60 protein-coding genes and 1 tRNA gene (1 of these 61 running past the window's edge) are annotated in these 57,671 nt (G+C 35.3%); 39 read left to right on the forward strand and 22 right to left on the reverse strand.

Annotated elements, in window-relative coordinates:
• Window positions 1-23: 23 nt before the first annotated feature.
• On the reverse strand, window positions 24-773 hold the full coding sequence (locus J4050_RS02395; RefSeq protein ID WP_208152358.1) for a uroporphyrinogen-III synthase: 750 nt from the start codon (window positions 771-773) through the stop codon (window positions 24-26).
• 16 nt (window positions 774-789) lie between these two features.
• Window positions 790-1,440, reverse strand: a complete 651-nt coding sequence (locus J4050_RS02400) for a DUF4271 domain-containing protein (RefSeq protein ID WP_208152359.1) — start codon at window positions 1,438-1,440, stop codon at window positions 790-792.
• A 132-nt stretch (window positions 1,441-1,572) separates the two neighbouring features.
• Here J4050_RS02400 and J4050_RS02405 point away from each other — a divergent pair, with 132 nt between their 5' ends.
• From J4050_RS02405 to J4050_RS02415, 3 genes are read left to right on the forward strand one after another with little or no spacing between them, the layout of a single operon-like run.
• Window positions 1,573-2,298, forward strand: coding sequence for a polyprenol monophosphomannose synthase (locus J4050_RS02405; protein WP_208152360.1), 726 nt, complete (start codon window positions 1,573-1,575; stop codon window positions 2,296-2,298).
• Window positions 2,299-2,302: 4 nt separating this feature from the next.
• Window positions 2,303-3,646, forward strand: a complete 1,344-nt coding sequence (locus J4050_RS02410; protein WP_208152361.1) for a dihydroorotase — start codon at window positions 2,303-2,305, stop codon at window positions 3,644-3,646.
• A complete protein-coding gene (locus J4050_RS02415) occupies window positions 3,647-4,111 on the forward strand; it encodes a DUF4296 domain-containing protein (RefSeq protein WP_208152362.1) in 465 nt (154 codons plus the stop codon).
• On the opposite strand, the gene J4050_RS02420 is transcribed toward J4050_RS02415, so the two are convergent.
• Entirely contained in the window at window positions 4,108-5,127 is a 1,020-nt protein-coding gene (locus J4050_RS02420; RefSeq protein ID WP_208152363.1) for an NAD-dependent epimerase/dehydratase family protein, read from the reverse strand. The genes J4050_RS02415 and J4050_RS02420 overlap by 4 nt on opposite strands.
• An 88-nt stretch (window positions 5,128-5,215) precedes the next feature.
• Here J4050_RS02420 and tyrS point away from each other — a divergent pair, with 88 nt between their 5' ends.
• Complete coding sequence (tyrS, locus tag J4050_RS02425) at window positions 5,216-6,514, forward strand: tyrosine--tRNA ligase (protein ID WP_208152364.1); 1,299 nt, start codon at window positions 5,216-5,218, stop codon at window positions 6,512-6,514.
• A 102-nt stretch (window positions 6,515-6,616) separates the two neighbouring features.
• Here the strand turns inward: tyrS and J4050_RS02430 are convergent, their stop codons facing one another.
• Together J4050_RS02430 and J4050_RS02435 are read right to left on the reverse strand one after the other, a co-directional pair.
• A complete protein-coding gene (locus J4050_RS02430; RefSeq protein ID WP_208152744.1) occupies window positions 6,617-7,597 on the reverse strand; it encodes an acyl-CoA synthetase family protein in 981 nt (326 codons plus the stop codon).
• 73 nt (window positions 7,598-7,670) lie between these two features.
• Window positions 7,671-9,518, reverse strand: a complete 1,848-nt coding sequence (locus J4050_RS02435; RefSeq protein WP_208152365.1) for a T9SS type A sorting domain-containing protein — start codon at window positions 9,516-9,518, stop codon at window positions 7,671-7,673.
• Between the two features lie 229 nt (window positions 9,519-9,747).
• Between J4050_RS02435 and J4050_RS02440 the strand changes: the two genes are divergently transcribed.
• Together J4050_RS02440 and J4050_RS02445 are read left to right on the forward strand one after the other, a co-directional pair.
• Window positions 9,748-10,434: a response regulator gene (locus J4050_RS02440; RefSeq protein ID WP_208152366.1), complete on the forward strand. Its 687-nt coding sequence runs from the start codon at window positions 9,748-9,750 to the stop codon at window positions 10,432-10,434.
• Complete coding sequence (locus J4050_RS02445) at window positions 10,434-11,477, forward strand: ATP-binding protein (protein WP_208152367.1); 1,044 nt, start codon at window positions 10,434-10,436, stop codon at window positions 11,475-11,477. The genes J4050_RS02440 and J4050_RS02445 overlap by 1 nt, the downstream gene beginning before the upstream one ends.
• Here J4050_RS02445 and J4050_RS02450 read toward each other — a convergent pair.
• Window positions 11,430-12,467, reverse strand: coding sequence for a glycosyltransferase (locus J4050_RS02450; RefSeq protein WP_243878532.1), 1,038 nt, complete (start codon window positions 12,465-12,467; stop codon window positions 11,430-11,432). The two genes, J4050_RS02445 and J4050_RS02450, sit on opposite strands and share 48 nt — an antisense overlap.
• A 144-nt stretch (window positions 12,468-12,611) precedes the next feature.
• Between J4050_RS02450 and trmB the strand changes: the two genes are divergently transcribed.
• The 7 genes from trmB to J4050_RS02485 all read left to right on the forward strand — a co-directional run bounded on the left by trmB (window position 12,612) and on the right by J4050_RS02485 (window position 17,192).
• Window positions 12,612-13,286 carry a tRNA (guanosine(46)-N7)-methyltransferase TrmB gene (gene trmB, locus J4050_RS02455; protein ID WP_208152368.1) on the forward strand — a complete coding sequence of 225 codons (675 nt, stop codon included), beginning with the start codon at window positions 12,612-12,614 and terminating at the stop codon, window positions 13,284-13,286.
• A gap of 3 nt (window positions 13,287-13,289) precedes the next feature.
• Complete coding sequence (locus J4050_RS02460; protein ID WP_208152369.1) at window positions 13,290-13,919, forward strand: LysE family transporter; 630 nt, start codon at window positions 13,290-13,292, stop codon at window positions 13,917-13,919.
• A complete protein-coding gene (locus J4050_RS02465) occupies window positions 13,919-14,251 on the forward strand; it encodes an MGMT family protein (RefSeq protein WP_208152370.1) in 333 nt (110 codons plus the stop codon). Before J4050_RS02460 ends, J4050_RS02465 begins: the two co-directional genes overlap by 1 nt.
• A gap of 104 nt (window positions 14,252-14,355) precedes the next feature.
• The gene (locus J4050_RS02470; RefSeq protein WP_208152371.1) at window positions 14,356-15,495 is read left to right on the forward strand and encodes a P-loop NTPase; all 1,140 of its coding nucleotides are present in this window, start codon (window positions 14,356-14,358) and stop codon (window positions 15,493-15,495) included.
• A 1-nt stretch (window position 15,496) separates the two neighbouring features.
• The gene (locus J4050_RS02475; RefSeq protein WP_208152372.1) at window positions 15,497-15,736 is read left to right on the forward strand and encodes a NifU family protein; all 240 of its coding nucleotides are present in this window, start codon (window positions 15,497-15,499) and stop codon (window positions 15,734-15,736) included.
• Between the two features lie 65 nt (window positions 15,737-15,801).
• On the forward strand, window positions 15,802-16,857 hold the full coding sequence (locus J4050_RS02480) for an NAD(P)/FAD-dependent oxidoreductase (protein WP_208152373.1): 1,056 nt from the start codon (window positions 15,802-15,804) through the stop codon (window positions 16,855-16,857).
• Entirely contained in the window at window positions 16,857-17,192 is a 336-nt protein-coding gene (locus J4050_RS02485; RefSeq protein WP_208152374.1) for a 2Fe-2S iron-sulfur cluster-binding family protein, read from the forward strand. The genes J4050_RS02480 and J4050_RS02485 overlap by 1 nt, the downstream gene beginning before the upstream one ends.
• Here J4050_RS02485 and J4050_RS02490 read toward each other — a convergent pair.
• From J4050_RS02490 to J4050_RS02515, 6 genes are all read right to left on the reverse strand, one after another.
• Complete coding sequence (locus J4050_RS02490; protein ID WP_208152375.1) at window positions 17,189-18,088, reverse strand: metallophosphoesterase family protein; 900 nt, start codon at window positions 18,086-18,088, stop codon at window positions 17,189-17,191. The genes J4050_RS02485 and J4050_RS02490 overlap by 4 nt on opposite strands.
• A gap of 27 nt (window positions 18,089-18,115) precedes the next feature.
• Window positions 18,116-18,925: an SGNH/GDSL hydrolase family protein gene (locus tag J4050_RS02495; protein ID WP_208152376.1), complete on the reverse strand. Its 810-nt coding sequence runs from the start codon at window positions 18,923-18,925 to the stop codon at window positions 18,116-18,118.
• A 77-nt stretch (window positions 18,926-19,002) separates the two neighbouring features.
• On the reverse strand, window positions 19,003-20,181 hold the full coding sequence (locus J4050_RS02500; RefSeq protein ID WP_208152377.1) for an acyl-CoA dehydrogenase family protein: 1,179 nt from the start codon (window positions 20,179-20,181) through the stop codon (window positions 19,003-19,005).
• 63 nt (window positions 20,182-20,244) lie between these two features.
• Window positions 20,245-20,958 carry a tRNA1(Val) (adenine(37)-N6)-methyltransferase gene (locus J4050_RS02505; RefSeq protein WP_208152378.1) on the reverse strand — a complete coding sequence of 238 codons (714 nt, stop codon included), beginning with the start codon at window positions 20,956-20,958 and terminating at the stop codon, window positions 20,245-20,247.
• Window positions 20,959-21,034: 76 nt separating this feature from the next.
• On the reverse strand, window positions 21,035-21,565 hold the full coding sequence (rimM, locus tag J4050_RS02510) for a ribosome maturation factor RimM (RefSeq protein ID WP_208152379.1): 531 nt from the start codon (window positions 21,563-21,565) through the stop codon (window positions 21,035-21,037).
• 141 nt (window positions 21,566-21,706) lie between these two features.
• The gene (locus J4050_RS02515; RefSeq protein ID WP_208152380.1) at window positions 21,707-22,219 is read right to left on the reverse strand and encodes a 30S ribosomal protein S16; all 513 of its coding nucleotides are present in this window, start codon (window positions 22,217-22,219) and stop codon (window positions 21,707-21,709) included.
• 168 nt (window positions 22,220-22,387) lie between these two features.
• Here J4050_RS02515 and J4050_RS02520 point away from each other — a divergent pair, with 168 nt between their 5' ends.
• From J4050_RS02520 to J4050_RS02550, 7 genes are all read left to right on the forward strand, one after another.
• Window positions 22,388-23,080 carry a DUF6252 domain-containing protein gene (locus tag J4050_RS02520; RefSeq protein ID WP_208152381.1) on the forward strand — a complete coding sequence of 231 codons (693 nt, stop codon included), beginning with the start codon at window positions 22,388-22,390 and terminating at the stop codon, window positions 23,078-23,080.
• A 197-nt stretch (window positions 23,081-23,277) separates the two neighbouring features.
• The gene (locus J4050_RS02525) at window positions 23,278-23,727 is read left to right on the forward strand and encodes a ferritin-like domain-containing protein (RefSeq protein ID WP_208152382.1); all 450 of its coding nucleotides are present in this window, start codon (window positions 23,278-23,280) and stop codon (window positions 23,725-23,727) included.
• 136 nt (window positions 23,728-23,863) lie between these two features.
• Complete coding sequence (dnaE, locus tag J4050_RS02530) at window positions 23,864-28,249, forward strand: DNA polymerase III subunit alpha (protein ID WP_208152383.1); 4,386 nt, start codon at window positions 23,864-23,866, stop codon at window positions 28,247-28,249.
• Between the two features lie 131 nt (window positions 28,250-28,380).
• Complete coding sequence (gene trxA / locus J4050_RS02535) at window positions 28,381-28,698, forward strand: thioredoxin (protein WP_208152384.1); 318 nt, start codon at window positions 28,381-28,383, stop codon at window positions 28,696-28,698.
• 67 nt (window positions 28,699-28,765) lie between these two features.
• Window positions 28,766-29,695: a DUF58 domain-containing protein gene (locus J4050_RS02540; RefSeq protein WP_208152385.1), complete on the forward strand. Its 930-nt coding sequence runs from the start codon at window positions 28,766-28,768 to the stop codon at window positions 29,693-29,695.
• Window positions 29,696-29,768: 73 nt separating this feature from the next.
• A tRNA-Asp gene (locus J4050_RS02545) sits at window positions 29,769-29,842 on the forward strand.
• A gap of 347 nt (window positions 29,843-30,189) precedes the next feature.
• Entirely contained in the window at window positions 30,190-30,504 is a 315-nt protein-coding gene (locus tag J4050_RS02550; RefSeq protein WP_208152386.1) for a hypothetical protein, read from the forward strand.
• 10 nt (window positions 30,505-30,514) lie between these two features.
• Here J4050_RS02550 and J4050_RS02555 read toward each other — a convergent pair whose 3' ends face one another.
• Window positions 30,515-31,300 (reverse strand): alpha/beta fold hydrolase, encoded by a 786-nt coding sequence (locus J4050_RS02555; protein ID WP_208152387.1) that lies wholly within the window; start codon window positions 31,298-31,300, stop codon window positions 30,515-30,517.
• Between the two features lie 404 nt (window positions 31,301-31,704).
• Here J4050_RS02555 and J4050_RS02560 point away from each other — a divergent pair, with 404 nt between their 5' ends.
• The 3 genes from J4050_RS02560 to J4050_RS02570 all read left to right on the forward strand — a co-directional run bounded on the left by J4050_RS02560 (window position 31,705) and on the right by J4050_RS02570 (window position 34,700).
• Complete coding sequence (locus tag J4050_RS02560) at window positions 31,705-31,875, forward strand: hypothetical protein (RefSeq protein ID WP_208152388.1); 171 nt, start codon at window positions 31,705-31,707, stop codon at window positions 31,873-31,875.
• A 123-nt stretch (window positions 31,876-31,998) separates the two neighbouring features.
• Window positions 31,999-34,035 (forward strand): ATP-binding protein, encoded by a 2,037-nt coding sequence (locus J4050_RS02565; RefSeq protein ID WP_208152389.1) that lies wholly within the window; start codon window positions 31,999-32,001, stop codon window positions 34,033-34,035.
• Window positions 34,032-34,700, forward strand: a complete 669-nt coding sequence (locus J4050_RS02570) for a response regulator (protein ID WP_208152390.1) — start codon at window positions 34,032-34,034, stop codon at window positions 34,698-34,700. The genes J4050_RS02565 and J4050_RS02570 overlap by 4 nt, the downstream gene beginning before the upstream one ends.
• A gap of 248 nt (window positions 34,701-34,948) precedes the next feature.
• Here J4050_RS02570 and J4050_RS02575 read toward each other — a convergent pair whose 3' ends face one another.
• Window positions 34,949-35,446 carry a DUF456 domain-containing protein gene (locus tag J4050_RS02575; RefSeq protein ID WP_208152391.1) on the reverse strand — a complete coding sequence of 166 codons (498 nt, stop codon included), beginning with the start codon at window positions 35,444-35,446 and terminating at the stop codon, window positions 34,949-34,951.
• 129 nt (window positions 35,447-35,575) lie between these two features.
• Here J4050_RS02575 and J4050_RS02580 point away from each other — a divergent pair, with 129 nt between their 5' ends.
• The 4 genes from J4050_RS02580 to J4050_RS02595 are packed head-to-tail and all read left to right on the forward strand — an operon-like array spanning window position 35,576 to window position 39,863.
• On the forward strand, window positions 35,576-35,935 hold the full coding sequence (locus J4050_RS02580; RefSeq protein ID WP_208152392.1) for a BlaI/MecI/CopY family transcriptional regulator: 360 nt from the start codon (window positions 35,576-35,578) through the stop codon (window positions 35,933-35,935).
• Window positions 35,936-35,937: 2 nt separating this feature from the next.
• The gene (locus tag J4050_RS02585; RefSeq protein WP_208152393.1) at window positions 35,938-38,211 is read left to right on the forward strand and encodes a M56 family metallopeptidase; all 2,274 of its coding nucleotides are present in this window, start codon (window positions 35,938-35,940) and stop codon (window positions 38,209-38,211) included.
• Entirely contained in the window at window positions 38,212-39,345 is a 1,134-nt protein-coding gene (locus tag J4050_RS02590; RefSeq protein ID WP_208152394.1) for a tetratricopeptide repeat protein, read from the forward strand.
• Between the two features lie 41 nt (window positions 39,346-39,386).
• Window positions 39,387-39,863 carry a hypothetical protein gene (locus J4050_RS02595; RefSeq protein ID WP_208152395.1) on the forward strand — a complete coding sequence of 159 codons (477 nt, stop codon included), beginning with the start codon at window positions 39,387-39,389 and terminating at the stop codon, window positions 39,861-39,863.
• Between the two features lie 31 nt (window positions 39,864-39,894).
• Here J4050_RS02595 and J4050_RS02600 read toward each other — a convergent pair whose 3' ends face one another.
• Genes J4050_RS02600 through J4050_RS02615 form a run of 4 tightly spaced genes read right to left on the reverse strand, consistent with a single transcriptional unit; the run spans window position 39,895 to window position 43,641 of the window.
• The gene (locus tag J4050_RS02600) at window positions 39,895-40,632 is read right to left on the reverse strand and encodes a Bax inhibitor-1/YccA family protein (RefSeq protein WP_208152396.1); all 738 of its coding nucleotides are present in this window, start codon (window positions 40,630-40,632) and stop codon (window positions 39,895-39,897) included.
• Window positions 40,632-41,492 (reverse strand): hypothetical protein, encoded by an 861-nt coding sequence (locus J4050_RS02605; RefSeq protein WP_208152397.1) that lies wholly within the window; start codon window positions 41,490-41,492, stop codon window positions 40,632-40,634. Before J4050_RS02605 ends, J4050_RS02600 begins: the two co-directional genes overlap by 1 nt.
• A 50-nt stretch (window positions 41,493-41,542) precedes the next feature.
• On the reverse strand, window positions 41,543-42,676 hold the full coding sequence (locus J4050_RS02610; protein ID WP_208152398.1) for a glycosyltransferase: 1,134 nt from the start codon (window positions 42,674-42,676) through the stop codon (window positions 41,543-41,545).
• The gene (locus J4050_RS02615) at window positions 42,676-43,641 is read right to left on the reverse strand and encodes a lysylphosphatidylglycerol synthase domain-containing protein (RefSeq protein WP_208152399.1); all 966 of its coding nucleotides are present in this window, start codon (window positions 43,639-43,641) and stop codon (window positions 42,676-42,678) included. Before J4050_RS02615 ends, J4050_RS02610 begins: the two co-directional genes overlap by 1 nt.
• A 26-nt stretch (window positions 43,642-43,667) precedes the next feature.
• Here J4050_RS02615 and J4050_RS02620 point away from each other — a divergent pair, with 26 nt between their 5' ends.
• From J4050_RS02620 to J4050_RS02670, 11 genes are all read left to right on the forward strand, one after another.
• Window positions 43,668-44,306: an outer membrane beta-barrel protein gene (locus tag J4050_RS02620; protein WP_208152400.1), complete on the forward strand. Its 639-nt coding sequence runs from the start codon at window positions 43,668-43,670 to the stop codon at window positions 44,304-44,306.
• 1 nt (window position 44,307) lies between these two features.
• Window positions 44,308-44,859 (forward strand): crossover junction endodeoxyribonuclease RuvC, encoded by a 552-nt coding sequence (gene ruvC / locus J4050_RS02625; protein ID WP_208152401.1) that lies wholly within the window; start codon window positions 44,308-44,310, stop codon window positions 44,857-44,859.
• A 124-nt stretch (window positions 44,860-44,983) separates the two neighbouring features.
• Window positions 44,984-45,442: a hypothetical protein gene (locus tag J4050_RS02630; protein WP_208152402.1), complete on the forward strand. Its 459-nt coding sequence runs from the start codon at window positions 44,984-44,986 to the stop codon at window positions 45,440-45,442.
• Window position 45,443: 1 nt separating this feature from the next.
• Entirely contained in the window at window positions 45,444-46,313 is an 870-nt protein-coding gene (locus tag J4050_RS02635; protein ID WP_208152403.1) for an ABC transporter ATP-binding protein, read from the forward strand.
• The gene (locus J4050_RS02640; RefSeq protein ID WP_208152404.1) at window positions 46,310-47,146 is read left to right on the forward strand and encodes an ABC transporter permease; all 837 of its coding nucleotides are present in this window, start codon (window positions 46,310-46,312) and stop codon (window positions 47,144-47,146) included. The genes J4050_RS02635 and J4050_RS02640 overlap by 4 nt, the downstream gene beginning before the upstream one ends.
• A complete protein-coding gene (locus tag J4050_RS02645) occupies window positions 47,143-47,760 on the forward strand; it encodes a hypothetical protein (RefSeq protein WP_208152405.1) in 618 nt (205 codons plus the stop codon). Before J4050_RS02640 ends, J4050_RS02645 begins: the two co-directional genes overlap by 4 nt.
• 5 nt (window positions 47,761-47,765) lie before the next feature.
• The gene (gene hemW, locus J4050_RS02650) at window positions 47,766-48,899 is read left to right on the forward strand and encodes a radical SAM family heme chaperone HemW (protein ID WP_208152406.1); all 1,134 of its coding nucleotides are present in this window, start codon (window positions 47,766-47,768) and stop codon (window positions 48,897-48,899) included.
• Entirely contained in the window at window positions 48,896-49,645 is a 750-nt protein-coding gene (locus J4050_RS02655; protein WP_208152407.1) for a cyclase family protein, read from the forward strand. Before hemW ends, J4050_RS02655 begins: the two co-directional genes overlap by 4 nt.
• Window positions 49,646-49,683: 38 nt before the next feature.
• Complete coding sequence (locus tag J4050_RS02660) at window positions 49,684-50,292, forward strand: DUF4230 domain-containing protein (RefSeq protein ID WP_208152408.1); 609 nt, start codon at window positions 49,684-49,686, stop codon at window positions 50,290-50,292.
• Window positions 50,289-50,651, forward strand: coding sequence for an MmcQ/YjbR family DNA-binding protein (locus tag J4050_RS02665; RefSeq protein WP_208152409.1), 363 nt, complete (start codon window positions 50,289-50,291; stop codon window positions 50,649-50,651). Before J4050_RS02660 ends, J4050_RS02665 begins: the two co-directional genes overlap by 4 nt.
• A gap of 391 nt (window positions 50,652-51,042) precedes the next feature.
• Window positions 51,043-51,357, forward strand: a complete 315-nt coding sequence (locus J4050_RS02670; RefSeq protein WP_208152410.1) for a hypothetical protein — start codon at window positions 51,043-51,045, stop codon at window positions 51,355-51,357.
• Window positions 51,358-51,435: 78 nt separating this feature from the next.
• Here the strand turns inward: J4050_RS02670 and J4050_RS02675 are convergent, their stop codons facing one another.
• Together J4050_RS02675 and J4050_RS02680 are read right to left on the reverse strand one after the other, a co-directional pair.
• Window positions 51,436-51,912 (reverse strand): YybH family protein, encoded by a 477-nt coding sequence (locus J4050_RS02675; protein WP_208152411.1) that lies wholly within the window; start codon window positions 51,910-51,912, stop codon window positions 51,436-51,438.
• 42 nt (window positions 51,913-51,954) lie between these two features.
• The gene (locus tag J4050_RS02680) at window positions 51,955-53,055 is read right to left on the reverse strand and encodes a DUF4407 domain-containing protein (protein WP_208152412.1); all 1,101 of its coding nucleotides are present in this window, start codon (window positions 53,053-53,055) and stop codon (window positions 51,955-51,957) included.
• Between the two features lie 140 nt (window positions 53,056-53,195).
• On the opposite strand from J4050_RS02680, the gene J4050_RS02685 reads away from it, so the two are divergent.
• On the forward strand, window positions 53,196-54,353 hold the full coding sequence (locus J4050_RS02685) for an acyloxyacyl hydrolase (RefSeq protein WP_208152413.1): 1,158 nt from the start codon (window positions 53,196-53,198) through the stop codon (window positions 54,351-54,353).
• Window positions 54,354-54,487: 134 nt separating this feature from the next.
• Here J4050_RS02685 and J4050_RS02690 read toward each other — a convergent pair whose 3' ends face one another.
• Window positions 54,488-57,460: a M56 family metallopeptidase gene (locus tag J4050_RS02690; RefSeq protein WP_208152414.1), complete on the reverse strand. Its 2,973-nt coding sequence runs from the start codon at window positions 57,458-57,460 to the stop codon at window positions 54,488-54,490.
• A gap of 2 nt (window positions 57,461-57,462) precedes the next feature.
• Window positions 57,463-57,671, reverse strand: partial view of a BlaI/MecI/CopY family transcriptional regulator gene (locus tag J4050_RS02695; RefSeq protein ID WP_208152415.1) — the 3' portion only. It continues 157 nt past the right edge of the window; 209 of the gene's 366 nt are visible here — the last part of the coding sequence; the start codon falls outside the window, past its right edge; the stop codon is at window positions 57,463-57,465.

The raw sequence follows: 57,671 nt of genomic DNA on the forward strand, positions 1-57,671 counted from the left end.
TCGCTTTTTTATTTGAATGTATTTTATTTACCCTTGTTCACCTTATCAATATACTTTTGCAACGCCATTGTCATAGACGGAGTTTCTGGTGTTGGGGCTGAAATGTCCACTCTAAGACCTTTTTCTTTAACCGCTTTTACTGTAGTATTACCAAACACAGCAATACGAGTGTCATTTTGTTTAAAATCTGGAAAATTATGGAAAAGGGATTCTATTCCTGAAGGACTAAAGAATACCAATATATCGTAATAGACGTCTGCAAGGTCAGACAAATCACTAATCACTGTTTTGTAAAACGTAGATTGTGTCCAGCTAATTCCTAAATTATCAAGAGTTTCAGGAATAATTGGTTTCACTTTGTCTGTTGTAGGTAAGAGAAATGTTTCGTCTTTATACTTTTTTATAAGAGGAGCCAAGTCTTCAAAATTACGCTTGCCCACGTAAATCTTTCGCTTCCTGTAAACTACGTATTTCTGTAAATAATAGGCAACGGCCTCAGATTGACAGAAATACTTCATGCTATCTGGAACTTTAAAGCGCATTTCATCGGCTATTCTAAAGAAGTGATCAACAGAATTTCGGCTTGTAAGAATGATCGCTGTGAAGGTACTTAAATCAATTTTTTGTTGCCTGATTTCTTTAGCTGACACACCTTCAACATGTATAAAAGGTCTGAAATCTACTTTTACTTTTTGCTTCTCTTGCAAATCAAAGTAAGGAGAGTTTTCAATTTTAGGCTCAGGTTGCGATACTAATATCGTTTTAACTTTCATGCGATAAGCTTTTGTATTAAGCGTTATACTCACTAATGGCCTTATATAAAAGGACATAAGGCCCAATTTCGAGAGCGCAAAGATACAATAAAAAATAGAAATAATTAGCGTTAATTAATTTTTGATGACTCTTCAAAGAAGACAAAAACCCAGTGAAATTAATTAGGCAAACTGCAATAAATGCTATTAAAATCACAATTTTAGAACTCATATCAGAGTAAATAAGAAAGAGGTTTGCACTTAATAGAACTATGCCAGAATAATTCTTAAAGGTCGTTTTCTGAAATAGATAATCATCGACAATTGTGTCTATATCAAACAAACTGCCAATTAACCGCTCCACCAAAATTTTTATAATTATCAATGTTGCAACGGCAAGTAGAAGTTTTAAAAATGGAATCAGCTCAAATACAATATTATCAACAAAAGTAGAATACGTAAAAAAAATAAAAATACTTGTCGATAAGGCTAAATTTATAAATAGAAAACTATCAAACTGATCAATGAACTTTTGGTTACGACTATATATTTTTAAATACTTAGAATTTCCGATAACATAAATAAAGTCCTGAAAGCGCAAACCATTGGTAAACTTAGCCAATACAATACAAAAGGCTCCAATAATGGTGAAGATTGTGAACCACTCATAAGTAATAAACTCGCGCATTGGGCTAAAATAATTTAAAAATAATCCAATACCAATTTAAGGCTATCTAATTAAATTTAATAGATAAAAAGATGTCTAAAACCCTTACATTTGTGCTCGACATCATTACCGCGAGTGTATAAATCTTTATCAATGTCAGATGCTCTAGTAATCATTCCTACGTACAACGAAATTGAGAATATCGAAGCTATCATAAGAACGGTTTTTTCTCAAGAAAAGGTATTTGAGATATTGGTAGTAGATGATGCGTCACCAGACAATACAGCATCTAAAGTTAAGGCCTTGCAATCTGAGTTTAAAGGACAATTACATCTTGTGCAACGCCAAGGTAAGACAGGCTTGGGGTCTGCTTACTTATCTGGTTTTAAATGGGCCCTTGAGAGAAACTACCAATATATTTTTGAGATGGATGCCGATTTTTCGCATAATCCAAATGATTTAATTAAGCTCTATAATGCATGTTCATCGGAGCAGGTTGATATGACTGTTGGCTCTAGATATGTTAAAGGTATTACCGTGGTTAATTGGCCATTGTCTAGAATATTATTATCCTATGGCGCTTCACGTTATGTGAGACTCATAACAGGGATGAACGTAAAAGATCCAACTGCTGGTTTTGTGTGCTACAGCAGAGCTGTTTTAGAACGTTTAGATTTGGACAAAGTGCGCTTTGTAGGTTATGCTTTTCAGATTGAAATGAAGTTTAAAGCTTCTAAAAAAGGCTTTAGAATACGTGAAATACCAGTTATATTTAAAGATCGAGAAAAAGGAAAATCCAAAATGAGCGGAAATATCATTTCCGAAGCCATTTTTGGTGTCATAAGTTTAAAAATAAATAGTTTGTTTACTAATTCATGATATAATGAATACAACCACCCTCATAAAAAATGCTAAAATTGTCAATGAAGGCAAAATCCTAGAAGGTGATATTTTGATAGAGAATAATATCATTAAGGAAATAGATACTTCTATTAGTGTTAAAAGTGCCGATATCAATGTTATTGATGTAGAAGGCAACTATGTTTTACCTGGCTTAATAGACGATCAGGTTCATTTTAGGGAACCTGGCCTTACACATAAAGCAACTATAGAAACAGAGTCCAAAGCCGCTTTGGCAGGAGGAGTTACTTCGTTTATTGAAATGCCTAATACCAACCCGCAAACCACAACGGTTGAAAAATTGGAAGAAAAATTTGCAATTGCAGCAGAATCATCTCATGCCAATTATTCATTCATGTTTGGAGGAACCAACGATAACCTTGAGCAGATTTTAAAAGTTGATACTAAATCTGTAGCCGGATTAAAGTTGTTTTTAGGTTCCTCTACAGGCAACATGCTTGTAGATGACCCTCAAGTGTTAGAAAAGATATTTGCCAGCACCGACATGGTTATCTCTGTTCATTGCGAAGATGAACAAACTATTAGGGAGAATTTAGCAGAATGTAAAGCCAAGTACGGAGATGAGATTCCCATGAAATATCATCCCATTATAAGAAGTGAAGAAGCCTGTTATTTATCTTCCTCAAAAGCAATCGAATTGGCCAAAAAGACTGGTGCAAGACTTCATGTCTTTCATTTATCAACTGGTAAAGAGACAAATCTATTTACCAATAAAATTCCTCTAAAGGATAAAAAAATAACCTCAGAGGTCTGTATTCATCACCTATGGTTTTCAGATGAAGATTACGAAACCAAAGGTAGCCGTATAAAATGGAATCCAGCGGTTAAAACAGCAAAGGACAGAGATCAATTATGGAAAGCACTATTAGATGACAGAATTGATGTGATAGCTACAGATCATGCACCTCATACCTTAGAGGAAAAGAATAATCCTTATACTAGTGCCCCATCAGGTGGACCTCTAGTTCAACACTCTTTAGTTGCCCTTTTGGAATGTTATCATAAGGGTAAAATATCATTAGAAAAAATTGTTGAAAAGGCTTGTCATAACCCAGCAATTCTTTTCGATGTTGAAAAACGTGGCTACATTAGGGAAGGCTATTATGCCGATTTGGTCATTGCAGATTTAAATGCACCATGGACAGTAAACAAAGAGAACATTCTTTATAAATGTAAATGGTCTCCATTTGAAGGCAATACTTTTAAAAGTAGAATAACCCATACTTTCGTAAATGGTCAACTCGCTTATAACAATTTTAAGGTTCTTAACGTTAGAGCAGGGAAACGTCTAACTTTTTCTAGATAAATGAAATTACGATTAAGTCTTATATTAGTATGTTGTCTTGCCATTGGCTGTAATAAAAACATCAGACCGGAGAAACCTGATAATCTTATAGCCAAAGACCAAATGACTAATATTCTTTATGATTTATACGTTATTAATGGGGCTAAAAATGTAAATAGAGCTCTGCTTGAGAAGAAAGGCTTTGAGCCAGAGCAATATGTTTTTAAGAAGTATAATATCGATAGTCTTCAATTTGCAAAAAGCAATAATTATTATGCTTTTGACCCAGAGGAATACCGTGAAATAGTTGAAGAGGTAAGACTTAGACTTGAAGTTGAAAAAGATAAAACCCAAGAACTTCAAAAAGCTGAACAGATGAATAATAAGCGACGACAAGACTCTATAAAAAAAGCAACTAATAGGACTAAAAAAGTCATTGATTCATCAAAAATTAGAATAAAACCAGTAATCTCAGAAGATAATTAAGATTTAAAATCCATTAGAAATTGATTGCTGATTTCTTCTATAGATTCTTCAATTGGTATTAATTCTTTTCCTAAGACATTCTTTATTTTAGTATTGTCATATCTGGTAATGCTCATCAGGGATTTAGCGCTTTGTTTTGATAATGTTCTGCGTTTACCAAAAAGCTTTGAATTTAACCAATCTAGTCTCCAGGCTATTCCTAGAAGCCAAGGTTTTGCCTCTTTCAAAGGAGGTTTTACTTTTAGGCATTTAGAAGCATATGTTTGAAAGTCTTTAAAGCTCCAGTTTTCAGATACAAGGATAAAGTTCTCATTTATTATGTTGCTATGCATTAAAGTAGTCATAGATTCTACAACATCCCTTACGTCAACATAGCCTGTTATACCATTTACAAAATAGCGCATACCCTCGTGCACCTTTTTAAATAAATTGCCACTGCTTGCACCATTCCAATGACCTGTTCCCAAAATAATTCCTGGGTTAACAACTACGGCATCCACGCCTTCTTGGGTACCACGCCAAACTTCTAGTTCAGCGCCGTATTTGGTAATTGCATAGACACTATTGTCTTCATCTGGATTCCATGCTGTGTTTTCATGGATTGGTTGTTCTGGGTTAGAGTAATGTCCAAGAGCAGCAATTGAACTTACATAGCACAGTTTTTTAATGTTATGACTAATGCATAGATTAACAATATTCGCAGTGCCTTCTATATTTATTTTTCTAAGCAGCTTATACTTATTCGGCTCAAAGGAAACAAAGGCTGCGCAGTGGTAGACATAAGTGATATCCTTAAAAACCTCGGTTAGTTTAGGTATGTCATTAATATCCGCTTCAATCCATTCAATTTTGTTAAATAAGGCTTCTCCTTCTTCAGTGTAGTAAGCGAAAACATGTTTAACACGGTCGAATTTATATGATTTTCGATAGGTGGCTCTCACAATTTCACCCTTTTCAATTAAGCTATAGAGTAAATGAGAACCAACTAAACCTGTACCGCCAGTAACTAATACCATAAAGCGAAGTTACGCTTTTTTCAAATTGTCTTTTCTCTTTTAGTTGTGAAACATATCTTTGCTCAAATTAAAAATGAAAATCAGTTCCATGGGAAAGAGTTTTGTTGACGAATTGAAATGGAGAGGCATGTTACACGATAGTATGCCGGGAGTAGAAGAGCACCTCAGCGAAGAGATGAGGTCGGCCTATGTAGGTTTTGATCCTACAGCAGATTCTTTACATATAGGAAATTTGGTGCCTATTATGCTTTTAGCCCACTATCAGCGATGTGGCCATAAGCCTATTGCTTTAGTTGGTGGTGCTACAGGAATGATAGGTGATCCTTCTGGAAAGTCTTCTGAGCGTAACCTTTTGGATGAAGCAACCTTAAGACTTAACCAAGAAGCTATAAAAAAACAGTTAGCCCATTTTCTAGATTTTGAGAGTGATACTAATAATGCTGCTGAAATGGTGAATAACTATGATTGGATGAAAGATTTCTCCTTTCTAGATTTTATCAGAGATGTCGGAAAGCACATTACCGTGAACTACATGATGGCAAAGGACTCTGTTAAGAATAGGATTTCTGGTGAAACTAGTAGCGAAGGTATGAGTTTTACAGAGTTTACGTATCAACTAGTCCAAGGCTATGACTTTCTGCATTTGTATAGGGTTAATAATTGTACTATTCAAATGGGAGGCAGCGATCAATGGGGCAATATTACCACAGGTACCGAGTTGATAAGACGTATTGGTAATGGAAAGGGTTATGCTATTACATGTCCATTGATTACAAAATCCGACGGCTCCAAATTTGGTAAATCCGAAGGTGGAAATGTGTGGTTAGATGCCAATCGTACCTCGCCTTACAAATTCTATCAGTATTGGTTGAATTCTAGCGATGAGGACGCCGAAAAGTACATTAAGATATTTACCTTTCTAAACCAGGAAACCATAGACGCATTAGTGACTGAGCACCAACAGGTACCACACCAAAGGCTGTTGCAGAAGCGATTAGCCGAAGAGATTACAACCATGGTGCATTCTAAAGAAGAGTTTGAAAATGCCCAAAAGGCCTCAAGAATATTGTTTAGTAAATCCTTTAAAGAGGATATCCAGACCTTAAATGAGCAAACGTTTTTGGATGTCTTCGAAGGTGTGCCTCACGTAGAACTTCCATTAGATGAATTAGAAAATGGCTTAGATATGATAGGTGCCTTAGCCGCTAAAACTAATTTTATGGCCTCTAATGGTGAAGCTAGGAGAGCTTTAAAAGAAAATGCCATAGGAGTAAACAAGATTAAGGTTAAGGAAGATTACCAATTATCTAAAGAAGATTTGATAAACGGACAATACCTCATTATCAATAAAGGTAAGAAGACGACCTATATCATAAAATTTAAATAAAAAGAGCCCAATTTTGGGCCCTTTTTATTAATCAACCAACCAAAATTATGAAAATCTTTCTTTTTCATGGATATTAAATAGGTTGTAAAACAAAGCTCTAACTTACAGTACCATTAAATTACAGCCACGAATATCGGAGTTATCAAAACGTCCGAGAACTTCAAAATGGCCATTATGTCCTATTCTGCCAAGGTCTTGGGTGGCTATAAAAGAACAGGAATTGATGTTGGCAAGGTCAATAATATTTAATCCGCCTGTTTTATTACCTCGATGTATGCTTAAAGCATCTTCGGTATCTCGAGTTAAGACTTTCATCCAAGGCGGACATTGAAATACGCCATTGTCTTTAAGATAAGCCTGACTCAATAATTCGGTCATACCATATTCGCTATGAATCGTACTGACGCCAAAACCTGACTGTAAGTGTTGATGAAGTTCTTGCCGTATCATTTCTTTCCGTCGGCCTTTCATACCACCGGTCTCCATTACTGTAGTATGCCTTAAATTAAAAGATTGATGCTCAATAAGGTCTAAAAGCGCAAAAGAAACACCCATAAGAAGTGTTTTCTGTTTCTTTTGTTCAAGGTCTAAAAGCGTTTTAGAAAGCCCTTTAAAATTGTTAAGGTAAAACCCACTTTCTTTATGTCCGGATGCCTTTATGAGATGGTCAACCATAAAAACAAGAGAAGAACCCTCACGTTCTAAATAGGAGGGCAGCAAAGCAAGAATGACATAGTCCTTTACATTGCCATAAAAATGTTCAAAACCACTAGTAAAACTTTGAATATATAAGTTAAGGTTAGAGACATAGTGTTTGCTTGTGGCACTTCCTGTAGTACCAGAACTAGTGAACACTTTTTCCTCGGTTGTTCTTCCGCTTATGACCCTGTGAGATTTAAAAAACTGAATAGGTAAAAAAGGAATCTCTTTTAAGGTCCTTATGTCTGATGGGTGTTTATACAGTAAATCGCAAAATGAACGGTACACTCGATTGTTTTCAAATTGAAATTTGAAAATTTTCAATGCCTTTTGCTCAAAATCCGATTGAGACGTAATGTTAAATATATCCTTGGATGCAATCACCCTGCAAAAATATGGAAAATAAAAAGCGCTTTCTGATATTTCAGAAAGCGCTTTTATAGTTGAAAAAAACTTGTTATTTAATAACCAGCTTTTTAGTGATAGTTGCATTATTTTGCTCTAAACGAATAATGTAAATTCCAGATCTTAAGTTAGAGACGTTAAGATTGGTGTTTGGTTGCATAGTAGCTTTTTTAACTTGCTTTCCTAGCATATCGTACACTTCTACATTGATAACATCATTGAGTGCCGTGTTAATGGTCACAAATCCAGAATTTGTAGGGTTAGGGAATATGGCTACGTCATTTGCATTAAACTCTGTAGTTGAAAGTGTTTGTGGAGTCACCTCGGCATAAGAGCTACCTATTCTGAGTTCATCAAAAAGTACAGAAGGCGTTTCTCCAGTACTATCTTGTCTTAAAACAAACCTGTCTATAACTGCGGCAGGATTAGAATCAGTTTCAGAAAAATCGGGAGCTGGTTCGGCACCACCAAATGAAGTCGGGTTCACCCAGCCCTTAACCATACCATTTGAGGCATCATAGCTTAACACAATCAAAACTGTATCTCCAACATTATATGAGCCAGCGAAAGGCGCACCTGCTCCTCCTGAACTTAAACTTGTTATTGAGATATCGTAAGTAGTGCCAACAGGGTCTGTATTTGGTCTTACCCATACTCTGGCATCATATCCTGAGTCTGAACCTGCTAATGCTGCGAAATAGCCACCATCAGTTAGGTCTGTCATCGCAGATATGTCAGTTAAATTCAATAAAAATGAAGCATAAACTGGCCCTGAGCTAACACCAGTAAATTCTATTTTTGATTCAGCACCTGAGCCGCTAAAAGCAACATGATTACCAGTTTGAGAATCACTGGCCAAGCCAGTGTAGGTTAATCCTCCTGGGCCAGCAACTAAAATATTGTCACCACTATTAAAATCTTCCCAATTAGCTTGGTCCCCTAAATTTTGACTAACAGTGTAATCAAAACCTTCATACAATGGTAAAGCTAATGACGGGACACAATCAGGGGCAAATACAGTTGAATTCACATCACAGACACCACCATCTTGGACAGTAATTATAACGTCAATACCTTCAGTTAAACCAGTTACAGTAATTGTTCCTGTAGCATCTACACTTGGGTCACCTCCAGATAAGTCCACTACCCCCGCATCTGCGGTAACAGTATATGTGGCAGTGCCACCACCTGTAAATTCGACTGATGCTGTGTAGGTATCCGTACCTGGGGTAATATTATCACAAACCGCTGATGGGTTCAATAATGACAAACCACAAGTAGGTGTGCCCCATGCTCCAGGATCAAAATCACTAGGTGCTGTTCTTGGTGCATTTTGGTGAGAGGTACAGCCTGTTACGTCACTATCTGCCCAAACATTCCACTCTGCTTCGTCAAAGGTTGGATTTGGTCCGGAAACAGTTATTAATCTCTCGGCTCTTCCATCTTCATATTCAGCACATGTTCCACTATTATCCGTTGCAGGAATCCCAAAGAAATCTACTATAACGTCATTGCCATCTACAAGTACGATATCATCATCTCCATTGCTACCAGCAACACCATTGTTTACGTTATCTAATTGGTCGGGAGCAAAACCATATGTAGATTGAAATACACCTCCATCATTAAGATCGTAGGCGATTATATAAAATGCACCAGGTTGTATTGTACCTGTTAAATCTAAAGAAAGAGAGACAGTGCCACTTGCATTGGTGTACTTATCAATTTGCCAGCCATTTCCCTCTGTGAAGTCTACTGCAGAAGCTCCCAGATTATATAATTCGATAAACCTCGCGTTTGAATCATTATTAGGATCTGCTAGTTCAGTTATAAGAACTTGAGAGAAAGCAAGATTACCTAACATTAAAATAGAAATAAATAAAAAGTAAAGTTTTTTCATAATTGATTAATATTTTGTTATACACAAATATAACAACTATTCCCTTTTAGCCTTAGTGTGTTAGGGTATTTTCTGTTAAGTTTACAATAATATAATATATACAAAGGTCCTTTTAGGGTGTTGAAGTATTTCTATAATTTCAATGTTAGAGAATTGTTATCAATTATAGTTTCTTAAGCGGATAGCCATATATATTTTATATTTACGATACATTAAACTTTATGAAATAGTGAAAAAGAAGGACATTAAAATTCTTTTGGTTGACGATGAGCCAGATATTTTAGAAATTGTTGGCTACAACCTATCTGCTGAAGGCTACCAAGTTATTACTGGAGAAAATGGAATGGAAGCCGTTGAAAAGGCCAAAAAGCATAAACCGCATTTGATTATCTTAGACGTTATGATGCCAGAAATGGATGGTATAGAGGCATGTGAAAAAATAAGGGAACATTCTGAGCTCAGCGATACAATTATTGCTTTTTTAACAGCAAGAGGGGAGGACTATTCTCAGGTAGCTGGTTTTGAAGCGGGAGCAGATGATTATATCTCTAAACCAATAAAGCCAAAAGTTTTAGTAAGTAAGGTAAAAGGCTTGTTAAGACGTCTCAAGGACAAAGATGAGGTTGCTGATGCTATCGTAAAAATTGGGAATCTGATTATTTATAAAGAAGAATATAAAATAACCAATAAGGGCAAGGAAATTACACTGCCAAGAAAAGAGTTTGAATTGTTATCTTTGTTGGCATCTAAACCCGGTAAGGTTTTTAAGCGCGAAGAAATTTTAGATAAAGTGTGGGGAAATGAGGTTGTTGTTGGAGGGAGAACCATTGATGTACATATTAGAAAACTTCGCGAAAAAATAGGAGACAAATCCTTTAAAACCGTAAAAGGCGTTGGTTACAAGTTTGTAGATTAATGCAAAAAAACAGCTTAAAAAAAACATATAAGTTCGCCATACGGACTTCGTTTTATGTTACACTATTTACAACACTCTTATTGAGTGTTTTTTTGTGGTATTACCATACGTTTAATTGGCAAGTTATCTTTTTCCCGCTTGTGTGTTATATTCTTTGTTTTATAATCATTCAGTATAGGGTAGAACGGTTTATATACAAACGAGTAAAAAAAATATATGATGATCTTACCCTGCTAGAATCTACAAGTCTTAGGCAACAACCCATAACCACAGATATGGGAACTTTGACTAAGGAGATTGACAAATATGCCCGTGACAAAAAGTTAGAAATTGAGACCCTAAAGGTTAGAGAGGAGTATAGAAAGGAATTTATGGGAAATGTCTCCCATGAGCTCAAAACGCCACTATTTACAGTACAAGGTTATATACTGACGCTGCTAGATGGCGCCATGGAGGACCCAAAATTAAGAAAAAAATACCTCAATAGGGCAAGTAAAGGCGTTGAGCGTCTTATATACATTATCAAGGACTTAGATATGATCACCAAGCTCGAGGTAGGTGATTTAAGACTAAATAGAGAACATTTTGATATTGTAGATTTGGTAAAGGGGGTTTTTGATTTATTTGAAATGAAAGCTGCCAAAAAGAAGATAACCCTAACTTTTGACATGGACTATGATGAGCCTGTAATAGTAAATGCAGACAGAGAACGCATTCAGCAGGTACTGACTAATCTTGTTGTAAACTCTATTAAATACGGCAGGGAAAAGGGTACTACTGAAGTCAGTATAGAGAACCTTATTAAAAATAAAGCTATTATTAGGGTTACAGATAATGGTGAAGGAATTGATGGTAAAGATCTTCCACGTTTATTCGAAAGATTTTACCGTGTAGACAAAAGCGGATCTCGGAAGGAAGGGGGTTCTGGTCTAGGCCTATCTATTGTTAAACATATTATTGAGGCACACGAAGAAAAAATCTACGTAGAAAGCGAACTAGGCGTGGGTAGCGAATTCTCCTTCACTCTTGAAAAGGTTGAATAATCCCTTAAAATCAGTAGTTGACTTAAGATTAGAAAAACCAGTGTAATCCTTAACTAAATTTATCTTGTCCAGCGTAAAATCTTTTTGATTGCAACTCGGTGCTATGCCTTCAAGTTTGAGTTTTTCCGCTAAATATTCCTGTTCAAATTGTCCTGGTGTAGGAATGAAAAATGCTTTTTTGCCTAACTTGGCTAAGTCCATAATAGTGGTATAGCCTGATCGGCTTAAGATAATTTCGCTTGCATTTATAACATTTTCCAAGTTGCTGCCAAAGAGAAAATTATGGACTGTAATTGAGCCAATTTGGGTAGTTGTTTGTTTACTTTCTATAGTTCCTTTAATAAAACAGACTTTACCCTCATAGTCATGTAGTTGATGTAATAATGCTTCGCTAAGCATACTTCGCTGTGGTTCAGGGCCAGAGAGTAATACTAGTAGGTCATATTCAGAGTTTATGTTCTTTTTCTTAAATCGGCTTAACGGTCCAATATATTTTATTGGAAATCTAAAATCTTCAACATGTCCAAGCTTACCGCTTAAGTTTGGGATTCTATCAACATCGGGTACCCAGCATTCGTCAAATTTTGAAATAATATTTTGGTGAAATTTCGTGCTAAACCATGTGGTAATTCCGCTAAGCACCCTAATTTGATGAGAAATAAAAACGCACGGTACAGCCTTGTGTCTAACTCCAAATCGGTTATCTGATATAATGCCAGCGATACCTCCTGCTTCTACGAGCTGTTTAATAATCCACTTTTCTTTTTTTATGATACTCAGTAAATGTGGAGAATCCTTTAATAGCTTGTATTTAAAACTATTACCGTTTTTTGGATAACTGATGTTATAGGATGGAAGCTCAATTGAGGCCAATCCCGGAAATTCCTTTTGTAATAGAAGCAAGGCCTCACCATCACTTGCAATTAGAGGTTCGAAACCTTGTAGTAGTAATTCTCTAACAATGGGAATACATCTTGTAGCATGGCCCAAACCCCAATTTAAAGGTGCTACTAAAATTTTTCCTATTCTTTCGTTTTCCTTGATTTCCGTTTTGTTTAATTGTTAGCTTAAAAACAAATATAAACCTAAAATGTTTCCTTAATTTTACCGCACTATTAATTATTAGCTATAGCTGTGGGAAGCAAGAACAAGCTCAAAAGATTCAAGGACAACGATACCTTTTTAAACGTTATTCAGCCAGCGAGAACAGAATTACTAAATGATAATTTTAGTTTTAAGGGCAATTGGAATACCAATTATTTTAAAAAAGACAATCCCTTAGTTTTAGAATTGGGTTGTGGCAAAGGTGAATATACGGTTGGGCTTGCGGAACGATACCCTAACAAGAATTTTATTGGAATCGATATTAAGGGTGCTCGCTTTTGGAGAGGTGCAAAAACAGCTTTAGATAGGGAAATGTCTAATGTCGCGTTTCTAAGAATTCAAATTGAATTGATTGAGCTGGCATTTGCAACTCACGAGGTAGATGAAATTTGGATTACCTTCCCTGACCCGCAGATTAAATACAAGAGAACAAAGCATAGGCTTACCAATCTCGAGTTTTTAAATCGTTATAAAAATATTTTGAAACCTGATGGATTAGTGCACCTTAAAACCGATAGTGAATTTATGCATGGGTACACACTTGGACTATTACATGGTTTACAAAAAGAGGTGTTATATGCTAATCATAATGTATATCATCTCGAAGGAAGTCCACCAGAAGTAACCCAAATTCAAACCTTTTACGAAAGTCAGTATTTAGAGCAAGACAAAGCAATTACGTATATTAGATTCAAAATCAACTAAGATTTGAGTATAACCGTTGTTTTCTTCCTTGGACTTTTTGTGGCGCTTATTGGCGTAATACCTCCAGGCTTACTAAATATGACTGCAGCTAAAATAAGTCTCAAAGAAGGACCTGGAAGAGGTATTACCTTTTCATCTGGAGTTTGCCTTGTGGTTTTTGTCCAAACCTATATTGCAGCAATCTTTGCTAGATATTTATCAATTAGACCCGATGTTGTTGAAATATTGCAGCGTGTAGCTTTTGTAATTTTTGTGTTAATTACAATTTATTTTCTTGTTATAGCCAGAAACCAAAAAGAATCGAAAATTGAAACTGATGTGCGTAGTAAAAGAAGTCGATTTTTTCACGGTATGTTGCTGTCTGCCTTGAATGTTTTTCCAATTCCATATCAAGCGTATATGACCATTACTCTCGCCTCGTTTGGGCTAATGAATTTTGAACGATTGAGTATAGTTACATATGTTACGGGAGCTTCAATGGGTACATTTGTGATGCTATATATGTATATATTTTTCTTCGATAAAATTAAAGAGCGGAAATTTACTTCTCAAAAAGGTATGAATTACATCATAGGGACCATCACAGGAATTGTTGCGCTAATTACCTTTATAAATATCCTTAAAGAATTGTAATGAAGCCAGAAACATTAAGTTTTTTTGAGCGTGTTTACGATGTTGTACGTCAAGTACCCTATGGGAGAGTAACAAATTACGGAGCAATTGCTAAATATCTTGGTGCTGCAAGAAGCTCCCGATTGGTTGGTTACGCAATGAATGCGTCTCACACCAAAGATGTTCCAGCACATCGGGTAGTAAATAGAAATGGATTATTAACGGGGAAACATCACTTTGAGGGAACTGACCTCATGCAACAGCTCTTAGAGAATGAAGGTATAGTGGTTAAGGATAATCAAATTCAGAACTTACAAGACGTTTACTGGAATCCGATGGAAGAACTGCGATAGAATATTTATTTCTCAAATCTTATCATAAGCCCTTTCAATTTTCTTAACTAAAAGTATAAACTTTTAGCAGTATCTTTGCGCTTAGAATTAATCTAGATAACGAAGTGAAACTGAATAAGCAAAACATAATTGAAGCACTTAAAAAAATTACCGTACCTGGTGAAGGGCAAAATATGGTTGATAGTGGTGCCGTAACTAATGTGGTTACGTTTGCTGATGAGGTCATTGTTGATATTACCATTAAAAACCCAAGTCTTCAAGCAAAGAAGAAAACAGAGGTTGAGATTTTGCAGACTATCCATAGAGAAGTTTACGAAAAAGCAAAAATTAAGGTAAATATCAAGGTAGATGCTCCAGCTGCAAAACCTAAAAATGAAATAAAAGGTAAACCTATTCCAGGCATTAAAAATATAATTGCAGTAGCTTCTGGTAAGGGAGGTGTAGGTAAATCTACAGTTACCGCCAATCTAGCGGTTAGTTTAGCAAAAATGGGATTTCAAGTCGGTTTATTGGATGCAGACATTTATGGGCCATCAATTCCCATCATGTTCGATGTAGCTTCAGAAAGACCATTGTCAGTTAATGTTGAGGGAAAGTCAAAAATGAAACCTGTTGAGAATTATGGTGTGAAGGTTTTGTCAATAGGCTTTTTTACAAAGGCAGATCAGGCTGTTATTTGGAGAGGTCCAATGGCTTCTAAAGCACTGAACCAAATGATTTTTGATGCAGCTTGGGGGGAATTAGATTTTTTATTAATTGATTTACCACCTGGTACTGGTGATATTCATTTGAGTATAATGCAAGCGCTTCCAATAACTGGGGCCGTTGTGGTAAGTACACCTCAAACAATTGCTTTAGCAGACGCCAAGAAAGGTGTTGCTATGTTTCAGCAAGATAATATCAATGTTCCAGTGTTAGGGATAATTGAAAATATGGCCTACTTCACACCAGAGGAATTGCCTGAAAATAAATATTATATATTTGGAAAAGAAGGTGCAAAGCATCTTGCAGAAGACTTGGAGGTGCCTCTTCTTGGGGAGGTTCCACTAGTTCAAAGTATTAGAGAAGCAGGAGATGTAGGGCGACCTGCAGCATTGCAAACAGCGAGCGTTATTGAAGAAGCATTTGAGGAAATAACAAAAGCTGTAGTGCAACAAGTGGTCTACAGAAACAAGGCTCTGCCAGCAACAGAAGCAATTAAAATTACAACAATGGCAGGTTGCTCTGCCATAAAGAAGTCATAGTATGAATTTAGAAGAACTTAGACTAAACGTTGAAAAAGCCTTAGATGAAATTAGGCCATTTCTTCAAAGCGATGGAGGCGATATTTCTTTGTTGTCTATAGAAGACGGCAAACTAGTAAAGGTTCAGCTAGAAGGTACATGCACCTCTTGTAGTGTTAACCAAATGACTCTTAAGTCTGGAGTTGAAATGACTATTAAGAAATATGCGCCTCAAATAGAACGCGTTATCAATGTAGAGTAATTATGTGACTTTTGTCACAAATTAAAACTCTTCACATTAGTAGATTTGTTTCCAATTGAAATTTCATGATTACAACTGACATAATTATTATAGGTGCTGGTCCAACTGGACTATTTGCGGTTTTTGAAGCGGGATTATTAAAATTAAAATGTCATCTCATTGATGCTCTTCCACAACCTGGCGGACAATGTTCAGAGATATACCCTAAGAAGCCCATATATGATATTCCTGCTTATCCAGAAATATTAGCTGGCGATTTAACAGATAAATTAATGGAGCAATGCAAACAGTTTCAACCAGGATTTACTCTTGGTGAACGTGCAGAAACCATTGATAAACAAGAGGATGGGTCATTTGTAGTTACTACAAACAAAGGCACCCAACACAAGGCGCCGGTAGTGGCTATTGCAAGTGGTTTGGGTAGTTTTGAACCTAGAAAACCATTGATTGATAATATCGCTAGTTTTGAAGGCAAAGGCGTAGAGTACATGATAAAAGAGCCAGAATTATATCGTGATAAGAATGTCGTTATTGCCGGTGGTGGCGATTCGGCTTTAGATTGGAGTATCTTTTTGGCAGATGTAGCTAAAAGTGTCACTTTAGTTCATAGGCGTAATGAATTTCGAGGCCATTTAGATTCTGTAGAAAAGGTACAAGAGTTAAAGAATCTTGGTAAAATAAATCTTATAACACCAGCAGAAGTGACAGCCATTTATGGCGATGAAAGGTTGGAAGCGGTGGAAATAGCCAAAAAAGACGAAGAGGCTATTCGCATGGAAACAGACCATTTTATTCCCTTATTTGGATTATCGCCAAAGTTAGGGCCAATTGCAAATTGGGGCTTAGAAATAGAGAAAAATGCTATTAAGGTTAATAATGCTCTAGATTATCAAACTAATATACCAGGCATTTTTGCCATTGGTGATGGAAATATATATCCAGGGAAACTAAAATTAATTCTTTGCGGTTTTCACGAAGCAACTTTAATGTGTCAGGCTGCCTATCAAATTATTAATCCTGGGAAACGCTATGTTTTAAAATATACTACTGTAAGCGGTGTTGACGGTTTTGATGGAACTAGAAAAGAGGCTCCTAAAGCCGTTGTAAAGGCAATTCAATAGTGGATACCCAAGACATTTCAATTACAATAATAGATAGAGATGGTGTTGCGCATCAAATCGATGCTCCAACGGATATGGCTATGAACCTTATGGAGGTAGTTCGCTCTTTTGAACTTGCACCAGAGGGAACAATTGGCGTTTGTGGAGGAATGGCCATGTGCGCGTCATGCCAATGCTATATTCTCAGTGATACAGAACTTCCCGAAATGCAAGACGACGAAGAAGCTATGCTTTCTGAGGCTTTTTATGTTAAAGATAATAGTCGTTTAGGATGTCAGATTCCTATGACGCCAGAGCTTGAGGGTCTACATGTAGAGTTGGCTCCAGAAAGTTAATTCGTTTTATAGGCTAATAATGGCGTAGGACCTTCTAATAAAAATCGGTCAATTTTTAGGGTGCCATTTTCTGTAGTAACAACCTGCCATTTTATAAGTGAAATATGTCCTGCTTCAATTTCCAGACCGGTAATACTTCTAGGATGTACACAGCTACCATCATTAAAGAAAGCGATATCTCCAGGTTCTGGGAAACGTGGTCTATGGGTATGTCCTGCAATAGTAATGAGGTTGTTGTTTTCGGTAATCCACTTTTTGCTTCGCCGTTCTATTTTTATAAGCTCCTTGTAGTTTTTAGCAGGGCTTGTTGGGTCTGCAATGCCCATAACGTTTAAGGGTTTCCAGAGTATCCTAACAAGAAACCGACTCCATTTCCAAAACAGGTAATTCCACCAGTCGGCTTGGTGACCATGACATAAAAATAATTCTTGTCCTGTTGAAGAATGTTCTAAAACAATGGCTTCATGATAAACAATGTCGCAGAATAAATCTTCATTTTTACCTGTCTTAGGGTCAAAATAAGAATTAAGATTTTTGTTGACATAGCTCTGCTTTCTGTAGACCATATCATGGTTTCCCCAAATCATATGTAAGCGCTCCTGATCATGGAATTGTTTCATTAACATGTAAACATTTTTATGCGCAAAAAGAAGTGATTCAAAAGAAAGATTTTCCCAGAGCTCATCACCGTCACCAAGTTCACAATACTGAAAACCCTCATTGTAATAATGCTTCAGCGCATGGTAATAGATGTTTCTGTTGTTAGCAAAGTCATCGGCAAAACTATTGTCACCACGATGGCAATCGCTAAAAAGAATAAATTTTGACGCGTCGTCAAAAGTTAACCTAAACGCATTCTTATAAGCTTTATCTAAGCGCTTTCTGGTAGTTAGCATAAGGTAAATGTAACCAAAAAGTTGAAGCTATTGTAGTTCTAATTTTTCAATTGCCAGAGGTAAAATGCGCTCAACGAACTTTGAATAGGCTAATTCTGAAGGGTGTAAACCATCTGAGGCCACTAAATCAGTATTGTCTAAACCTTGTCTTGTTATATCGGTAATATAAACATATGAGATACCCATCTGATTACAATACGCTTCAGCATAGGTATTGTATTGGTCGATTTCATCTGAGGTAACTTCTTGGTTGCCTTGGCCTTGTCCAAAAGGTGTAAAAGCATAATCTGGAATAGAGATAACAATTACTTTAGATGTATCACCTTCAGCGGCTTCAATAGATTTATCAATTAATTGAGGAAACTCAAACTCGTAAAGTGAAAATGGCTTGTTTTGGTATTGGTTGTTAACACCAATTAAAAGTGTTACCAAATCATAGTCTTCGGTTAAATTAGCAGAAGCAATAGCATTTAGAAGATTCGTTGTAGTCCAGCCTGTTTGGGCAATAACATTTAAATTGTATTCGGTATCTTCATATCTATTGGATAAACTGTCTTTTAATTGCTCAGGGAATCTGCAAGATGAACAAACACTTTCTCCAATAGTATAGCTGTCACCAAGGGATAAGATGGAATATAGGTCTGGCTCATTATCTGGTTCAACGTCATTATTGTTAGAGCCATTACCTGTTGCTGTACTATCTGTGTCAACAGTATTGGTTTCGCCTTCGTCAGTATTTTCATCTGCATCGTAAGGGCCTAATTGAATGTTTGGTGGTTCCGTACTGCATGACAAAGCAAGTACTAGAAGTAGCAGCAAAACTAAGCTCTTTTTCATATTTGTAAAGATACGACTATATCAAAATAAAAAAGCCTCGTTTATTTGGAGGCCTTTAATGGTAAAAAAGTTTAATCTTATTTAAAGGCATTTAAGCCAGTGATATCTAGTCCTGTGATTAATAAATGGATGTCATGTGTTCCTTCGTAAGTGATTACACTTTCTAAATTCATCATATGCCTCATTATGCTATACTCACCTGTAATACCCATTCCGCCTAAAATTTGTCTGGCTTCACGGGCTATTTTAATGGCAATTTCAACATTATTACGTTTTGCCATTGAAATCTGAGCAGAGGTCGCTTTATCTTCATTTTTTAATTGGCCCAATCTAAAAGCTAAAAGTTGGGCCTTAGTGATTTCGGTTATCATTTCAGCAAGCTTTTTTTGTTGTAATTGGAATGCACCTATTGGTTTACCAAATTGAATACGTTCTTTGGCATATCTTAGGGCTGTATCGTAACAATCCATTGCTGCTCCAATGGCTCCCCAAGCAATGCCGTATCGTGCTGAATCTAAGCATCCAAGTGGTGCTCCTAATCCCGATTTGTTTGGTAACAGATTCTCTTTTGGTACTTTAACATCTTGGAAAATCAACTCTCCTGTAGCCGAAGCTCTTAACGACCATTTATTATGTGTTTCTGGAGTTGAGAAACCTTCCATGCCGCGTTCCACGATTAAACCATGTATTCTTCCTTCCTCATTTTTGGCCCAAACTACAGCGACATCACAAAATGGAGAATTTGAAATCCATAATTTTGCACCATTCAAAAGATAGTGGTCACCCACATCTTTGAAATTAGTAGTCATGCCACCTGGATTAGAACCATGGTCGGGCTCTGTAAGTCCAAATGAACCCATCCATTCTCCAGAAGCAAGTTTGGGTAAATATTTTTGACGCTGTTCTTCAGAACCATATTTCCAGATAGGATACATTACTAAAGAAGATTGTACAGAAGCAGTACTCCTAACGCCAGAGTCTCCTCTTTCAATTTCTTGCATTATTAAGCCGTAAGATATCTGGTCTAATCCGGCACCTCCATATTCTTCAGGAATATACGGGCCAAATGCACCAATTTCTGCTAAGCCTCCGATTATAGACTTTGGGAATTCTGCTTTTTGTGCAGCGTCTTCAATAATTGGCGATACGTCTCGCTTTACCCAATCTCGAGCAGCATCCCTAACCAATTTGTGTTCTTCGGAAAGTAAATCGTCAAGGTTGTAATAGTCCGGTGCTTCAAATAAATCTGGCTTCATAAATAAATATTAATTCTGTCTGACAAAGGTAACGAAATCGTTTGCAACGTCCCAAGATGAAAGTTACATTTTAAGATAGAAATCCTTGGTGAGATTAATGTAGTCCTTGGTATAGTTGTGCCGTTCGGTTTCAATAATTAAAGTTGCAGTATTGCTCTCTTGCTCAATTTTAGAAAACTCAATTAGGGTGCGCTTTATGTCTTTATTTGGATTTCCTTTAACATGAAGAATCCGTTGTGGAAATAGACCTACTTTTGATGCAAGCAAAGTGAAATTTTCCTCTTCAGTATTAGGGACTATGACAGAAAAAATACCAGTTTTAGAGAGCAGTTTGCTAGCGGCATATACGAGATGCTCAAAAGGCATGGCATCTTGAAATCTTGCTTTGTTTCGTGCTTCTTTTTCAGTCTTATAACTATCCGAATAGAATGGTGGGTTGCAGATTATGATATCGTAAGTGTCTTCTACTTCGTCAACATACTCTAGAAGTGAAGCATGATAGCAAAACAAGCGATCGGAACATGTAGAGTTTTCAAAATTTTCAACGCATTGCTCATAGGCTTCAGGATCGATTTCTAAAGCTTCAACCATAGCTGTTGGACATCTCTGGGCTAACATAAGGCTTAAAACACCTGTGCCAGAGCCAATATCTAAAACTGAAAACGGATTTTGCTCAACGGAAGTCCAAGCACCAAGTAAAACTGCATCTGTACCTATTTTCATGGCACAACGGTCTTGCTTCACTGTAAATTGTTTGAATTTAAATGGCTGATTCATAGTTGTTATTCTGAATGTGTCTCAGAATCTTCTAATTCATTTTAAGACATGATTGAAATATATTTAGTAATTACCTTTAATTATTTAAATATATTTCAATCAAACCCTCTGGTAAATCCATAACAATTGTACTCGTGCCGCGATTTAATTCTACAATGAACTGATCATTCATCGGTATTAAAATTTCTACACTATTTCTGTCTACTACAAATAAAGCCTGTGCGGTAGAATCGTTAATTGCTTTGATTACGCCTACATCTCCAAAGGATTTGTCCTTAATGGTAAAGCCAATGACTTCATGAAAATAGAATTTATTCCCTTCTAACTTAGGCAAAAACTCTAAAGGCAAATATAAATCACATTTTAATAGAGCGTCTGCATCACTTTCATCCAAAACATCTTCAAGTTTTAGACGTAATAAATCTGACTTGTGGAGTTGAGACGATTCAATAAAAAAAGGAACAAGATTCCCTCTTAAGTCAATAAAAATCGCATCGAGATTATCGTATAATTCTGGTTCGTCAGTATCTAGTTTTGCCAAGAGCTCGCCCTTAAAACTATATTTCTTTACAATTTTACCTAGATAAAAACAGTCTTCTTTTTTCATGATGTTTATAATCCTTGTGCAGGCAGGCAGCTTATTAATACTATTAATACTCAATTTAATACAAAATTGCATAAAACAATTTTGCATAAAAAAACTCCGATACATTATATCGGAGCTTAAAAGTATAAAATCTTTATTATTTTATTCTTCTTCGTTAGAAGCTGTTGTTTCTTCGGCAACTTCTTCAGAAACTTCTTCTACAACTTCTGGAGCTGCTGCTGCAATACGTGCTTCGTTTATAGCTTTTTCAGCTTCTAAAGCTTTGGCTTTTGCATCTGCTTCAGCTTTTGTTAGACCATCTGCTTTTGCCTGAATTTTAGCAGCTTTCTCTTCCATCCAAGCATTGAATTTAGCTTCAGCTTGCTCTTCAGTCAGTGCGCCCTTTTTAACACCGCCCGCTAAATGCTTTTTTAATAAAGCACCTTTGTAAGACAAAATAGCTCTTGCAGTATCAGTTGGCTGTGCACCATTTTCTAACCATTTTACAGCACCATCGACGTCTAAATCGATAGTTGCAGGGTTAGTGTTTGGATTGTAAGCACCTAGTTTTTCTAAATACTTACCATCTCTTTTTGCGCGGGAATCCGCTGCTACGATCCAAAAATAAGGTTTTCCTTTTTTACCGTGTCGTTGTAATCTAATTTTTACTGGCATAAATAATTAATTAGTAAGGTTCTCGACCTTTGTTATTAATGAGGGCGCAAAGATAGTATAATTTTTCAATTCTCCACACGTTGTTAACAGTAGATTATTTTAAAAAAAAGTTTACATTTGAAGTGCCCATAACACTATTGTTACCGAGGATTTTATGACTTATTACTTATGAAGCGACTATTTTTTCTTTTAGTTTTAGCCATTTTTGCTGTCCAATCTTGTAGCGAAAATGTCGAATTTAATACACCTGCCATGCAAGGCAACAAAGACGGAGCTACATGGCGTTCAGACTACCAAGCAGCAGATATTGATTTTGGAGGATTTTTATTTGAAGGTGGTACAGGACTTGAGACATTACAACTCATTACACCAACAGACGGAGCTGGGTTATTTGAACTTTCTAGTACCAGTGCAGCTGTAGCTATTTTTGAAGGTGCGGATGGTACAGTCTATTCTACAGCAAATGAACCAGACCCAAGCGTTACTTTATATCCTATTGAAGGTATCATTGAGGTTGAAGACATCAATAATAATGCAAATCCAAAGCTAATAACAGGAAACTTTAGATTTACAGCTTTCTCTTCTGATGGTATGCGTTCTGTTAACTTTATAGACGGTGTGTTCTATCGTGTGCCTCTAGTCGGAGGTTTATTGGCTATTGGAGACGAAAATCAATGTTTGCAAGCGAGTCAAAACCTTGGAATTACAGAATTAAACTTTAATAGTACCGAAATGGATGATCCTAATTATTCAGCGGTATGCAATGCCTACAGAACAGCTTTAGAAGAAGCTATCGAGGCTTGTGGTGATGACTCAGGTGATTTTCAACAAACTATAGATGGATTAGGAGATTGTATGTAGGTTCATTCTAATCTTAAATTGGATATAAAAGCATTACTTAAAAAGTGATGCTTTTTTGTTAAAAATCGTTAAATCAAGGAATTAAGTGTTAATAAACTTGACATTGGACCTTCTGTCTCTTATACTATAAAAGCAGATGTGAAACAATAGGCATCTTTAAAAAAATTATTGAAATATTTAAAATGCACAAAGATATAATGAAGTACGAAAAAATTATTTCAGAGAAATTAAACGAATTATTAATCAAAAATTATGATGCGGAAAAAGGTTACATTAATGCCATGAAAGAGGTGGATAATGTAAACATAAAAAATTTCTTCAAGGACAGAGCTGAAGAGCGCGCAAGATTTGCAAGACAGTTAAGAACAGAAATTTTAACTTATGGAGAATTACCCGAAGATTCTGGAAGTCTAAAAGGAATCTTGCATAGAAATTGGATGACTTTAAAGGCTACGTTTTCCTCTAATAATGAAGAGACTATTTTAAATGAGGCTCTCAGAGGAGAAAAAGCAAGTTTAGAAGAGTATAACACTTTACTGGCGGATACCACATTTCCATCGAGACTGATAGAACTATTGAGAGAGCAGCGCAATGCTATCGAGGCAGCCATCAATTCCGTAAAAATTTATGAAGAAGTAGTATCCTAATACTACACAATAGGTTAAGATGAAGAACCACGCGAAGGCGTGGTTTTTTTGTTTACAACTGTTTATAACTTTTACTAAAAAGGGTATGTTCATTTAGTATTTTTAAGGTTCTATTTAGTGAAAGAGAACAGCATTTATGTACTTAATATTTGATACCGAAACCACGGGTTTGCCTAAACGGTGGGATGCGCCAATAACGGATACCGATAACTGGCCAAGAGCTGTGCAAATCGCGTGGCAGCTGCATGATGCTATGGGAAATTGCATCGACCAACAAGATTATTTAATTAGACCAGAAGGTTTCAATATACCATACGATGCAGAAAAAATTCATGGCATTTCAACCGAGTTAGCGCAAGAACAAGGTGTGTCGCTAATTGAAGTTTTAAACAGGTTTAACGAGGTTTTGTCCAATTCTAAATTTGTAGTCGGTCAGAATGTAGGTTTTGACTTAAACATTATGGGAGCTGAGTTTGTTAGAGGCGATGTTGCAAATCCGCTTCAGGAGTTACCTGTTTTAGATACCTGTACAGAGCATACAGCAGTATTATGTCAACTTCCAGGTGGGCGAGGTGGAAAATTTAAATTACCAACATTAACAGAACTTCATGAGTTTTTATTCAGCCAGCCTTTTGCAGAAGCACACAATGCGACGGCCGATGTTGAAGCCACAACACGTTGTTTTTTAGAGCTCGTAAGACGACGAGAATACACCAAAGAACAGCTCGATGTGCAACCAGACTACTTCGAGAGATTTTCAGAAGCCAATCCAAAAACAATTGAATCTATTGGTCTTAAGCATATTAATCTCAAGCGTGAAAGTGCAAAGATCAATCGACGCCTTCAGAAGGAGCAAGCTTCAAAAATAACAAGGGAAACCAATAATGAGGCTGTTCAGTTGTTAGCTGACGCTAATTTTGTTCACCTTCACAACCATTCTCAATTTTCCATTCTGCAATCTACAATTAGCATAAAAGATTTGGTAGACGCAGCTGCAAAAGACAATATGCCTGCGGTTGGACTTACGGATCATGGAAATATGATGGGAGCTTTTCACTTTGTACAAGCTGTTTCTGGTTACAACAAAAGAGTAAAGGCTGAGCATGCAGAAGCTGAGGAAAAAAATGAACCTAAAAAAGGACAGTTTATCAAGCCCATTTTGGGATGTGAATTTTTTGTCTGTGAAAACCATACGGATAAAACCAGAAAAGACAATGGCTACCAGATTGTGCTTTTAGCAAAGAATAAAAATGGCTATCACAATTTGGCTAAATTATCCTCGGTTGCATTCACGGACGGATTCTATTATGTTCCTAGAATTGATAAAACCTTAATAGAGCAATATAAAAAAGACCTTATCTGTCTAACAGGCAACCTTTATGGAGAAGTGCCAAGTAAAGTATTAAATGTTGGCGAAAAGCAGGCTGAAGACGCTTTAATTTGGTGGAAAGAGACCTTTCAAGATGACCTCTATATAGAGCTGATGCGCCATAATCAAGAAGATGAAAACCGTGTTAATCCAGTTTTAATTGAATTTGCGAAAAAGCATAATGTTAAACTTATTGCAACAAATAACACCTATTATGTTGAACAAGAAAATGCAAATGCGCACGACATTTTACTCTGTGTAAAAGATGGGGAAAAGCAAGCTACGCCTATAGGAAGAGGCCGTGGTTATCGCTATGGGCTACCTAATCAGGAATATTATTTTAAATCTTCAGAAGAGATGAAGGCCCTCTTTAGGGATATCCCTGAAGCTATTGTAAATATTCAAGACGTTGTAGACAAGATTGAGCCCTTTGAACTAGCAAGAGATGTATTGCTGCCTAAGTTCGATATTCCTGAGGAATTTAAACATTCAGAAGATGAAATAGATGGTGGTAAGCGTGGAGAAAATGCTTATCTCAATTATTTGACTTACGAAGGTGCTAAAAAACGGTACGGGGAAATTACAGAGGATATAAAAGAGCGGCTCGATTTTGAGTTAAGCGTTATCGAAAAAACGGGTTACCCAGGGTACTTTTTAATTGTAGAAGATTTTATCCGTGAGGCGCGTAAAATGGATGTATCTGTTGGTCCTGGGCGTGGCTCAGCAGCGGGTTCTGTTGTGGCCTATTGTCTTTGGATTACCAATATCGATCCCATTAAGTACGATTTACTTTTTGAGCGTTTTCTCAATCCGGATCGTGTAAGTATGCCAGATATTGATATTGATTTTGATGATGAAGGTCGAGGGCGAGTTATGCAATACGTCATCGATAAATATGGAGCCAACCAAGTGGCACAAATTATTACCTATGGCACAATGGCGGCTAAATCCTCTATTAGAGATACCGCCAGGGTTTTAGACTTGCCATTAAATGAAGCAGACCATATTGCAAAGCTCATCCCTAATATGTCTAAACTCGGTAAGATTTTCGGTTTAGATGAAAAAGGGTTGGCTAAAAAATTTAGAGCAGAAGATTTAGACAAGGTCAATCAATTGCTCAACATTTCAGACGGTGAAGATTTACAGGCTGAAACGGTCAATCAGGCGCGCGTCTTGGAAGGTTCGGTTAGAAATACAGGTATCCATGCTTGTGGTGTAATAATAACTCCAGGTGATATCACTGAATATGTGCCCATCGCAACTGCTAAGGACTCTGATTTGTATGTTACGCAATTCGACAATTCTGTTGTGGAAAGTGCAGGTTTACTAAAGATGGATTTTTTAGGTCTAAAAACCTTAACCTTAATTAAGGACACCGTTAAGATTGTAAAGGCAAAACACGGTGTTGAATTAGATCCCGAGAATTTTCCGTTAGATGATGAAAAAACTTACGAACTTTTTCAGCGCGGTGAGACTGTTGGTATTTTTCAGTATGAATCTCCAGGAATGCAAAAGCATATGAAACATTTAAAACCAACGGTTTTTGATGATCTAATTGCAATGAATGCCTTATATCGTCCGGGACCAATGGAATACATCCCAAGTTTTATTAATCGCAAGCACGGAAAGGAGGAGATAGTTTATGACTTGCCTGAAATGGAAGAATACCTTAAAGAAACATATGGTATTACGGTATACCAAGAGCAAGTAATGTTGCTATCCCAAAAGTTGGCAGACTTCACCAAAGGTGAAGCGGATGTTTTAAGAAAGGCCATGGGTAAAAAGCAAAAGGCAGTTCTAGATAAAATGAAACCCAAGTTTATAGAGCAAGCAGCGGCAAAAGGCATGGATAAAGAAAAGCTCGAAAAAATCTGGAAAGATTGGGAAGCTTTTGCAAGTTACGCCTTTAATAAGTCCCACTCTACTTGTTATGCTTGGATTGCCTATCAAACAGCATATCTAAAGGCTCATTACCCAGCTGAATATATGGCTGCTGTGCTTTCTAACAATATGAACGATATTAAATCGGTCACCTTCTTTATGGAAGAGTGTAAACGTATGCGCTTACCTGTTTTAGGTCCAGATGTTAATGAGAGTTATTACAAGTTTTCTGTAAATAAGGATAATGCGGTTCGTTTTGGTATGGGAGCAATTAAAGGCGTTGGCCATGGTGCGGTTAAAACCATTGTTGAGCATCGAAAAAAAGACGGTAATTATAAATCTATATTCGACCTAGCTAAACGTATAGACCTTAGAGCTGCGAATAAAAAGTCATTTGAAGGCCTCGCCAATGCAGGAGGTTTCGATTGTTTTAAGGAAACCCATCGCGCACAATACTTTGCTACGGATGGAGATGGTATTACTTTTTTAGAGAAAGCTATTAGGTATGGTGCAAAACACCAAGAAAATGAAAATTCTGCGCAAGTGAGCTTGTTTGGGGATTCTAGCGATGTTCAAATTGCGGAACCACAAGTACCGCCTTGTGAAGAGTGGGGCACCATGGAGAAGTTGGCGCGAGAAAAAGAAGTGGTTGGCATTTATATTTCTGGTCACCCGCTAGACGATTTTAGAATAGAGATGCAAACCTTTTGCAATGCTAATTTGAGCCTTTTTAATGATTTGGAAAACTATGTCAATAGAGAATTGACCTTTGGTGGTGTTGTTACAGATGTGCAGCACCGTATTAGTAAGCAAGGTAAAGGTTGGGCCGCGTTTACAGTTGAAGATTATACCGATAGTTTTGAGTTTCGCATTTTCGGAGAAGACTATCTAAAATTCAGACATTTTTTGGTTCACAATTCGTTTGTTTATGTTAGAGCATTTGTAAGGGAAGGTTGGACCAATCGTGAAACAGGAAAAAAAGGAGACCCACGGGTACAGTTTAATAATTTTCAGTTGCTACACGATGTGATGGATAACTATGCTAAAAAGCTTTCTGTTCAGTTAAGTATAGATAACTTAAAAAAAGAAACTATTGATAATTTGCAAGGCTTGTTTAAAATGCACGAAGGAAAAAATGCCTTAAATTTTGTTATTTATGATAATAATGAAAAGCTGAAGTTAACCATGCCAAGCCGAAAACAAAAAGTTAAGATTTCTCAAGAGCTCTTGGCAGAATTGGAGAGCTTTGATGTGCGCTATAAGCTTAATTGACAAGTTTTGGGTTAATAATTCAAAACAATGCAGGCATAGTCAAATCGAATATGGCCAATGTAAGGTTTGGCACTTTTTTTGACTAATATTGCATAATTAATAGAAATAAAATACTCTAAAACTAAAATATTATGGCATTAGAAATAACAGATGCAACATTTGAAGAGACTGTATTAAAAAGCGAAAAACCTGTAATGGTAGATTTTTGGGCAGCATGGTGTGGTCCATGTCGTATGGTTGGCCCTATCATTGATGAATTAAGCAATGAGTACGATGGAAAAGCCGTAGTTGGTAAGGTAGATGTAGATGCTAACCAAGAATTTGCTGCCAAGTATGGTGTGCGTAACATTCCTACGGTATTAGTTTTTCAAAACGGAGAGGTCGTAGGTCGCCAAGTCGGTGTAGCACCAAAAAACGCCTATGCAGAAGCATTAGACGCTTTATTGTAAGATATAGCTCTAAAAGAAATGATAAAAGGTTTGCTCTAGTGGCAAACCTTTTTTAGTTTCGGTACTTATGGATTTACAGTTAGAACTTAATAAAACAGGAGGCTTTAGAAATTTAGACCTATTAGCCAAACAAGTTGTTGAAGGCTTTATTGCTGGGATGCATAAAAGTCCATTCCATGGATTCTCCTCAGAGTTTGCTGAACATAAGATTTATAATCAAGGGGAAAGCACAAAACATATCGATTGGAAACTATTTGCTAAAACCGACAGGTTATACACTAAGCGATATGATGAAGAAACCAATTTGCGCTGTCATATCATCTTAGATAATAGCACTTCGATGCATTATCCTGAAGATGCTGGCACATCAATCTCAAATCTTAATAAAATTGCTTTTTCTGCGCTAGCATCCGCAGCATTGATGCAAATATTGAAGAAACAAAGGGATGCAGTTGGACTTAGTATTTATAGTGATGCATACGACTTTTACGCACCAGAGAAGGGGAGTGAACGACATCATCAAATGCTCTTGTCTAAATTAAGTGAGGCTGTGACGTCCAAACCAGAAACCTTGACCACTGAGACTTATACCTATTTGCATCAAATAGCCGAAAAAATACACAGACGGTCATTGATATTTGTATTTACGGACATGTTTCAAACCACAGAAGATGACGAAAAAATCTTTGAAGCTTTACGTCATTTAAAGCACAACAAGCACGAGGTGGTATTATTTCATGTTACAGATAAAGCTAAGGAAATGAGCTTTGATTTTGATAATACCCCTAAGCGCTTTATTGATGTAGAAACGGGAGAATATATCAATCTGTATCCAGATACTATTAAGGATAATTATAAAGCAGCTGCAGCGGTTTATTTTAAGAATCTCAAGCTAAAGTGTGGGCAATACAAAATAAAATATGTGGAGGCCGACATTAAAGCTGGGTTCAATACTATTCTCACCACATATATGGTAGAACGGCAGAAATTTGTTTAGCCATCTTTTTTTTAAACATTTTTATTTGCCATATAAAAAATGGAATGTATATTTGCCCTCGCAATTATGCAATGGTCTGGTAGTTCAGTTGGTTAGAATATCTGCCTGTCACGCAGGGGGTCGCGGGTTCGAGTCCCGTCCAGACCGCTTCTTTAAGAAGTTGTGTTGTGCACATCGAGAGATGTGACGTAGTGAAAGCCTTGAAAGATTAGGCTATCCAATGAGAAGCTTTCCTTTTTTCTTTTTAGAAAATCGGGATGCTTTTTTGTTTTAAGGCAAGTTGTATTGAAAGTCGGAAGATTCTATCTTCCAATGAACAATACTATTTAGTTATTTTGTATTACCTTTAATGGGAATTCTCCTTTTCTATTGTTTTTAGCTTGCTTTAAATCAATTAGCTATGAAGACAATTGTTGTATTAATTCTCCTTTTATCCTTTAACTTTGGTGCTACTCAAACCTTAGAACCTGTTCAAAAAAAAAACGCCTCAAGAAATGTATGATTTTCATATTAAAAAAAAGAAAGTTAATAATACTGCCGGTTGGATTGTTCTTGGAGCAGGAGCTGCCATGGTAATTGGTGGTTATGGCTGGAATATGAGTGGCGGATATCTCGATAATGATACCACTAATAACAATCGAGGAATTTGGCTTTTATATCTTGGAGGAGCTGTTTCCTTAGTAAGTATTCCTTTATTTATCGGTGCTGGGAGTCACAAAAAAAAGGCAAAGATATATTTATCACAAGGTGCCGTGGGGTATAATAATGAGTTTAAATTCTCAGGACTTAAGGTTACCTATTCGTTTTAGTTAGTCTTTTCTAGGACTGCAGCGTCTTAAGAAAAGATATACTCGCCTGATTAAATACTTGAGATTGTTCTACATTAACAACATGGCCACATTCTGGGATTACGCGCAAGGAGGCCATCTGGTGTTGTTGGACCACTTTTTTAACATTAGGAAGAAACAAATGGTCTTGGTCACCCATAATATATATGGTTGGTATAGCAATATCGTTAAGTCTAAAAAACCGAAGCAATGGATTAATCTCCGAGGCCAACTTAAACCATCTCATAAATTCTTTTTGATAGAGCTTTTTAGCCTCATTAATAAACAAAACCCGTGATTCTTTGTGGTTTTTTCTTGGCATTATAATAAAGGCAAAGAGTTTATAGAGATACATGTACGGGATAACAGATTTAAAAACCACTCCAAAACGCATAAGAACTTGAGATCTAAAGTTGAGTTTAAGAATGGCGCCTCCCATAATCATGCTTTGTACGCGGTTGGGATGAATTTCAGCCACATTACGGATGAGTATAGTACCCAGTGAAATACCTACAAAATGAGATTTTTCAATTTTTAAATAATTCAAAACCTCAATGATGTCTTTGGTTATGGCATTAAAGGTATAATTGCTGTTAAGCGCATCACTTAGTTTGGGTTTGCTTCGACCATGTCCTCTTAAATCTAAAACCAATACATTGAAATGGTCTCTGAAGGAACGTACTTGTTTATACCAAATACTAGAACTTCCACCTGCGCCATGAACGAACGTGACCCATTCGGAATGCTTGTCATTTTTATAGATGTAATAGTTAATCATAGTTTATGAAGTCAAAGATAAGTTTTTTGTGGCTTGTACCCTTAATCACGTGAAAATCGTTCGGTAAAATTGAGATTTGAGACCTTTGTTAATATGTGAATTGTATATTATCAGTTTTAAATATTGCTTTTTATCTATAAAAAAGAACATTTAAACGATGTTTTACTTGTTTTTGTTTTAAATACAGCTATATTTGAAGTCCTTCATAAGACCTCAAATCGCTTATTAAGGAATTTTTTTAATCCGTTTTACAATAGACTTGTTTAGTCTAAGAAACTCCCCTCGTTTTTTAGTACAATGTTAGGCTCGGCCTAATAGTTAATAATCCATTCCCTTCCCTCAACGCAAAACAAGGTTTTGCAAGAAATTAGTATTAACTATTGATAACCCTAAATTGTAACTATATGAGAACTATTAAAATTACATTCGCTTTACTTGCTATTGTTGTGCTAACCGTGTCTGGTGTGCAGTCTAATGAAATTATTACTGACGAGCCTACATTTGAGCAAAAATCAACAAATATTGATTTATTAGCCCACAAAAAAGCTAATCTTAAGGTGCCAACTCGAGGATAATACTTTAAACTTTATAATATAATTAGCCCTTGTTTTTAAGCAAGGGCTTAACTTGTTAGTTAAAGATTTCCCTTTTATTTGAATTTAAATTTTAAATTTGATGGTAACCACAAGACTAATCCATTGAATTTAAAATTTGTCTTACTAATCTTAGTTTATTTTGGGGTAAGCTATCCGTTAACTTCACAGAACAAATCTAACGCAGTTGATTCAATCGAGACCCTTATTCAACTTACAGATGATGTATCAAAAAGTATTGAAGAAAGGTTGAATTATGGACTTCGGTCTATAAAGTACGCAAAACAGATTAAAAACGACTCTTTTGAGCTGAAGGCACAAAGTAAACTGATGAATGTTTATTTTGACGCTGAAGATTTTGAATCTTACATCACTACAAATCATAGAATAGTTGACTTATCTGCAAAGATAAAAGATTCATCACGCCTTGGTAAAGCACATTTTGCCTTGGGATATGCACATCAAATTAGTCAGCAGGTTGACAGTGCTTACTATAATTATTCTAAAGCGGCTCAGATTTTTGGTGCACTAAACAACAACGAACAACTCTCATATAGTCTTGGCAATTTGTCATTAATACAGAATGAAGGAAAAGATTACTTTGGGGCAGAGGAAAATTCTGTTAGAGCACTAAAGGCAATCGAAAAAAGTGAAAATACGCTCGATATTCTTGACCAAAAATGGATACTTAATACTAATTTAGGCAACATAGCCCATGCCTTGCGCAATTATGATAAGGCCATTGAGTACCATAATAAAGCATTGATATTTGCTGAGGAAATAGGTAAATCTTATGATTATAAATTATATTCTTTAAACAACATTGCTTTTGCAAAACGATTGCAGGGTAATTATGAAGAGTCCAAGTCTATATTTGCAAATTTAATTGAGACTAAGAATCTTCTAAAAGATAATCCGTCATTTTATGCTTTAGTGGCCGAAAATTTAGCTTATTCAACCTACCTAACGGATAATTACAACAAAAACACTATTAATGAGCTATTTAAAATGTCCTATGCCATATGCGATAGTATTGAAGACGATTTCACTAAAACTGGGACGGTAATCAGTTGGGCAAAATTCAATAAGGGAATAGGTGAGGTTGAAAGAGCAAGAACTTTGGCTAAAGAAGCTTATCACCTCTCTAAAAGCTCAGAAACAAATGAAATTCTTTTAGAGTCTATGTTACTACTTTCAGAGCTTAATGATGGTTCAGAGGGTAAGGCTTATTTAAATGAGCATATTAAACTTACAGACAGTCTCCTTCAAGTAGAGCGAAATGTTAGAAATAAGTTTGCGAGAATTGAATTAGAAACAGACCGGCTCGAAGCTGAAAATGAACAAATTTCTCGTGAGAATTTATATTTAGTGATTTTGTCAGTAGGTTTACTGCTAACAGCAATATTGATATACGTTGTTATATCCCAGCGTGCCAAGAATAGAAAATTAAAACTTATTCAAGTACAGCAAAAGGCCAATGAGGATATTTATAACCTAATGCTTCAACAACAAGACAAGGTTGAGGAGGCCAGAACGGTTGAAAAGAAGCGTATATCAGAGGAATTGCACGATGGCGTTTTAGGGCGACTATTTGGTACACGATTAAGTTTAGATAGTATTAATTTTAAAGATGGCAAGGAGGCCATGCTAAATCGTGCCAACTATATTGGTCAGTTAAAAAGTATCGAAGAAGATATTAGAAAAATATCACATGAGTTAAATACTGATTTTGTTTCAGGTACTGGTTTTATGGATATTGTTGCTGAACTTATTGAAAATCAGACGCAAGCTTATAGACTTAAATACGACTTTAATTATACAGATGATATTAGTTGGGATTTAGTCTCCAATAAAACAAAAATTAACTTGTACCGTATTATACAAGAGTCCATGCAAAATATCTACAAGCATGCTAATGCTAAGTACATAAAGATTAGTATTTCTTTAGAAAATAATGTAATTTGCTTAGACATTATTGACGACGGAAAAGGCTTTGACACCTCTAAAAACAGAAAGGGTATTGGCTTAAAAAACATGACCTCTCGTGTTCAAGATATTGGAGGTAAAATAGAATTTAAATCCCAAATTGGTAATGGTACAACGGTTAATGTAAAGATTCCCTATATACACCAATCCGCATGAAGCATATAAACATTCTTATGGTAGATGATCACCCTATAATTATAGAGGGCTATCAGAATGTACTCATGGCCACCAAAGAAGACGACCAGACCCTTCTAATTGATACTGCAAATAATTGTGATACGGCCCAGCTAATGATAAATAGAGCTGCAAAGGATACACCATATGATGTCTGCTTTTTTGATATCAGCTTACCTCCTTCCGAGGATGGTAGATATACTTCTGGTGAAGATTTAGCACTATTGGCAAAGCGTGTGTTGCCAGATACTAAAATAATTATACTTACCATGTTTAATGAGTCATTTAGGATTCATAACATTATTAAGGAGATTAATCCTGATGGATTTCTTATAAAAAGTGATTTAACGTCTATGGAATTGGCAGATGCATTTCAGCAAATTCTTAAATTTCCTCCTTATTATAGTAGTACGGTACATAATTACGTGAAGCAGACTATTACAAGTGAAATATACATAGATGATATTAATAGAAAAATACTTCATTTATTATCCCAAGGCATAAAAACCAAAAGTTTAAGTGAGTATATTCCTTTATCTATGAGTGCTATAGAAAAACGTAAAAAGCAGCTTAAACTATTGTTTTCTGTTGCCGATGGAAAAGATGAGACGCTCTTAAATGAAGCCAGGGAAAAAGGGTATTTATAGAAATCTAGATTAAAAAAGCACCTTTTTTAGTCGATGCCAAAGTCCTGTAAACACTGTGAATAAAGAAAACTACGGTTTTTCCGCATTAAGTTTGTGGTTTTACCACAACTTAAACCAATTAAAATAACATAGATTTACCACAGTCAACAAGAATTAATTAATCCCTCTTAAGAAATTGTTGAGTTAATAGCAAGAAAAGAAAACCCAATGGTGCTAACCGTTGGGTTTTTTAATGTTAAGAATTTTAGTTAATACCAGTTGCCTGTATGCTCGGTTAATTTCACTAAAAAGAAACCCAAGAAAATAACAGCTACAATAAATTTTAGAAAGGTTGAGGCCAGAAAACCAATAAAAGACCCAAAGGCTGCTTTAGTTGCTTTATTGATATCGTTTCTATGGGTCATTTCACCTATGAGTGCGCCAATAAAAGGACCAATGATAATACCAAAAGGAATAGGTGAGAAAAGCCCAACGAGTAAACCAATAGTTGTGCCAATCATCCCAGCTCTGCTCCCTCCAAATCGTTTTGTTCCGACGGCAGGAATGATATAGTCGAGAACAAATATTAATAATGCCACTAAGAAGGTAACTATTAAAAAGGTTGCACTCATCTCTATACCATCAGTAAAATACAGTGCTAATAAACCGAACCAACTTGTCAGTGGCCCAGGGATTACAGGTAAAAAACTACCTGCTATTCCTAGAATTACAAGGGAGAAACCTAAAAGAGCCAAAAATATATCCATTCAGTACTTATTTGTTTTAAAAATAGGACGATAAATTAAGACAAAAGTTACATTTAAACTAAGAGATTAGTTCAAACTAAATATTTAGTTATATTTGTAATATGGGTTAACTAAAAAATTAGTTGTAAAATGAAGCAATTAACTAAAGCTGAAGAGGAGATTATGCAGGCCTTATGGCAATTAAAAAAAGCGAATGTCAAAGCCGTTATTGATATATTGCCAGAGCCAAAACCGGCTTATAATACGGTCTCAACAATTATTAGGATTTTAGAGACAAAGGGATTTGTTGACCATGAAAAACAGGGTAAGGGTCATGACTATTATCCTTTAGTAGATAAAGCCTCATATAGTAATCAGTCTATAAATAAACTCGTGGACAACTATTTTCAAGGTTCTTTTAAAAGTATGGTGTCATTCTTTGTGAAAAAGAATGATGTAGATATGAAGGATATAGAGGGGATGCTTAAAGAAATCAATAAACATAAATAATTATGCTTTATATTATTTTACAAATAACGGTCTTTCAAGCCTTGTTTATACTGGTCTATGATGTGTTTTTAAGAAAAGAGACTTTTTTTAATTATAACAGAGCATATTTATTAATAACATCGATTTTATCCTTTGTACTACCGTTTATAAAATTTCCAAAATTAAAGGCTATAACTACACAAGACCTCGTTATTCAATTACCTGAAGTTTTTATTGGCGCAGAACCCCTTAGAATGCAAAATATACAAATAGCAGAACAGGCAGGCGTAGTTTTAGAGCAGCCGTCTATTCCAGTATGGCAAATAGGTCTTGGTCTTGGCATGCTAATCACTCTAATGATTTTTGTTTTCAAAATCTTGAAGTTGTATTGGATGAAAGAGAAGTATCCAAGACGTTGGAAGGGCAATGTACTTGTCGTTAGACTCATAAAAAGTAGTGCTGCCTTCTCATTCTTTAATACCATTTTTTTAGGAGATAGTATCCCAAAGGAGCAGCAACCTACCGTTTATATACATGAGCTTGTGCATGTTAAAGAATACCACAGTATAGATTTGCTGTATTTTGAACTTCTTCGAATTGTCATGTGGTTTAATCCACTGATATATTTATACCAAAATAGAATTACAGAACTCCACGAGTATATTGCAGATGCCAATGCTGTAAAACATCAAGGAACAGTAAACTACTACAAAAGCTTGCTCAACCAAGTATTCGATGTCAACCAGATGTCTTTTACCAATACCTTTTTTAAAAGCTCTTTAATCAAAAAACGAATCACCATGCTACAAAAATCAAAATCAAAGCATTACCACATATTTAAGTATGCTTTATTAATTCCTGTAGTTATAGCAATGCTCATTTATACCTCCACTGAGGTAAGAGCACAGGAAGATAAGAACCAAACTGAACAAGCCTCCCAAGAATTAACTGAAGAACAATTAATTAAAAGTTACTATGATGCATTCGTGGCTATGGAAAAGAATGGTGCTAGTTTTATGGAGATTTCTTCTTATGCGGGTTTTGGGAAGTATAGACCTGAAAAGTATATCCTTTCTAAAGAAGAATTTCTAAAGTCTAAAGCCTACAGGCATTATGTAGCGGAGGGTATGATAAAGCGTAAGTCTGAAAAAGGGACTTTGGAGAATGAGGATTTTGATGCAGCTGAGTTAATGAAGCAAAAGGGAAAAAGTTATGTAGAATATCGCTCTTGGAAAAAGACTAAAGAAGCTAAAGATCTTTGGGAAGCAAGCATAAGAGATGGTGAGCGCAAACTGTTTATCGAAGATATGTTGAATAAAACTGAAGAGGAACAACAACGATATGATGCTTTATTGAATCAATTGGAAACCGATGAATCGGTTGAAAAAGTAATAATAACGGATGGGAAAAGTTTATTAATTCTTTACCCAACCCAGAAAGATGAACTACACGAAATAAACATACCTGCAGAAACTTCCATTGAAGTTCCGTTTGCGGTTATTGAAGAAGTCCCAACAACAAAAGATTGCAAAGATTTAACCACCAATGAAGAGCGTAAAAGGTGCATGAGCGAATTCATTGCAAAGCATGTCAATAAAAACTTTAATATAGACTTGGCAGATTCCTTAGGTTTAAAAGGCAGGCAGCGTATTTTTGTCGCCTTTAAAATAGACAAGCAAGGTTTAATAAAGGACGCTCAGGCCAGGGCAGTTCACCCTGATTTAGAAACAGAGGCAATACGTGTTATAAACACCTTGCCAGAGTTTATTCCTGGAAAGCAAAAGGGAGAGGCTGTAATTGTACCCTACTCCTTACCCATTGTACTTCAAATAACTGGAGGGACGGAGCAACCTAAGGCCCCAAATTACAATCGGTTCAGGGATTCCTTAAGTACAAAGAACGTTGAAAGTCTTAGTGAAATTCCGTTTAGCGTTGTAGATAAAGCACCAATACATCCTGATTGTAAGGATTTAGTTGGTATTGACCAGCAAAAAAAATGCACTTCAAATGCAGTAGCCAGTTTTGTCAATAGAAATTTTAATATGGATTTGGTAAGTAAACTTGGATTATCAGAGGGTCAGAAACGAGTTTTTGTAAAATTTGTCATTGATAATCAAGGATATATAAAAAGTATTGGTGCTCGTGGTCCACATCCAAAAGTAGAAGAGGAAGCAAAATGCGTAATCGCACTTTTGCCACAATTTATACCTGGAGAACAAGACGGAAAAACGATAGATGTAGCCTACAGCCTACCAATTCAGTTTCAACTTGTAAATGATAAAAAGAGAAAAAATTAGATGAAATTTAGCTTGTTTTACATCCTTTTTTTAACTCTCGTTAATTTGGGTGTCGCCCAAACCAATAAGCAAAAAGCCGATAAACTTTTTGCGCTTGGTAATTATTCTAAGGCGATTGAACACTATAAATCTTTGGATAATGTTGAGAAAGTTTATGATAAAATAGCCAAAGCCTACGTCGCCATTGGCAATTACAGTGAGGGTATAAGCTTTTACCAAAAAGCTATAGACATAAATCCAGACAATCAACTATTACAATACGATTATGCTAAGCTTCTAAAACAAACTAAGCAATACAGCAAAGCCAATACCATAATTAAAAATCTTATTGACTCAGACAGTCTTAATCCAAACTTTCATTATGAGCTGGGTTTGGTTTTAGAAAAGCAAAATGATACTATGGCTATAGAGGCATTTCGCAACACTTATAATCTTGATAAGAGTCACCAAAAAGCCATCTTTAAAATTGCTAAAAAGCATATTATTAAGCGTAATTTCGAAGAGGCACACCAATTAATTGGTAAAGGATTGAAATTCTACTCAAAAAATGTAGAGCTTATCAGTTTAAAAGCTCAAGCCTATTACTTTCAAGAATATTACACAAATGCCGTGGTCTGGTTTAAAAAATTGATTGAGCTTGGGGAGTCTTCAGAGTTCATTCATGAGAAGCTAAGTTTAAGCTATGCGCAGAATTCAGATTATGAAGATGCTATCTTTCATAGAAAAGAAGCTTTAAAATATAATCCTTATAATGCTAGTGCCATCTTTGTTATAGGTAGCTATTACGAGCGCCTTAAGAATTATGAAAAAGCAGAGGTCTATTACAGAAATGCCTTGGATATTCAGGATGTATCCTTGGCAAATGAATACCAAAAGTTAGGAATAGTCTTAAACCGACAGAAGAAATACGATGAAGCCATTAAAGCTTTTGAAACCGCCTTGAAGGAAGATCCAACGGATATAATGACCGAGTTTTATCTCATACGTACCAAGGATGAATATTATGCTGATGTAGATGCCAAAATCAGTCTCTATGAAAAGTTTAAGGAAAAGCATAAAGACAACCCATTTACTGCTATTGCCAATAGACGACTTCAGGAACTCAAAAAAGAAAAATTTCTAGAGAAAAACTAAAATCTAAAAATATTGTACTTTTCGGTTTCAGAATGTATTCAATGAGGCCATTAAGTCTTCTACTTATTTTCTTTGTTTTATCCTCTTGCCACTATCTTGAAAAAAAGAAGGTGGATTCGGAAGATTTATTAAATGAAGAGTTGCAAACCTTTAATTGGAACGATGTTGACACCTACCCAACTTTTGATGGCTGTGATTCTATTACGGATAAGGCTCAAAGTCAAATGTGTTTTCAGCAAACCATGTTAAGCAGCGTATCGTCCTATTTGCAAAGTCAAAACATCATTGTTTCAGAAGATGTAAATGATACGGTTGTTATGCGTTTAGAAATTGATAAGTCAGGGTCTTTACGTGTGCAAGGTATAGATATGAATTCTCAAACAAAACTACAAATCCCTGAACTAGACAGTTTGTTACGTGAAAGTCTCAAGGGGATTCCTAAACTATATCCTGCTATTAAACGTAATCAGCAAGTTACAACAGTATTTGAACTGCCTGTAATCGTGAAAATCGAATAATGGCTGTAGCTCTTGGTTCAGTGTAAAGTAATTAGAATCTGATGGCTAATTTTTGCATTAAGCGCAGCACTTCAACGTATAACCAGATTAAAGTAGCCAAGAGGCCCCATGTAGCGAGCCACTCCTTGTATTTAGGAGCTTTGTTCTTATAACGCTCTATATAATCAAAATCCAAAAGCAGCGCAAATGAGGCTACAATGGCTGCCAATACGTTAAATACAATAGCCAACCAAGATGTGCCCCAGATATAGGATTTAATCCCAAAGAACCCTAAAATAAAGGATATAAGATATACCACCATAATACTTATGGTAGCGGTGATTATGACACTGCGTAATTTTTTGGTCACCACAATAATGCGCCATTGATAGAGCAGTAGCATTACCATAAAGGTTATGATAGTTACGCCAATAGCTTGGTAGGGTAATTCTGGGAAGTTATTGTGTGCGTATGATGAAAACCCACCAAGAAAAATGCCTTTAGAAATAATATATAGTGGAACCAGAATATGCGCCCAATTCTGTTTAAAAGAGATTAGTATACTTACCACTATAGCACCTAGCATCCCTCCAAGGGTAAACCAACGCATTGACATACCAGACTCACTTAATCGCCACAAGTAAACCGTAATTGCAGCTATCACAAGCATCCCGATCATAGATTTGATAAAAATCCCAAGAACAGTCATTGTCTTTGGAGACGATTTTCCATCTTCCCAGAAGTAACCATTAAAAACCGGATTGGAGGTTTTAAAATTGCGTAGGCTCATTACAGATTAAATTTATAACCAACAGAAATATCTGTAGAAAAATTTCCTTGATTGTCTAAGAAAATCCCAAATAATTCACCATAAATTATGGTAAGATAACTGTTTTCACCGATTTTAATATCAGAACCTATCCCAAAAATAAAAGGAATATCAAAGGCCGTATCGGAAACGGAGGCCTCCATGTTGTTAGCATCAATGAATGTAGCATTTGTAAAATTCAAGGTCGCAAATTTTACTTGGCCATATAACGAAAATTTAGAATTATTAATGACTCTAAATCTGTAACCAAGTGAAAATTCGGTAGCATCATATTGGAACTCGTTAGTTTCAAAAGTATGTCTTAGCTGTAAAAACCCTGAGTGCCTTGGCATAATATTTTCCTCATAAATTTCTAATTCACCTCCCAATAGTGGCGCTAATTTATTTTCAGGATTGCTTACAAATGGATTGTTTGTTAGACCTCCTGAAAATCCTAGTCTAAATCCCACCTTTCCTTCTTTAGAAACTGCGATATAAGAGCTGTCAACTGAGGCGTTGTATGCGTCTAAAAAATTCTTAAGGCTGTAAACGGTTAGTTTTAGTTTTTCAGTATCTTTTCCTGTAAGCTGGTTTAACACGGTTTTATATTCCTCTTGATACTTTTTATCTAGACCTTTTGTATTTTTAAGTTCGGTAATGGTCCCATCAGATGTTCTTACAAAGTATCTAAAATTATTGTCTATCGTATTCCAGAGTAAATCGATATTACCTTCAATTTCAGTTTTTAATTCAAGTTTCTCTCCATTTATGGAATAGCTCTGTTGGCCATACTGCCATTGAGATAAAAAACTGAATAACAAAAAAAGTACCGTTTTTTTCATTTGAGGTGTAATCTTGATTTTAGTAAAGCTACCAAAATTATTTTATTGTTTTACGACTTAAACGTTCGCCCTTTCCAATTAAATGAGCTGAAAAGGGAAAGAGCAGCAATATAAACACTAAAAAAGGGATAAATACAACTTGAAAATACGTACGATATTAATAGTTCTTCTTGTTTAAAAAATCTGCTGACCTTGAAAAGCAAGAGAAAATCAATACAGAATTTTAAGATGAAAAGTAAAGCTGCTGTTTTTAGATTTAAAAAGCCAAATAAGACTAAAGCAATAAGTAAAACACAAACCAAATTTGTTATAAACACTGTGAGACCAACAAGCTTCGTAAAGTTATTACCGGTTTGACTTGTTTTAGAAGCCCATCTAAGACGTTGTTGAATAAGATTGGAAAGATTCCTTTCTGGATGGGTTGTCACAATACTTTTATCACATTTTAAATGGCCAACTTTATTTTTGTTTTTCCTTATGAATTTATCCAAGAGGAATACGTCATCTCCACTAGCAATGTGATTATTTCCCTCAAAACCATTTAAAGATTCAAATTCTGATTTTAAATAAGCCATATTAGCACCATTACTTAAGAAAGGGCGTTTTATTCCAAATCCACCAATTGTAACTCCCTGAAGGCTTAAGAAATCTAAAGCCTGAAACCGCTTAAAAAACGTTGTTGTATTCGTTAAAGTTACTAAACCTGTAATACAATGAAAATCCTTTGTTTGAATGAAATCATCAAAGGCATCTAACCAGTATTTTGGTACTGCGCAGTCAGCATCCGTAGTAACTATCCAATCGTATTTTGCTTTGGCGATAGCTGTTGTGATAGCGTCCTTTTTTGGTGAGTTAGACACTCTTTTGTTTTTCAAAACACTTATGGTATATGGTTTTCTAGTCGTTTTTATTGTTTTGTTTATAAGTGCTAAGGAGTGGTCTTCTGAATCGTCGTCTACTAAAATAACCTCAAAATATGATTTTGGATAGTTGAGGTTTAGAAGTGATTCTAATAAATAGGGAAGTTGCTGTTCTTCATTTCTAAAAGGAATAATAATAGTAAATCGCGTTTTGGGTTCAATATCTCTAAGTTGAAACTCCTTAACTCTATCAAAACCAAATGAAAATAAACCGATTAATAACAGGTAAAATAAAACAATTACAATGAAAACACTTGATATCATTAATAGGATTCGGGAAGTTTAAAGTTTAAAACATAATAACTGCCAAATAGACTTGGTACGGCAAAATTTAGAAGCCACATTATCGTGGTAATAGATAGAATAGTGAGTTCATTCACCTCTACATAGTTGAACAGAAAAATAGCAACACTTCCTTTTATGACCACATCAAAAATGCTAATTGTTGGTATAATTGAGGCTAAAAAATACATGCTGGTTATTACTACCATAGCCTTGAAATAGTCTACTTCAATACCAAAAATGAGCAATAAATAATAAAATTGAAAGGAGAAAACTAAATACCTGCCTATTGAAAAGGCCAAATTTCTTATGTGAAACGATGTTGGTAATTTTATTAAAAAATGGATAATTTGTTTTATACCAAATCCCTTGAAGTGTAAAGGACTTTTTTTAATTCCAATGACTAAAAACGTGCTTATCATCAACAAAATAAGTAAGAAACGGGTCATTTTGTAATAGTCTATTTCAATTTGGTAGCGTGAGACAAAGATGAGAAGTCCAACAATTCCAAATAGAACGGTCGCAGCCATTTGAGACATATTCCCTAGAAGATTGAGAAGCACAATTTTTTTGCGAATGGATTTAGCGTAATACACAGCTTTTGCACCATAATCACCTATGCGATTTGGTGTAATCAAAGAAGCCGTTAGACCGCCAAGACTTTGTTCTAGTGCACTTAAAAAGCTAATAGGTGTTATGGATTTTACTAGAAATTGCCATTTAAAAATTTCTAATAGCCAATTGGTTGTACTAAGTAAAATAAGAAAGCCAACGGTTTTGACCGTGAATGTCTTCTTAGCTTTCACGAAAGCTAAAAATTCACTTAGCTCTAAGCCTTGGTTTTCGGATAATTTAGAATAAATAAAATAGACAGCCCCAACCACAATACTGAGTTTTATCAATACAATAAAGAATTGCTTAGTTTTGTGTGGTACGTTGTATGGCATACGGCAATATAAATATAAACTCAAAGATGCTCCAATTTTTTAGACCATCCTTATTTCTATTGATTTTCCTTGTTGTTTACAATTCGGCTAACGCACAATTTAAGCAGACCGGTAGGTGGAAGGCATTGGTTGCCTTAGGATTTAATTATCCTACAACAGATGGCTTTGTTGCCGGGACGTATGCGCAGTCCATTAATTTTCCTACGGTAAACCTTGGGATTCAACATATGTTTAAAAAAGAGTATGGCCTAAGGTTAGACTATGGATTTAACAGATTAAAGAATGATAATGGTTCTCCAGAATTTAAGATAAATTACTCTAGGGTTAATGCGCAGTTTGTTTTTGACCTAACAGATAATCTTGGTTTTGTCCCAAGGAGAATGCGAACAATTTTACATGCAGGCCCAGGATATTCGTTCACTAAGCCATTAGGTAATTTAGGAGGTAAAGGCCAGTCTTATTTCAACCTACTAGGTGGGTTTGAGTTACATTATGCTATAAATGAAAAAGTGTCTTTATTCACAGATATAGCTTACATTTATGGACTAACTTCTCTAGAGGATTACAAACCACCTTTAGATGGTTTAGGAGCCTTTAATGGAAGTGTATTTAACGTAACGCTTGGTTTGGCCATTTCATTGAGCGGCTGTCAATATTGCGATTAAAATGAGTAAAGAAAAGATTATTTTAGGTATTGATCCAGGAACCACCATTATGGGGTTTGGCTTAATAAGGGTTGTAGGTAAAAAAGCCCATTTTATGCAACTAAACGAATTACAGTTAAAGAAATATAATGACCATTATATAAAACTAAAGCTCATTTTTGAACGTACCGTCGAATTAATTGATACTTACCATCCAGATGAAATAGCTATTGAAGCGCCATTTTTTGGTAAGAACGTACAGAGTATGCTAAAGCTCGGTAGGGCACAAGGTGTAGCAATGGCTGCAGGACTGTCTCGCGAAGTTCCTATTACAGAGTATTCCCCAAAGAAGATTAAGATGGCCATAACCGGAAATGGAAATGCCAGTAAGGAGCAAGTAGCTAAAATGCTCCAGAGTTTACTTCAACTTAAGGAATTACCTAAGAATCTCGATTCTACAGATGGATTGGCAGCTGCCGTTTGCCATTTCTATAACCAAGGCAAAGTTAGCATTGGCAAAGGCTATACAGGCTGGTCTGCCTTTGTAAAGCAGAATCAAAATAAAATTGGTTAGGGAGTTATTATTGCTTCATTTTTTATAACTTTAGTAAGTGTTAATAACAAGTTTTACGACATATAAACCGTCAAAAATTTTAGTTTTTTACCAATCAACATTAAGATTTTTAGAAGTTGGTTGGATGCTTCACGGGACTGTTCTGTTTAGTGTTTTCTCTACAGTTTTTTATATAGACTCAGCATATGAGTCTTTTTTAATTTCTGGCTTATCTATAAAAACTCTTGTTTGGAGTTATTTAAGCAGTTTCTTTGTATCAGTTTCGGTTATTGCGGAAATAGATGCTTATGGTAGATATCAAAACTATAAGCAAATTAAGGATTTAATGCATCATTACGGATTTGATAGACGGTTGCTTGAGCCATTTATGAATTCTAGATGTCAACGGAAAGCTATAATTGTAGCTGCTAATGATCTAAAACTTAGGGCGGAAGTTAAAAATTATATAAGAATCTCAGGTTATAAGTGGTATCATATATTACCTGATGCGTTTATTAAAAATCCAATGGTAATCTTAACTAAGATATTTTGGAAATCTATTTTATTTACCAAATATTATCGATTTAAATCCTTTTATTGGTAGAATGTTGTCAATTAAAGACCTTAGCCTAAAATATGATAATGAATATATTTTATCAGATATTTCATTTACTGTAAAACGGCGAGAAATTCTTGGTTTACTTGGTCCTAATGGAGCAGGGAAAAGTTCTATCATAAAAATATTAGCGGGTTTGGTAAAGCCTCGGTCAGGTTCATTAACTCTTGATGAAGAATCTTTATCTTTTGAAGATTTAAGGGCAAAATGTGGCTACTTAATTGATAGCCCATCCTATTACCCGCATCTAAGTGCGTTTAATAATTTAAAGCTTATTGAGCGTATTAATTATACTAAAGTTGATTGTAAAAAACTCTTGGGTCTTGTAGGCTTGGGAGATGTCGGTAAAAAAAAGGTAAGGCACTTTTCAACTGGCATGAAACAAAGGCTTTCTATCGCCACAGCGATAATGCGTTCTCCTGAATTATTAATTTTAGATGAGCCCTTTAACGGCCTAGATCCAAATGGATATCAGGATATTATTAATTTATTGAAGGACCTTAACGCTTGTGGGACCACGATAATTGTATCTTCACATCTTTTAGATGAATTAGAACAATTTGCCACGGCTTTTGTCCTAATAAATAAAGGAAAAATTGCATTAAATATTTCTAAGACGAATTTAATGAAATCAAACCGGAAGGTCACATTGACTTTTTCAAAAGATTTTAATGCATCTGCAGAGGCTTTGATCATGGAAAAAGAAGGAATATTTATTTCAAATAGGGTTGTAGAATTAACTATTAAGCCAGAAGAAATAGGTCCAATCATTAATGCATTGGTGGTGTCTGGCTCCATTCCTATAAATATTGAAACACATACGATTTTACAAGACACCTATTTTGAACTTGCTCGATGAAGGCCTTACTTTATACTGAAATTTATAAATTATTTTGTTCTTCTAGGACATATACAACATTTGCAATTGCCATTGTCTTAATGGCTATTATTAATCTTGGTCTATATACTGATGGAGAAAATATTTTATCATTTATTTTAAAACCTTTAAAGGATTATTTTATTCTGGAGGGAAACATTTTAAATGGGTATTTAATTGCCTATTTTTCCTTAAATACGCTATGGGTTCATATACCTGTTTTAGTTATTATAGTAGGGACCTATATTTTTTCGAGTGAGTTTGAATATGGAACCATTAAAGTTCTTTTGTCTCAACCTATTTCTAGAACTCAGCTTATTGTGTCTAAACTAGCTGCCATGGTTTTATATAATATTATGTTTATGACCGTACTGGCTCTTTTTGCTCTAGTGCCATCGGTATTGATATTTGGTAAAGGAGATGTCATGGTTTTAAATGATGGACTTCATTTTATTCTAGAAAGCAGTTTTTTGAAAAGATATGTTCTCACAATTTTGTTTGCTACGCTTGCTATGATTGCATTCTCATCAATGGGTATGTTTTTGGCTATTTGGTTTAAAAATACACTAACTTCTATTTTAGTGGCTTTTGGTGTTTTAATTTTTCACACTTTAATTCAATCATTTGTATTGGCTTTAAGTAGTGGTTGGCAACAACTTTTATTTACGTTCCATATGTCTATGTGGCAACAATTTTTTGTTACTGAAGTTCCTATTCGTATGATTGTAAAATCAGCCATCTTTCTTATAGCTATGACTTTAATTTTTACCCAACTAACAATTTATCGATTTAAATACATTAATATTTCTGAATGAAAATTAAATTTTTAATGTTTATTGTCCTGTTCGGAACAGTAAATTTTGCTCAAGAAAACGATAAGTATATTGAAAACTTAAAGTTGAAGTATGCCGAGGTACTAAATATAAATTGTGACGTTGATATTGAGATTGATGTGGAGGGCATAACAATTCCAAAAAAAACAGTAAATCTAAGGTTTGTAGATAACGAACCTATTATTTCTGGGAATGGAATTTCATTATTACCTAAAAAAGGCGTTATTAATCAATTTAACAGACTATTAGCCACTCCTTTTCAGGCTATATTTTTGTCTAAAAGAAAAGACAATCGTATTTATAAGTTGGTGAGTTTAGATGAAAAGTCAGACTGGATTACAGCTGATTTAGAATTTGATGAACAGACTCTTTTAGTTTCTAAAGCTACTATTAACACTAGAAAATTTGGAACTTTTGAGGTATACAATACTTATACAAACAAGAGATATCCTTCAAAAACTAAAATTACGTTCAACATTAAAAAATTTACATTGCCACTAAAGTTTATAGGTAGGACAGATAAGACTTTTTCTAAACTGAAAGATGATGAAATAACAGAAGGTAAAGTATATTTGTATTACACCTATATAGATTAAAATTTATGGCCGGCATCTACATTCACATTCCTTTTTGTAGGCAAGCTTGTTATTACTGTGATTTTCATTTCTCTACCTCATTAAAGAAAAAAGATGAACTGCTTATTGCACTCCAAAAAGAATTGGAAGTACGAAAAAGTGAATTTGAAAACATCAAGATAGAGACCATATACTTTGGTGGCGGAACACCATCTTTACTTTCTAAAGATGATTTACAATCCATCCTCGAAACGGTTTATAAGAATTATGCTGTTAAAGAATGCCCTGAAATAACGCTTGAGGCTAATCCAGATGATTTGACTAAGGAAAAAATTATGGAATTATCCCGGAGTCCAATTAATAGACTTAGTATAGGTGTTCAATCGTTTTTTGATGCAGATTTAAAACTAATGAATAGAGCTCATAACTCAGAAGAAGCAAGGGTCAGCCTAGAGGAAACACTTCACCATTTTAATAATGTTTCCGTGGATCTTATTTACGGGATACCTGGAGCCTCTAATGAGCAATGGATTGAAAATATTGAAATAGCACTTGGTTTCAGTATTCCTCATATTTCCAGTTACGCCCTCACGGTAGAGCCCAAAACAGCACTTGCTGCTTTTATTAAAAAAGGCATTGTTAAAAATGTAGATGACGACAAAGCACTAGAACAATTTCACCTACTTAAGAGCAAACTAGAGAACGAGAGTTTTATTCATTACGAATTGTCCAATTTTGGAAAAGAAGGATTTTTCAGTAAAAATAATTCGGCGTATTGGCAGGGAAAATCGTATCTAGGAATTGGTCCATCAGCGCATTCATTTAATGGACGACAACGCGGTTGGAATGTGAGAAACAATTCAAAGTACATTAAGGCTTTACAAAATAATGAACTCCCTATTGAAATTGAAGATCTAACCTTAACCGACCAATATAATGAGTACGTCATGACCGGTCTAAGGACCATTTGGGGCATATCTCTTCTCAAGATTGAAAAGGACTTTGGTAAATTGTATTTAGATTACCTAAATGAACAGTCTCAGGTTTTTATAAATCAACATTTATTGTATATTGATGATACTCATCTAAGAGTAACAAAAAAAGGACAATTTTTAAGCGATGGTATCGCTTCACAACTATTTAAAATAAATTTATCTTGATTGCAACCATACAGTATAAATCTAAAAAACTCAATATTAATTTGGCAGAACCCTTAGATATTTCCATTCCTTTAAAAGGGAGCACTTCCAACGTCAATGCCTGGTATATTGGCCCTCCTAAAATTGAACCAGAACTTATGGATGGAAAAACGATAAGTGTGGCAGAAGGTGCTTCAGTCAATTTCAATACAATTACATTTAATCCGCATGCCCATGGTACGCATACAGAAACTATAGGTCATATTTCTAAAGAATTGTTTCCCATAAATAAATATTTAAAACAGTTTTTCTTTTTGGCTGAGGTTATCTCTGTGGCACCCGAAAAAGATGGTGACGATTATGTTATATCGGCAAAGCAGTTACAATTTGCTATTGGTAACAAAAAACGAGAGGCTATCGTTATACGAACGTTACCGAACATGAAAGACAAAAAATCAAAACAATATTCAAATACCAATTGGACGTATTTACAAGAAGACGCGGTAAAACTATTGGTTAAGAAAGGCATTAAGCATTTGTTAATTGATTTACCGAGTGTTGATAAAGAGGAAGATGGTGGTGAGCTGCTTGCACATAAGGCTTTTTGGCATCAAAACGGCAAACGACGAACAAGTGCTACTATAACAGAAATGATTTATGTGTCTAATAAAATTGACGATGGTTTGTATGTTTTGAATTTGCAAATTGCACCTTTTGAAAATGACGCCTCGCCAAGTAAACCTATACTTTATAAAGTCATAGAGTAACTGGCTCCCGAGACTGGCTCAATCTAAAACAAGAATGTATGGAGACGTTTTTTATAATAATTATAAGTATATTAATTACACTTGGAGTTGTTACGATTTATAAGCAATGGAAAACCAAACAGTTAACATCGACACAATCTGCCATACTCTTAGATAAAATAAAAAGGGTTTGCAAGTTTATTACGGTTGAAGGTGATTTTGCCGAAATTTATCATTATGAGGACGTTAAGGAAAAGTTCTTAAAATTAATTTCTAGCCGGAAAAAAGCATTGGTCGTCATTAATGCTAAAGCGCATGTCGGTTTTGATATGGCAAAGATTAAAATGAAGACCAATCCAAAAACCAAAAAGGTAGTATTAACTCACTTTCCACAACCAGAAGTCCTATCCATAGAGACTGATATTAATTATTATGATAAGAAAGATGGTATGTTCAACAAGTTTTATGCCTCTGATTTAACGGAATTGCATACACAAGCTAAGGTGCATATTAGAGACAAAGTACCAGAAAGCGGACTATTTGAAGTAGCAAGAGGAGAAGCTCTTGAGGCTATTCAATTAATTGAAAATATTGTTCAGACCATTGGATGGACCCTAGATTATTCTTCCTTAGAATTAGAAGAGGACGATAAAAAGCTATTAAAATGAACATTGAGGACTATAGAAATTACTGCCTAAACAAAAAAGAAGTTACTGAACACTTCCCCTTTGATGAAGATGTCTTGGTGTTCAAAGTATGTAATAAAATGTTTGCATTAGCATCCTTATCTAAATGGGAAGAGGGTAATGGCTTTATTAATCTAAAATGCGACCCAGAGTATGCTGAAGAACTCCGAGAGCAGTATGAGAGTATTAAGCCTGGGTACCATATGCACAAACAACAATGGAATAGCGTTTATATCCATAAAGGTGAGTTGTCTACACAACTTATCCTTAGCCTAATCGATCATTCTTATGATATGGTGGCTAAGGGTTTACCTAAGAAGTTGCGTGATATCCTCAATTAGTCTCACGGTTTGTTGTTAGGATTCCTTTTTCTAAAAAACGAAAAACCTAAAGGTAAATAGAAAATTAAAAACAAATACCTTCCGGTAATAATACCATAAATAGTTATTACTGCTAGTACTATCCAAAGTAAGCTTTGCCATTGAGATTTAATCATGTTTCGATTTATATTTCTGGGTCATAATTCTCAGAGGTTAGCGAAATTCATTAATGCATTTTATCGAAATAATGTACAGGTCATATCGTATAGTCTAGTCTATTCAACCATTTATCGAATTTATAGCTTACCCATTCATAATATTCTGATATTTAGGTCATCCCTCGTAAATTAATAGCACCAAATTTACTGATTAATAGCCCTAAATTATAATTAACGATTTAACACTATGTATTATGGATCTTCAAATTACTAGTTACAACAACAGGTTTCAAATTAAAGGAGCTTTGAATAAGTTGAGTTTAAAAACCTTTAACGCTCATTTTCAAAATATTTTTGATAAAATCGATGATGTCTTTATAGATATTGGAGGTATTGAAAGTATTGATAGAGCCGGAGTTATGGCTTTGGCCAAGCTACACAACGAGTCTATTACAAAATCTAAGCGTTTATCAATTGTTGGTCTAGGATGCAAAGAACTTTACGACCACTTTAAAACTCAAGAAGATTCTATACAGGGATCATTTGAAGGACAGATGTCTGTAGCCTAAAAATCAATAATAGAAAAGATAAAAGGTGTTTTTAACTGCAGCTATGGTGATAGATAGTTGCTTTTAAAATCACTTTTTTTATGAACAGGACATATCGGCAACGATTTTCCATTGCCCATCAATTTTTTTAAATACAAGCATAAAAATTCCATCTGCATTCCCTGCGTCTCGGTCTAGATGAAATTGGCCCATTACCCAATATGCATTAGCTTCAATTTTTGAGATATCTGTAATGTCAAAACTGAGAGTGCCACTTTCTGCTTTGGTTGGAAAATTCATTTTATAGCGAGCTAAAGTAGCATCCCAACCACGAGTAAGACCACTTTTGCCATAAAATTTCAAATTGTCACTTTTCCAATAGGTTTCCATAAAGCCTTCAATGTCTTGCTCATTCCACGTTTTAGTTTGTTGCTCTAGAACAAGCCGTATTGCTGCTTCAGCTAAACTTGGACTGTCCAAGTAGCTCGATGGAGACTCCGTAGTAGTGACATCAGCTTTTACACTGATACAGGAGATAAAAAGACAGGATAGTATACAAATGACAAAATATTTCATGCGTATTATATTTTAGTTGATTATAAAAGTAACAACTAAATTTTAAAGGGCATTCTTTTGGTTTTTAAAAAATGCATTAGCCTGTAATTGCATTAACTCACGAGCCTTTTTACGTTTATAGTTCATTACGTCTTCTTCGTCGGCAATTTCCATATAAACTTTGTTGTTGACCTCATTGTCAGTTTTCAATAACAATTTGCGCTCTGTTACTTTTTGAAGTGTCCAAGTTTTAACAGTCGTTTCTTGGTCTTGCAGACGGTAATCATATTCGCCTTTAGGGGATATCAATTTGGCAAATATGGGCGAGGTTTCAATAGCTAGAAAAAGTAAGAAGATAAAAAATGAAGGCAACCATGGTAATTGGCCAAGCGCATTGACGCGAGCCATTAATCCATCAAAATTATCAATAATGGGTTGGGAATCCGTAACACTAGATTTATAGTCGGTTTGAAGGGTTGAAATTTCACCCTCAAGAGCTGTAATTTTGGCTTTGTTTTCTGCTTTAAGGTTCTGAAGGTCAGCTAGGGCTGCGTCATGTTTTTCTCGTTTTTCTTTATAAACTGGACCTTTACCTAATTTCATGGTGCCAGAAGTACCTTCGGCTTCAGTTATGTAAGTGCTATAAAGCGCATCGACCTCAACTTCCTTAGTATCTATTTGTGCTTGTAAGCTAGATATTTGCGTTTCTAAAGCAGCAATTTTAGGGTTGTATTGTTCTGCAATTTGATTTTGATTGGCCAGGGTCAGTTCGTTTTTCTGCTCTAGCAATACTTGATTAATTTCCTTTTCAAAAATCTTTAATTCTAAAGGTTTGGAAATGACCACTGCTATAATTACTGCCAAAAGTATTCTTGGTGTTGCTTGCAAAAGTTCGTCCAGAGCACTATCGCGTTTCTTAATCGTTGATACAATATAGCGGTCTAAGTTGAAAATAAGAAGTCCCCAAACAATACCAAAACCTATCGAAGCAAAAACATTGTCAAAAACTGTGTATAAAGCATAACTACAGGCAATAGTAGCCATAAGAGCTGTAAAAAAAACAGTTGCCCCAACGCCAGCATATTTATTTTGCTCGCCATTGGAGCATTCGTTTAAAATTTGTGAATCCGCACCGGAGCACAGGATAAAGAATTGCTTTAGCATAAGAAGTTCGATTTTGATTGATGTCTATTAGAACGCTAAATCCTTGTAAATGTTACATTTTAAACGATAAATTAAGGGGTAGATCCTTAATTTTAAATAAAATTTAGTTTTTTTGTGAGAACTGGTAAAAGTGAAGCCTAATGAAAAATCAATATTTATACCTCTATTTCCTGTTAGTTGTTTTAACCTTTTCATTAGAGGCCCAAGTAAATGATGATGGTAGGTTCAGAACCATTCAATTAAGCGGTCATTCAGGAGCTCATCTATATGGAGGCGAAGGTTTAGATGAAGAAACCTTGGCTGGTTATGGCGCTTTTGAAGTAAGGTATGCTTGGCAAAATAGCAATACGGAAAGTTGGGCCAGTCAATATGGATATCCTTCTTATGGTATTGGGTTTTATTCTGGTTTTATCGGCGATCCTCAAATATTTGGAAATCCCAATGCGCTTTTTGGCTTTATAAATTTTCCTATCAGCAAACCTTTTCGCCGAAATGCATTTAATATAGAACCAGCTTTAGGTCTCACCTATAACCTTGAGCCTTTTAATTCTGAAACCAATCCTACTAACGATGCTATTGGTTCTAGGGTGACCGTATATTTCAATCTCAATTTTGGCTGGACCTTCAAATGGACCAAGGAAATGGATATTGTTTATGGTATAGATTTTACCCATTTTAGCAATGGCCGAAGTAATACTCCTAATTGGGGACTAAATATGTTTGGTTTAAATCTTGGATTGAGATACCACTATAATGCCGATGAGCATAAAATGAATAGCGATATTTACGAAAATCGTCAACTTCCGGCTAGGTTTAAGAGACCAGAACGGAAACTAAATACCAAAGTAGAAGATAATCAAAGTGTCAATGTTTATCTAGCGGGAGGAACCGTACAAACCTATCCTGAAAATGAAGATCAGAGTTTCAATGAAGAACGTTATTATACGTTCTCAGCCGTTATTGATTACCAACATAAGTTCAACAACATGCACAGCGTATCTGCTGGTTTAGACTATTTCTACGATGGGAGTTTAGAAGCCCGTTTTCCTAATGATAATAGCCAATATAGTTTAGTAGGTATCCATGGTGGCTATGATTTTATGTTTTATAAATTTACGTTTGTAGGACATCTTGGGACCTACCTTACTGATAACAGAGGCAAAGACCCTTATTTTACAAGAGTTGCCCTAAGATATGATTTGTTTGACTGGAGCTACGCTCAAGTAGGTTTGAAAACGGATGGTTTTGCCGCAGATTGGATAGAATTTGGGATTGGCTTCCGTCCTTTTAGATGGTGATTTTGATTGATGTCTATTAGAACGTTATATCCTATGTTTTGTTAAAGTGAAGAGTAAAAAAAGCCTCAACTGAAGAGACTTTTTTTTAGTACCAAAGACTATTTCCTTAAAATAAGGGTAAAGCCCACTTCCATTTAATCAACTTTTTTATAAAATATTGTGGATTCCTTTGAGTTTCCTTTGTCGTAAAATTCAAAAAGCTGAGAGTACACGGTTTGTAAATCTTCGTTGCTCATTGCAGTTGAGCTATTGTTATAGAAATGTAGCGTATTAATATTTCCTTTGATAAAGTCTACATTAGCTTTAGGATGCTGCTCAATATAGCTTTCAAGTGCATTGAAAGTAGATTCCTTTCCATTTAACTTATAGGTTAAAGGCTTAGTTTGGTTTTTACTTGCTTTTAGCAGTAAATAGCGCCTCATGTAGTCTTCGTTTTTGGCTTTAGCCATAGTTTTAGGGACATCGGTTTTTGGAATACCTTCTTTAAAAATTATTGTTTTTTTTGTTTTGGTATTTGACAAAACTGTAATGATAACTGGTGGTAATTTGGTGTTATTGTCATCCTTAATATCAAAAATTGTAATGACATCACCATCTGAAACTTTATTTAAATTTCCGATACTGATTTTGGAAATAGTATTGCCGTTGATAACATCGGTTTTAACTCCAGGAATTTTTAGTTTAAACCGTGAAACCTTGCCTTTAGAAAGGGTCAACTTCAATGATTTGATAGCGTCAATGGTCAATTGAATGCTATTATTCTGTACTGCTCTACCATTAATAAACATGACAATGTTTTCTTCCATAGTTTTGGTTTCAGGAACCTCTACCACTTCAATCACTTCTCCGTTGTCCATTTCAAAAGTGAGCGAATTTTTAGATTCGTTTTTAACGTCAATAACCTTCGGTTTTTCTGGTGCAGGAGGCGGTGGAGGTGGTGGTGGAGGTGGTGGAGGTGGAGGTGGAAAACTTGGCCATGGCTCTGCTACTTTCTTCTGAGCTTCTGTCATCATTTCGTAAACAGCTTTGTGTTTTTTCACCTCGTTTTGTTTTACAATAAGATTTGTGTAATTGTTGCTCGCTTCTGCTTTTGCCATAGCAGTATTTAGTTTTTTAGCCCAAACATCGTATTCTGCAATTTCAATAACTGTAGGTCTTTCTGGTGCTGGTGCTGGAGGTGGTAGGGTAGCGAATTTTTCAGGGAAGGATTCAGCATTTTCTCGTTGTTCCGCACTCATTGAATCGTAAATCGCTTTAAATCTTTTATAGTCTTTTAGTTTTACAATTGGATATTCATTAGAGTTGTCTTTATTCGCTTTGGCTATCTGTTTATTACATTTTTTGGCCCATGCATTGTATTGTTCAATTTGTTTTTTGGTTGGTTTTTGCTGTAATGGAGTACGACTCTTAATAGCGAAAGGCGTATTACCCTGTGATCTGTTTACTTCTTGAGTTGGTGTTACAATACGATGAAAACCATAATCAAGTAAGGAGTTATAAATAAACCAAGTTTCTTTATCAGAAATCTCTTGAGATGAAGTTACATGGATATTTAAAACCTTATTTCGTTCCTCAGTGGTAATATCTCTGTGTAATTGATTAAATACCGTAACAAATGTTTTTTTTGTGGCTTTAATGCCATCTATCAGATAAGAGTTGTCACCCAAAATATTTAAATCAATACTTCTTGCGTAGATTTTATTTTTGTCAGAACTCGATAGTCGAACCATATAGTTGCCATCTTCATCCTTTTGTGTTGTCATCTCTGTGCGTTTACCTTTGTTATTTGTGGCAATAGATTTTGCTTGCTCGGCAGTAATGTTTTTACCATCCAGAAAAAAGGAAGCACCTTTCTCTTCCATTTCTAAGATATACTCCAAAAATGTCGGGTTGTACGAGGCTTTTTGTTCTGTTTTGGGTAGTTGAATTTTGCTTGGATTTAATAAAAGATCGTATTTCTTGATTAAGGTCAATACGCCTTTCATCATTTCTGGTGAAGACTGCTTTTCTCCTTCTACATTTATGGTATAGTTTTGAGGTGTTCTTAGGTTTTGCAAAACCTTTTCTAATGATTTGAGATCACCAAGTTCGCCATTTATAAAGAGTTCTTCCTTTTTATTAATTAACACCGTTAAAATAGTTTTAGGAATTTTTTGCTCCTCAATTGTTGAGTCATAATCATTATTAGGGTTCTCTAATCCATCTTTAATAAGATTAACAACATCTGTTGTTTCCTTTTCAACATATTTCTTTTCAGCAAAACTGTAAAAAAGAACGGCAATAATGGGTAAGAGTAGTAAACTACTTAACCAAATTCTGGTTTTTGAGGTTCGTGTTGTCATAACTGTAAATCGTTTTTTGATGGATGAATAATTGATGGCACTCGCTAATTTGTGATTAGAAGTACTTGATGAAAATTGTAATAAAATATGCTGATAGTTTTGAGTTGCTATGCCTTGATTTATAACAGCATGATCAGCTAAAAATTCATGATTGAGTTTAATGTGATATTTTAATATATAAATCATTGGATGAAACCAAAAGAGTATTTGCACGAGTTCTATAAGCAGTATATCCGCACTGTGGAATTGTTTAGCGTGGGTTTCTTCATGGATGAGCACCTCTTTTGGGATGTTGTTATTGTTGTATTTGTCCTTATTAAGAAATATATATCGGAAGAATGAGTGTGGCGTTCGATAGTGGTCTAGCAGCACATAGATAAACGCCCCAATGGTTAATTGCTCGTGCTTATGTATAACGCGATATAACTTAAAAAGATTTGCAATAAATCTAAACCCGAATAGCACTACACCTATGCCGTAAAACGCCCAAAGCAGTAGTGACCAGTTAAAAGGCTCTTGTATTTCAACTGGAACGTCCGTTAGAATAGGTTCAAATGGAATTACCATAGTTGCAATATCATTGGTGCTTACCACTGGTTCTATATATTCGGTAATTGTTAATAGTGGAATAATAGCAGATACTACAAGAGTTCCAATAAGATAAAATCGTTTAAAGTTATGATTCTTTTGACGCTCTAACAGTGCATAATAGACTGACCAGAACACAAACAGACAAGCTGTGAATTTTAAGAGATAGATAGCCATCCTTACTTGCTTTTTAGTTCTTTATCAATAATTGCTTTAAGCTCCTCGAGTTCGGTTTTACTTAAATCGGTTTTTCGAGTAAAAAACGATGCAAATTGAGAGGCACTATCATTAAAAAAGGTTTTGATTAAACCATTAACATGTTTTGAGAAGTAGTCTTCCTTTTTAACTAAAGGATAGTACTCTCTTGATTTTCCATAGGTTTTATAGT

The sequence above is a fragment of the Winogradskyella pelagia genome (assembly GCF_017581965.1).
GTDB classification, from domain to species: domain Bacteria; phylum Bacteroidota; class Bacteroidia; order Flavobacteriales; family Flavobacteriaceae; genus Winogradskyella; species Winogradskyella pelagia.

What these genes read in the sequence shown, in the direction of transcription:
- J4050_RS02560 (WP_208152388.1), top strand. Translation starts at nt 31,705, where the DNA reads ATGAGAACTATTAAAATTACATTCGCTTTACTTGCTATTGTTGTGCTA.
- J4050_RS02585 (WP_208152393.1), top strand. Translation starts at nt 35,938, where the DNA reads ATGCTTTATATTATTTTACAAATAACGGTCTTTCAAGCCTTGTTTATA.
- J4050_RS02600 (WP_208152396.1), bottom strand. Translation starts at nt 40,632, where the DNA reads ATGAGCCTACGCAATTTTAAAACCTCCAATCCGGTTTTTAATGGTTAC.
- J4050_RS02400 (WP_208152359.1), bottom strand. Translation starts at nt 1,440, where the DNA reads ATGCGCGAGTTTATTACTTATGAGTGGTTCACAATCTTCACCATTATT.
- J4050_RS02635 (WP_208152403.1), top strand. Translation starts at nt 45,444, where the DNA reads ATGTTGTCAATTAAAGACCTTAGCCTAAAATATGATAATGAATATATT.
- J4050_RS02495 (WP_208152376.1), bottom strand. Translation starts at nt 18,925, where the DNA reads ATGAAAAAGAGCTTAGTTTTGCTGCTACTTCTAGTACTTGCTTTGTCA.
- J4050_RS02415 (WP_208152362.1), top strand. Translation starts at nt 3,647, where the DNA reads ATGAAATTACGATTAAGTCTTATATTAGTATGTTGTCTTGCCATTGGC.
- tyrS (WP_208152364.1), top strand. Translation starts at nt 5,216, where the DNA reads ATGGGAAAGAGTTTTGTTGACGAATTGAAATGGAGAGGCATGTTACAC.
- J4050_RS02595 (WP_208152395.1), top strand. Translation starts at nt 39,387, where the DNA reads ATGAGGCCATTAAGTCTTCTACTTATTTTCTTTGTTTTATCCTCTTGC.
- J4050_RS02550 (WP_208152386.1), top strand. Translation starts at nt 30,190, where the DNA reads ATGTATGATTTTCATATTAAAAAAAAGAAAGTTAATAATACTGCCGGT.
- J4050_RS02525 (WP_208152382.1), top strand. Translation starts at nt 23,278, where the DNA reads ATGAAGTACGAAAAAATTATTTCAGAGAAATTAAACGAATTATTAATC.
- dnaE (WP_208152383.1), top strand. Translation starts at nt 23,864, where the DNA reads ATGTACTTAATATTTGATACCGAAACCACGGGTTTGCCTAAACGGTGG.
- J4050_RS02630 (WP_208152402.1), top strand. Translation starts at nt 44,984, where the DNA reads ATGCTTCACGGGACTGTTCTGTTTAGTGTTTTCTCTACAGTTTTTTAT.
- J4050_RS02660 (WP_208152408.1), top strand. Translation starts at nt 49,684, where the DNA reads ATGGAGACGTTTTTTATAATAATTATAAGTATATTAATTACACTTGGA.
- J4050_RS02465 (WP_208152370.1), top strand. Translation starts at nt 13,919, where the DNA reads ATGAAGCCAGAAACATTAAGTTTTTTTGAGCGTGTTTACGATGTTGTA.
- J4050_RS02665 (WP_208152409.1), top strand. Translation starts at nt 50,289, where the DNA reads ATGAACATTGAGGACTATAGAAATTACTGCCTAAACAAAAAAGAAGTT.
- ruvC (WP_208152401.1), top strand. Translation starts at nt 44,308, where the DNA reads ATGAGTAAAGAAAAGATTATTTTAGGTATTGATCCAGGAACCACCATT.
- J4050_RS02615 (WP_208152399.1), bottom strand. Translation starts at nt 43,641, where the DNA reads ATGCCATACAACGTACCACACAAAACTAAGCAATTCTTTATTGTATTG.
- J4050_RS02680 (WP_208152412.1), bottom strand. Translation starts at nt 53,055, where the DNA reads ATGCTAAAGCAATTCTTTATCCTGTGCTCCGGTGCGGATTCACAAATT.
- J4050_RS02670 (WP_208152410.1), top strand. Translation starts at nt 51,043, where the DNA reads ATGGATCTTCAAATTACTAGTTACAACAACAGGTTTCAAATTAAAGGA.
- J4050_RS02410 (WP_208152361.1), top strand. Translation starts at nt 2,303, where the DNA reads ATGAATACAACCACCCTCATAAAAAATGCTAAAATTGTCAATGAAGGC.
- J4050_RS02605 (WP_208152397.1), bottom strand. Translation starts at nt 41,492, where the DNA reads ATGAAAAAAACGGTACTTTTTTTGTTATTCAGTTTTTTATCTCAATGG.
- J4050_RS02395 (WP_208152358.1), bottom strand. Translation starts at nt 773, where the DNA reads ATGAAAGTTAAAACGATATTAGTATCGCAACCTGAGCCTAAAATTGAA.
- J4050_RS02555 (WP_208152387.1), bottom strand. Translation starts at nt 31,300, where the DNA reads ATGATTAACTATTACATCTATAAAAATGACAAGCATTCCGAATGGGTC.
- J4050_RS02640 (WP_208152404.1), top strand. Translation starts at nt 46,310, where the DNA reads ATGAAGGCCTTACTTTATACTGAAATTTATAAATTATTTTGTTCTTCT.
- J4050_RS02445 (WP_208152367.1), top strand. Translation starts at nt 10,434, where the DNA reads ATGCAAAAAAACAGCTTAAAAAAAACATATAAGTTCGCCATACGGACT.
- J4050_RS02420 (WP_208152363.1), bottom strand. Translation starts at nt 5,127, where the DNA reads ATGGTATTAGTTACTGGCGGTACAGGTTTAGTTGGTTCTCATTTACTC.
- J4050_RS02580 (WP_208152392.1), top strand. Translation starts at nt 35,576, where the DNA reads ATGAAGCAATTAACTAAAGCTGAAGAGGAGATTATGCAGGCCTTATGG.
- J4050_RS02675 (WP_208152411.1), bottom strand. Translation starts at nt 51,912, where the DNA reads ATGAAATATTTTGTCATTTGTATACTATCCTGTCTTTTTATCTCCTGT.
- J4050_RS02515 (WP_208152380.1), bottom strand. Translation starts at nt 22,219, where the DNA reads ATGCCAGTAAAAATTAGATTACAACGACACGGTAAAAAAGGAAAACCT.
- J4050_RS02480 (WP_208152373.1), top strand. Translation starts at nt 15,802, where the DNA reads ATGATTACAACTGACATAATTATTATAGGTGCTGGTCCAACTGGACTA.
- rimM (WP_208152379.1), bottom strand. Translation starts at nt 21,565, where the DNA reads ATGAAAAAAGAAGACTGTTTTTATCTAGGTAAAATTGTAAAGAAATAT.
- J4050_RS02570 (WP_208152390.1), top strand. Translation starts at nt 34,032, where the DNA reads ATGAAGCATATAAACATTCTTATGGTAGATGATCACCCTATAATTATA.
- J4050_RS02610 (WP_208152398.1), bottom strand. Translation starts at nt 42,676, where the DNA reads ATGATATCAAGTGTTTTCATTGTAATTGTTTTATTTTACCTGTTATTA.
- J4050_RS02520 (WP_208152381.1), top strand. Translation starts at nt 22,388, where the DNA reads ATGAAGCGACTATTTTTTCTTTTAGTTTTAGCCATTTTTGCTGTCCAA.
- hemW (WP_208152406.1), top strand. Translation starts at nt 47,766, where the DNA reads ATGGCCGGCATCTACATTCACATTCCTTTTTGTAGGCAAGCTTGTTAT.
- J4050_RS02540 (WP_208152385.1), top strand. Translation starts at nt 28,766, where the DNA reads ATGGATTTACAGTTAGAACTTAATAAAACAGGAGGCTTTAGAAATTTA.
- J4050_RS02475 (WP_208152372.1), top strand. Translation starts at nt 15,497, where the DNA reads ATGAATTTAGAAGAACTTAGACTAAACGTTGAAAAAGCCTTAGATGAA.
- J4050_RS02505 (WP_208152378.1), bottom strand. Translation starts at nt 20,958, where the DNA reads ATGAATCAGCCATTTAAATTCAAACAATTTACAGTGAAGCAAGACCGT.
- J4050_RS02590 (WP_208152394.1), top strand. Translation starts at nt 38,212, where the DNA reads ATGAAATTTAGCTTGTTTTACATCCTTTTTTTAACTCTCGTTAATTTG.
- J4050_RS02620 (WP_208152400.1), top strand. Translation starts at nt 43,668, where the DNA reads ATGCTCCAATTTTTTAGACCATCCTTATTTCTATTGATTTTCCTTGTT.
- trxA (WP_208152384.1), top strand. Translation starts at nt 28,381, where the DNA reads ATGGCATTAGAAATAACAGATGCAACATTTGAAGAGACTGTATTAAAA.
- J4050_RS02575 (WP_208152391.1), bottom strand. Translation starts at nt 35,446, where the DNA reads ATGGATATATTTTTGGCTCTTTTAGGTTTCTCCCTTGTAATTCTAGGA.
- J4050_RS02405 (WP_208152360.1), top strand. Translation starts at nt 1,573, where the DNA reads ATGTCAGATGCTCTAGTAATCATTCCTACGTACAACGAAATTGAGAAT.
- J4050_RS02685 (WP_208152413.1), top strand. Translation starts at nt 53,196, where the DNA reads ATGAAAAATCAATATTTATACCTCTATTTCCTGTTAGTTGTTTTAACC.
- J4050_RS02490 (WP_208152375.1), bottom strand. Translation starts at nt 18,088, where the DNA reads ATGCTAACTACCAGAAAGCGCTTAGATAAAGCTTATAAGAATGCGTTT.
- J4050_RS02500 (WP_208152377.1), bottom strand. Translation starts at nt 20,181, where the DNA reads ATGAAGCCAGATTTATTTGAAGCACCGGACTATTACAACCTTGACGAT.
- J4050_RS02435 (WP_208152365.1), bottom strand. Translation starts at nt 9,518, where the DNA reads ATGAAAAAACTTTACTTTTTATTTATTTCTATTTTAATGTTAGGTAAT.
- J4050_RS02690 (WP_208152414.1), bottom strand. Translation starts at nt 57,460, where the DNA reads ATGGCTATCTATCTCTTAAAATTCACAGCTTGTCTGTTTGTGTTCTGG.
- J4050_RS02645 (WP_208152405.1), top strand. Translation starts at nt 47,143, where the DNA reads ATGAAAATTAAATTTTTAATGTTTATTGTCCTGTTCGGAACAGTAAAT.